This window comes from Streptomyces sp. NPDC048257, from assembly GCF_043201855.1.
Classification (GTDB): Bacteria; Actinomycetota; Actinomycetes; order Streptomycetales; family Streptomycetaceae; genus Streptomyces.
On sequence record NZ_JBICZI010000018.1, the window covers coordinates 1 to 54,170 of the forward strand.

59 protein-coding genes (1 of these 59 running past the window's edge) are annotated in these 54,170 nt (G+C 73.0%); 22 read left to right on the forward strand and 37 right to left on the reverse strand.

Features of this window, described 5'->3' with window-relative positions; genetic code table 11:
- Positions 1-223: 223 nt before the first annotated feature.
- On the reverse strand, positions 224-1,135 hold the full coding sequence (locus ACGFZK_RS27125; RefSeq protein ID WP_393851466.1) for an SDR family oxidoreductase: 912 nt from the start codon (positions 1,133-1,135) through the stop codon (positions 224-226).
- A gap of 1 nt (position 1,136) precedes the next feature.
- Positions 1,137-1,901, reverse strand: a complete 765-nt coding sequence (locus tag ACGFZK_RS27130; protein WP_393851467.1) for an SDR family oxidoreductase — start codon at positions 1,899-1,901, stop codon at positions 1,137-1,139.
- A 56-nt stretch (positions 1,902-1,957) separates the two neighbouring features.
- On the opposite strand from ACGFZK_RS27130, the gene ACGFZK_RS27135 reads away from it, so the two are divergent.
- The 5 genes from ACGFZK_RS27135 to ACGFZK_RS27155 are packed head-to-tail and all read left to right on the forward strand — an operon-like array spanning position 1,958 to position 6,374.
- On the forward strand, positions 1,958-2,707 hold the full coding sequence (locus ACGFZK_RS27135; protein WP_393851468.1) for an enoyl-CoA hydratase family protein: 750 nt from the start codon (positions 1,958-1,960) through the stop codon (positions 2,705-2,707).
- Positions 2,704-3,564: a CoA transferase subunit A gene (locus tag ACGFZK_RS27140; RefSeq protein ID WP_393851469.1), complete on the forward strand. Its 861-nt coding sequence runs from the start codon at positions 2,704-2,706 to the stop codon at positions 3,562-3,564. The genes ACGFZK_RS27135 and ACGFZK_RS27140 overlap by 4 nt, the downstream gene beginning before the upstream one ends.
- On the forward strand, positions 3,561-4,304 hold the full coding sequence (locus ACGFZK_RS27145) for a CoA-transferase subunit beta (RefSeq protein ID WP_393851470.1): 744 nt from the start codon (positions 3,561-3,563) through the stop codon (positions 4,302-4,304). Before ACGFZK_RS27140 ends, ACGFZK_RS27145 begins: the two co-directional genes overlap by 4 nt.
- 29 nt (positions 4,305-4,333) lie before the next feature.
- Positions 4,334-5,416, forward strand: a complete 1,083-nt coding sequence (locus tag ACGFZK_RS27150) for an NAD(P)H-dependent flavin oxidoreductase (protein ID WP_393851595.1) — start codon at positions 4,334-4,336, stop codon at positions 5,414-5,416.
- 28 nt (positions 5,417-5,444) lie between these two features.
- Positions 5,445-6,374 (forward strand): tyrosine-protein phosphatase, encoded by a 930-nt coding sequence (locus ACGFZK_RS27155; protein WP_393851471.1) that lies wholly within the window; start codon positions 5,445-5,447, stop codon positions 6,372-6,374.
- 75 nt (positions 6,375-6,449) lie between these two features.
- Here the strand turns inward: ACGFZK_RS27155 and ACGFZK_RS27160 are convergent, their stop codons facing one another.
- The 6 genes from ACGFZK_RS27160 to ACGFZK_RS27185 form a co-directional block, all read right to left on the reverse strand.
- Positions 6,450-8,132, reverse strand: a complete 1,683-nt coding sequence (locus tag ACGFZK_RS27160) for a DEAD/DEAH box helicase (protein ID WP_393851472.1) — start codon at positions 8,130-8,132, stop codon at positions 6,450-6,452.
- A gap of 101 nt (positions 8,133-8,233) precedes the next feature.
- Positions 8,234-8,437, reverse strand: a complete 204-nt coding sequence (locus ACGFZK_RS27165) for a cold-shock protein (RefSeq protein ID WP_052872633.1) — start codon at positions 8,435-8,437, stop codon at positions 8,234-8,236.
- 369 nt (positions 8,438-8,806) lie between these two features.
- A complete protein-coding gene (locus ACGFZK_RS27170) occupies positions 8,807-9,964 on the reverse strand; it encodes an acetyl-CoA C-acetyltransferase (RefSeq protein ID WP_393851473.1) in 1,158 nt (385 codons plus the stop codon).
- 27 nt (positions 9,965-9,991) lie between these two features.
- Positions 9,992-10,621: a TetR/AcrR family transcriptional regulator gene (locus ACGFZK_RS27175; protein WP_393851474.1), complete on the reverse strand. Its 630-nt coding sequence runs from the start codon at positions 10,619-10,621 to the stop codon at positions 9,992-9,994.
- A 26-nt stretch (positions 10,622-10,647) separates the two neighbouring features.
- Positions 10,648-11,430, reverse strand: coding sequence for an SDR family oxidoreductase (locus ACGFZK_RS27180; RefSeq protein WP_393851475.1), 783 nt, complete (start codon positions 11,428-11,430; stop codon positions 10,648-10,650).
- A complete protein-coding gene (locus ACGFZK_RS27185) occupies positions 11,427-11,714 on the reverse strand; it encodes an acyl-CoA dehydrogenase family protein (protein ID WP_393851476.1) in 288 nt (95 codons plus the stop codon). Before ACGFZK_RS27185 ends, ACGFZK_RS27180 begins: the two co-directional genes overlap by 4 nt.
- 62 nt (positions 11,715-11,776) lie before the next feature.
- Here ACGFZK_RS27185 and ACGFZK_RS27190 point away from each other — a divergent pair, with 62 nt between their 5' ends.
- The 3 genes from ACGFZK_RS27190 to ACGFZK_RS27200 are packed head-to-tail and all read left to right on the forward strand — an operon-like array spanning position 11,777 to position 14,162.
- Entirely contained in the window at positions 11,777-12,022 is a 246-nt protein-coding gene (locus ACGFZK_RS27190) for an enoyl-CoA hydratase-related protein (RefSeq protein WP_393851477.1), read from the forward strand.
- Complete coding sequence (locus tag ACGFZK_RS27195; RefSeq protein WP_393851478.1) at positions 12,022-13,167, forward strand: acyl-CoA dehydrogenase family protein; 1,146 nt, start codon at positions 12,022-12,024, stop codon at positions 13,165-13,167. The genes ACGFZK_RS27190 and ACGFZK_RS27195 overlap by 1 nt, the downstream gene beginning before the upstream one ends.
- Positions 13,167-14,162, forward strand: coding sequence for an acyl-CoA dehydrogenase family protein (locus ACGFZK_RS27200; RefSeq protein WP_393851479.1), 996 nt, complete (start codon positions 13,167-13,169; stop codon positions 14,160-14,162). The genes ACGFZK_RS27195 and ACGFZK_RS27200 overlap by 1 nt, the downstream gene beginning before the upstream one ends.
- On the opposite strand, the gene ACGFZK_RS27205 is transcribed toward ACGFZK_RS27200, so the two are convergent.
- The gene (locus ACGFZK_RS27205) at positions 14,143-14,868 is read right to left on the reverse strand and encodes a class I SAM-dependent methyltransferase (protein ID WP_393851480.1); all 726 of its coding nucleotides are present in this window, start codon (positions 14,866-14,868) and stop codon (positions 14,143-14,145) included. The two genes, ACGFZK_RS27200 and ACGFZK_RS27205, sit on opposite strands and share 20 nt — an antisense overlap.
- Before the next feature lie 65 nt (positions 14,869-14,933).
- On the opposite strand from ACGFZK_RS27205, the gene ACGFZK_RS27210 reads away from it, so the two are divergent.
- Entirely contained in the window at positions 14,934-15,365 is a 432-nt protein-coding gene (locus tag ACGFZK_RS27210) for a hypothetical protein (protein WP_393851481.1), read from the forward strand.
- Between the two features lie 16 nt (positions 15,366-15,381).
- Here the strand turns inward: ACGFZK_RS27210 and ACGFZK_RS27215 are convergent, their stop codons facing one another.
- From ACGFZK_RS27215 to ACGFZK_RS27230, 4 genes are read right to left on the reverse strand one after another with little or no spacing between them, the layout of a single operon-like run.
- The gene (locus ACGFZK_RS27215) at positions 15,382-15,933 is read right to left on the reverse strand and encodes a hypothetical protein (protein ID WP_393851482.1); all 552 of its coding nucleotides are present in this window, start codon (positions 15,931-15,933) and stop codon (positions 15,382-15,384) included.
- A 7-nt stretch (positions 15,934-15,940) separates the two neighbouring features.
- On the reverse strand, positions 15,941-16,927 hold the full coding sequence (locus ACGFZK_RS27220; RefSeq protein ID WP_393851483.1) for an alpha/beta hydrolase fold domain-containing protein: 987 nt from the start codon (positions 16,925-16,927) through the stop codon (positions 15,941-15,943).
- Complete coding sequence (locus ACGFZK_RS27225; RefSeq protein ID WP_393851484.1) at positions 16,924-17,655, reverse strand: SDR family NAD(P)-dependent oxidoreductase; 732 nt, start codon at positions 17,653-17,655, stop codon at positions 16,924-16,926. Before ACGFZK_RS27225 ends, ACGFZK_RS27220 begins: the two co-directional genes overlap by 4 nt.
- Positions 17,656-17,658: 3 nt before the next feature.
- Complete coding sequence (locus ACGFZK_RS27230; protein ID WP_393851485.1) at positions 17,659-18,789, reverse strand: LLM class flavin-dependent oxidoreductase; 1,131 nt, start codon at positions 18,787-18,789, stop codon at positions 17,659-17,661.
- 123 nt (positions 18,790-18,912) lie between these two features.
- Between ACGFZK_RS27230 and ACGFZK_RS27235 the strand changes: the two genes are divergently transcribed.
- Positions 18,913-19,518: a PadR family transcriptional regulator gene (locus ACGFZK_RS27235; protein ID WP_393851486.1), complete on the forward strand. Its 606-nt coding sequence runs from the start codon at positions 18,913-18,915 to the stop codon at positions 19,516-19,518.
- A 46-nt stretch (positions 19,519-19,564) separates the two neighbouring features.
- On the opposite strand, the gene ACGFZK_RS27240 is transcribed toward ACGFZK_RS27235, so the two are convergent.
- On the reverse strand, positions 19,565-19,741 hold the full coding sequence (locus ACGFZK_RS27240; RefSeq protein WP_393851596.1) for a flavin reductase: 177 nt from the start codon (positions 19,739-19,741) through the stop codon (positions 19,565-19,567).
- 29 nt (positions 19,742-19,770) lie between these two features.
- On the opposite strand from ACGFZK_RS27240, the gene ACGFZK_RS27245 reads away from it, so the two are divergent.
- The 3 genes from ACGFZK_RS27245 to ACGFZK_RS27255 are packed head-to-tail and all read left to right on the forward strand — an operon-like array spanning position 19,771 to position 21,278.
- Positions 19,771-19,977, forward strand: coding sequence for an acyl-CoA dehydrogenase family protein (locus ACGFZK_RS27245; protein WP_393851487.1), 207 nt, complete (start codon positions 19,771-19,773; stop codon positions 19,975-19,977).
- Positions 19,978-20,007: 30 nt separating this feature from the next.
- On the forward strand, positions 20,008-20,736 hold the full coding sequence (locus ACGFZK_RS27250) for a VWA domain-containing protein (RefSeq protein ID WP_393851488.1): 729 nt from the start codon (positions 20,008-20,010) through the stop codon (positions 20,734-20,736).
- Positions 20,737-20,771: 35 nt separating this feature from the next.
- Positions 20,772-21,278 (forward strand): pyridoxamine 5'-phosphate oxidase family protein, encoded by a 507-nt coding sequence (locus ACGFZK_RS27255; protein WP_393851489.1) that lies wholly within the window; start codon positions 20,772-20,774, stop codon positions 21,276-21,278.
- On the opposite strand, the gene ACGFZK_RS27260 is transcribed toward ACGFZK_RS27255, so the two are convergent.
- Together ACGFZK_RS27260 and ACGFZK_RS27265 are read right to left on the reverse strand one after the other, a co-directional pair.
- On the reverse strand, positions 21,275-22,555 hold the full coding sequence (locus ACGFZK_RS27260) for a DUF1906 domain-containing protein (RefSeq protein ID WP_393851490.1): 1,281 nt from the start codon (positions 22,553-22,555) through the stop codon (positions 21,275-21,277). The genes ACGFZK_RS27255 and ACGFZK_RS27260 overlap by 4 nt on opposite strands.
- A gap of 223 nt (positions 22,556-22,778) precedes the next feature.
- A complete protein-coding gene (locus ACGFZK_RS27265; RefSeq protein ID WP_393851491.1) occupies positions 22,779-23,021 on the reverse strand; it encodes a hypothetical protein in 243 nt (80 codons plus the stop codon).
- Between the two features lie 211 nt (positions 23,022-23,232).
- On the opposite strand from ACGFZK_RS27265, the gene ACGFZK_RS27270 reads away from it, so the two are divergent.
- The gene (locus ACGFZK_RS27270; RefSeq protein WP_393851492.1) at positions 23,233-23,646 is read left to right on the forward strand and encodes a hypothetical protein; all 414 of its coding nucleotides are present in this window, start codon (positions 23,233-23,235) and stop codon (positions 23,644-23,646) included.
- Between the two features lie 345 nt (positions 23,647-23,991).
- Here the strand turns inward: ACGFZK_RS27270 and ACGFZK_RS27275 are convergent, their stop codons facing one another.
- The 3 genes from ACGFZK_RS27275 to ACGFZK_RS27285 form a co-directional block, all read right to left on the reverse strand.
- Positions 23,992-25,452, reverse strand: a complete 1,461-nt coding sequence (locus tag ACGFZK_RS27275; RefSeq protein WP_393851493.1) for a glutamate synthase subunit beta — start codon at positions 25,450-25,452, stop codon at positions 23,992-23,994.
- Positions 25,445-29,983, reverse strand: coding sequence for a glutamate synthase large subunit (gltB, locus tag ACGFZK_RS27280; protein WP_393851597.1), 4,539 nt, complete (start codon positions 29,981-29,983; stop codon positions 25,445-25,447). The genes ACGFZK_RS27275 and gltB overlap by 8 nt, the downstream gene beginning before the upstream one ends.
- A 374-nt stretch (positions 29,984-30,357) precedes the next feature.
- Positions 30,358-31,089 carry a VIT1/CCC1 transporter family protein gene (locus ACGFZK_RS27285; RefSeq protein WP_393851494.1) on the reverse strand — a complete coding sequence of 244 codons (732 nt, stop codon included), beginning with the start codon at positions 31,087-31,089 and terminating at the stop codon, positions 30,358-30,360.
- Positions 31,090-31,347: 258 nt separating this feature from the next.
- Between ACGFZK_RS27285 and ACGFZK_RS27290 the strand changes: the two genes are divergently transcribed.
- The 7 genes from ACGFZK_RS27290 (at position 31,348) to ACGFZK_RS27320 (ending at position 39,554) form a co-directional block, all read left to right on the forward strand.
- Positions 31,348-32,334: an ADP-ribosylglycohydrolase family protein gene (locus tag ACGFZK_RS27290; protein WP_393851495.1), complete on the forward strand. Its 987-nt coding sequence runs from the start codon at positions 31,348-31,350 to the stop codon at positions 32,332-32,334.
- 332 nt (positions 32,335-32,666) lie between these two features.
- Positions 32,667-34,043, forward strand: a complete 1,377-nt coding sequence (locus ACGFZK_RS27295; protein WP_393851598.1) for an ADP-ribosylglycohydrolase family protein — start codon at positions 32,667-32,669, stop codon at positions 34,041-34,043.
- A 7-nt stretch (positions 34,044-34,050) separates the two neighbouring features.
- Positions 34,051-35,196 (forward strand): ADP-ribosylglycohydrolase family protein, encoded by a 1,146-nt coding sequence (locus ACGFZK_RS27300; protein WP_393851496.1) that lies wholly within the window; start codon positions 34,051-34,053, stop codon positions 35,194-35,196.
- Entirely contained in the window at positions 35,193-36,644 is a 1,452-nt protein-coding gene (locus ACGFZK_RS27305) for an ADP-ribosylglycohydrolase family protein (RefSeq protein ID WP_393851497.1), read from the forward strand. Before ACGFZK_RS27300 ends, ACGFZK_RS27305 begins: the two co-directional genes overlap by 4 nt.
- Positions 36,641-37,552 (forward strand): ribokinase, encoded by a 912-nt coding sequence (rbsK, locus tag ACGFZK_RS27310; protein ID WP_393851498.1) that lies wholly within the window; start codon positions 36,641-36,643, stop codon positions 37,550-37,552. Before ACGFZK_RS27305 ends, rbsK begins: the two co-directional genes overlap by 4 nt.
- Positions 37,549-38,742, forward strand: coding sequence for a CaiB/BaiF CoA transferase family protein (locus ACGFZK_RS27315; protein WP_393851499.1), 1,194 nt, complete (start codon positions 37,549-37,551; stop codon positions 38,740-38,742). Before rbsK ends, ACGFZK_RS27315 begins: the two co-directional genes overlap by 4 nt.
- Positions 38,739-39,554, forward strand: coding sequence for an HpcH/HpaI aldolase/citrate lyase family protein (locus ACGFZK_RS27320; RefSeq protein WP_393851500.1), 816 nt, complete (start codon positions 38,739-38,741; stop codon positions 39,552-39,554). The genes ACGFZK_RS27315 and ACGFZK_RS27320 overlap by 4 nt, the downstream gene beginning before the upstream one ends.
- Positions 39,555-39,633: 79 nt before the next feature.
- Here ACGFZK_RS27320 and lgt read toward each other — a convergent pair whose 3' ends face one another.
- From lgt to hisI, 11 genes are all read right to left on the reverse strand, one after another.
- A complete protein-coding gene (lgt, locus tag ACGFZK_RS27325) occupies positions 39,634-40,617 on the reverse strand; it encodes a prolipoprotein diacylglyceryl transferase (protein ID WP_393851501.1) in 984 nt (327 codons plus the stop codon).
- Between the two features lie 88 nt (positions 40,618-40,705).
- Complete coding sequence (locus ACGFZK_RS27330; protein WP_393851502.1) at positions 40,706-41,656, reverse strand: DsbA family protein; 951 nt, start codon at positions 41,654-41,656, stop codon at positions 40,706-40,708.
- 108 nt (positions 41,657-41,764) lie between these two features.
- Positions 41,765-42,592 (reverse strand): tryptophan synthase subunit alpha, encoded by an 828-nt coding sequence (trpA, locus tag ACGFZK_RS27335; protein WP_393851503.1) that lies wholly within the window; start codon positions 42,590-42,592, stop codon positions 41,765-41,767.
- Complete coding sequence (gene trpB / locus ACGFZK_RS27340; RefSeq protein WP_393851504.1) at positions 42,589-43,860, reverse strand: tryptophan synthase subunit beta; 1,272 nt, start codon at positions 43,858-43,860, stop codon at positions 42,589-42,591. Before trpB ends, trpA begins: the two co-directional genes overlap by 4 nt.
- Positions 43,861-44,065: 205 nt before the next feature.
- Positions 44,066-44,275, reverse strand: a complete 210-nt coding sequence (trpM, locus tag ACGFZK_RS27345; protein WP_393851505.1) for a tryptophan biosynthesis modulator TrpM — start codon at positions 44,273-44,275, stop codon at positions 44,066-44,068.
- 9 nt (positions 44,276-44,284) lie between these two features.
- Positions 44,285-45,094 carry an indole-3-glycerol phosphate synthase TrpC gene (trpC, locus tag ACGFZK_RS27350; protein ID WP_030012837.1) on the reverse strand — a complete coding sequence of 270 codons (810 nt, stop codon included), beginning with the start codon at positions 45,092-45,094 and terminating at the stop codon, positions 44,285-44,287.
- A gap of 171 nt (positions 45,095-45,265) precedes the next feature.
- Entirely contained in the window at positions 45,266-45,772 is a 507-nt protein-coding gene (locus ACGFZK_RS27355) for a DUF2752 domain-containing protein (protein WP_393851506.1), read from the reverse strand.
- A gap of 84 nt (positions 45,773-45,856) precedes the next feature.
- A complete protein-coding gene (locus ACGFZK_RS27360; protein ID WP_393851507.1) occupies positions 45,857-46,108 on the reverse strand; it encodes an HGxxPAAW family protein in 252 nt (83 codons plus the stop codon).
- 111 nt (positions 46,109-46,219) lie between these two features.
- Complete coding sequence (locus tag ACGFZK_RS27365; RefSeq protein WP_393851508.1) at positions 46,220-46,900, reverse strand: TIGR02234 family membrane protein; 681 nt, start codon at positions 46,898-46,900, stop codon at positions 46,220-46,222.
- Between the two features lie 14 nt (positions 46,901-46,914).
- Positions 46,915-48,405, reverse strand: a complete 1,491-nt coding sequence (locus ACGFZK_RS27370; RefSeq protein WP_393851509.1) for an anthranilate synthase component I — start codon at positions 48,403-48,405, stop codon at positions 46,915-46,917.
- A gap of 15 nt (positions 48,406-48,420) precedes the next feature.
- Positions 48,421-48,789 (reverse strand): phosphoribosyl-AMP cyclohydrolase, encoded by a 369-nt coding sequence (gene hisI, locus ACGFZK_RS27375; protein WP_393851510.1) that lies wholly within the window; start codon positions 48,787-48,789, stop codon positions 48,421-48,423.
- A gap of 92 nt (positions 48,790-48,881) precedes the next feature.
- Between hisI and ACGFZK_RS27380 the strand changes: the two genes are divergently transcribed.
- On the forward strand, positions 48,882-49,514 hold the full coding sequence (locus ACGFZK_RS27380) for a TIGR03085 family metal-binding protein (protein ID WP_393851511.1): 633 nt from the start codon (positions 48,882-48,884) through the stop codon (positions 49,512-49,514).
- 298 nt (positions 49,515-49,812) lie between these two features.
- Here the strand turns inward: ACGFZK_RS27380 and hisF are convergent, their stop codons facing one another.
- The 7 genes in view from hisF to ACGFZK_RS27415 are tightly spaced (at most 2 nt apart) and all read right to left on the reverse strand, a layout consistent with a single transcriptional unit that may run on beyond the window.
- The gene (gene hisF / locus ACGFZK_RS27385; protein ID WP_393851512.1) at positions 49,813-50,568 is read right to left on the reverse strand and encodes an imidazole glycerol phosphate synthase subunit HisF; all 756 of its coding nucleotides are present in this window, start codon (positions 50,566-50,568) and stop codon (positions 49,813-49,815) included.
- Positions 50,565-50,954 carry a RidA family protein gene (locus tag ACGFZK_RS27390; protein WP_393851513.1) on the reverse strand — a complete coding sequence of 130 codons (390 nt, stop codon included), beginning with the start codon at positions 50,952-50,954 and terminating at the stop codon, positions 50,565-50,567. Before ACGFZK_RS27390 ends, hisF begins: the two co-directional genes overlap by 4 nt.
- Positions 50,951-51,679, reverse strand: a complete 729-nt coding sequence (gene priA / locus ACGFZK_RS27395; protein WP_393851514.1) for a bifunctional 1-(5-phosphoribosyl)-5-((5-phosphoribosylamino)methylideneamino)imidazole-4-carboxamide isomerase/phosphoribosylanthranilate isomerase PriA — start codon at positions 51,677-51,679, stop codon at positions 50,951-50,953. The genes ACGFZK_RS27390 and priA overlap by 4 nt, the downstream gene beginning before the upstream one ends.
- Entirely contained in the window at positions 51,679-52,329 is a 651-nt protein-coding gene (hisH, locus tag ACGFZK_RS27400; protein WP_393851515.1) for an imidazole glycerol phosphate synthase subunit HisH, read from the reverse strand. The genes priA and hisH overlap by 1 nt, the downstream gene beginning before the upstream one ends.
- Positions 52,326-52,493, reverse strand: a complete 168-nt coding sequence (locus ACGFZK_RS27405; protein WP_393851516.1) for a hypothetical protein — start codon at positions 52,491-52,493, stop codon at positions 52,326-52,328. Before ACGFZK_RS27405 ends, hisH begins: the two co-directional genes overlap by 4 nt.
- A gap of 2 nt (positions 52,494-52,495) precedes the next feature.
- On the reverse strand, positions 52,496-53,089 hold the full coding sequence (gene hisB, locus ACGFZK_RS27410) for an imidazoleglycerol-phosphate dehydratase HisB (RefSeq protein ID WP_030385546.1): 594 nt from the start codon (positions 53,087-53,089) through the stop codon (positions 52,496-52,498).
- Positions 53,086-54,170, reverse strand: the 3' portion of a protein-coding gene (locus ACGFZK_RS27415; protein ID WP_393851517.1) for a histidinol-phosphate transaminase. The gene runs 25 nt beyond the window's last position; only the last 1,085 of its 1,110 coding nucleotides appear in the window; its start codon lies beyond the right edge, outside the window — the gene reads right to left on this strand; it ends in the stop codon at positions 53,086-53,088. Before ACGFZK_RS27415 ends, hisB begins: the two co-directional genes overlap by 4 nt.

Genomic DNA, 54,170 nt, shown 5'->3' on the forward strand with positions numbered 1-54,170 from the left:
TCAAACGCCGGCGGGGCTGAGAGAGGGGGGCCGGGGCCGGGGGGGGGGGGGGGGGGGGGGGGGGGGCCCGCCGGGGGGGGGGGGGGGGGGGGGGGGGGGGGGGGGGGGGGGGTGGGGGGGGGGGTGGGGGGGGGGGGGGGGGGGGGGGGGGGGGGGGGGGGGGCGGCGGCGCCCCCCCCCCCCCCCCCCCCCCGGCAGGATCCGGAAGGGACGGGCCCGGGCCCTACCGAGCGCCGTACACCGGCAGCGGAGCCTGCGCCGTCGCGAGGAGTTTCAGGGTGGCCTCCCCCGCCTCCGCCGGGGTCCACCGAGCGCCCCGGTCCGCCGTGGGGCCCGGGCGCCAGCCCTCCATCACCGTGATCCGGCCGCCCTCCGCCTCGAAGACCCGGCCGGTGACCCCCGCCGACGCGTCCGAGCCCAGCCACACCACCAGCGGGGAGACGTTCTCCGGGGCCATCGCGTCGAAGCCGCCCGCCTCCGGCGCGGCCATGGTCTCGGCGAAGGTCCGCTCCGTCATCCGGGTCCGGGCCGCCGGGGCGATCGCGTTGACCTGGACGCCGTAGCGGCCCATCTCCTCCGCGGCGACCATCGTCAGGCCGAGGATCCCGGCCTTTGCCGCGCTGTAGTTGCCCTGCCCGACCGAGCCCAGCAGCCCGGCCCCGGAGGAGGTGTTGACCACCCGGGCCGCCACCGGCCGGCCCGCCTTCGCCTCCGCCCGCCACCACGCGGCCGCCGACCGCAGCGGCAGGAAGTGCCCCTTCAGGTGCACCCGCATGACCGCGTCCCAGTCGTCCTCGTCCAGGTTCACCAGCATCCGGTCCCGCAGGAATCCCGCGTTGTTGACCAGGGTGTCCAGCCGCCCGAAGGTGTCCACGGCCGCCCCCACCAGCGAGGCCGCGCCCCGCGAGGTGGCGATGTCCCCGCCGTGCGCCAGCGCCCGACCGCCCCGTGCCTCGATCTCCGAGACGACCTGAGCCGCCGGGCTGTCCGGCCCCGGAAGTCCGTCCAGCCCGACCCCGAGGTCGTTGACGACGACCTGCGCCCCCTCCGCCGCGAAGGCCAGCGCATGGGCACGCCCCAGCCCCCGCCCCGCGCCCGTCACGATCACGACCCGGCCTTCACACAGTCCCGTCATCTCAGTCCTCCTTGTTGACAGTTGCCGCATCCAAGAACGCCGGGCGCTCCCCGCCGCCGTGCACGAGCAGGCTCGCCCCGCTCACGTACGCCGCCCGGTCCGAGGCCAGGAACACCGCGGCCGCCCCCACGTCCGAGGGTTCCGCGAGCCGCCCCAGCGGGACGGTGGCGCCGACCGAGGCGATGCCGGCCTCGTCCCCGTAGTGCAGGTGCGCCAGTTCGGTCCGCACCATGCCCAGGACCAGCGAGTTGACCCGTACGTCGGGCGCCCACTCGACGGCCATGGACCGGGCCAGGCTCTCCAGCCCCGCCTTGGCCGCCCCGTACGCCGCCGTACCCGGCGAGGGCCGGGTCCCGCTGACGCTGCCGATCATCACCACCGAGCCGCTCGCCTCCCGCAGCCACGGGTACGCCGCGAGCGAGGCGGTCATCGGCGCGAGCAGGTTGAGCTCGACGACCCGCGCGTGGCGCTGCGCCTCGCCCTCCCCCAGCAGCCGGTACGGGGTTCCGCCCGCGTTGTTGACCAGGCAGTCGAGCCGCCCGTACCGGCCCGCGACCGCGCCGAAGAAGTCGTTCACGGCGGCGGGGTCGCGCAGGTCCACCGGTGTGAACGAGGCCTTCCGGCCGTCCGCCGACACCGGTTCCTCCGGGGGCCGCCGGGCGCAGACGGCCACGTCCGCGCCGGCCGCGAGGAACGACCGGGCGATCCCGGCACCGACGCCCCGGGTTCCCCCGGTGACGACGACAACCCTCCCGTGGAGCTCCATGGGCTGCTACCTTCCTCACCTAACAAATGTTTGGTGGAAAGGTAGCTGATCCGCTCATGGGTGTCTCCACCTCAAGCCCGGACAAGGGCATCGCACTCGTCACAGTCGACTTCCCGCCCGTCAACGCGCTCCCGGTACAGGGCTGGTACGACCTCGCCGACGCCCTGCGCGCCGCCGGCCGCGACTCCGGGAACCGGTGCGTCGTGCTCGCCGCCGAGGGCCGCGGCTTCAACGCCGGCGTCGACATCAAGGAGATGCAGCGCGACACCGGACACGCCGCCCTCGTCGGTGCCAACCGGGGCTGCTACGAGGCCTTCGCCGCCGTGTACGAGTGCGAGGTGCCGGTCGTCGCGGCCGTGAACGGCTTCTGCCTGGGCGGCGGCATCGGACTGGTCGGCAACGCCGACGCGATCGTCGCCTCCGACGACGCCACCTTCGGGCTGCCCGAGTTGGACCGGGGCGCGCTCGGCGCCGCCACCCACCTGGCCCGGCTGGTCCCGCAGCACCTGATGCGCGCGCTGTACTACACCTCGCGCACGGCGACCGCGGCCGAACTGCACGCGCACGGCTCGGTGTGGAGGGTGGTGCCGCGTGCGGAACTGCGCGCCGCCGCCCTGGAGCTGGCCGCCGAGATCGCGAAGAAGGACGGCTGTCTGATCCGGCTCGCCAAAGCGGCCATCAACGGGATCGACCCGGTGGACGTGCGCCGCAGCTACCGCTTCGAGCAGGGCTTCACCTTCGAGGCCAACCTCAGCGGGGTGGCCGACCGGGTCCGCGACACCTTCGGGAAGGGAGAGCAGGCATGACCGGCAGGACGGACAAGGTACTGACCCCCGAAGAGGTGGTCGGGCAGCTGCACAGCGGGATGACCATCGGCATCGGCGGCTGGGGATCCCGGCGCAAGCCCATGGCCCTGGTGCGAGCGCTGCTCCGCTCCGAGATCACCGATCTCACCGTGATCTCCTACGGCGGCCCCGACGTCGGCCTGCTGGCCGCCGCCGGCCGGATCCGCAGACTCGTCGCCCCCTTCGCCACCCTCGACTCCATCCCGCTGGAGCCCCACTTCCGCGCCGCCCGCGAGCGCGCCGCCTTCACCCTCACCGAGCTCGACGAGGCCATGTTCATGTGGGGCCTGCACGCCGCCGCCAACCGGCTCCCCTTCCTCCCCGTCCGCGCCGGCCTCGGCTCCGACGTGATGCGGGTCAACCCCGAGCTGCGTACGGTCACCTCCCCCTACGACGACGGCGAGGAGCTCGTCGCCGTCCCGGCGCTGCGCATGGACGCCGCCCTGGTCCACCTCAACCGCGCCGACCGGCTCGGCAACGCCCAGTACCTGGGCCCGGACCCGTACTTCGACGACCTCTTCTGCGAGGCCGCCGACGCCGCCTACGTCTCCTGCGAGCAGCTCGTCGAGACCGCCGAGCTCTCCAAGTCCGGCCCCCCGCAGTCCCTCCTCGTCAGCCGTCACTCCGTGACCGGCGTCGTGGAGACCCCGAACGGCGCGCACTTCACCTCCTGCGTCCCCGACTACGACCGCGACGAGGCCTTCCAGAAGCTGTACGCGGCCGCCCCCTGGACCGAGTTCTCGACACGTTTCCTGTCCGGAACGAGCGAGCACGACTACCAGTCCGCCGTCCGGACCTGGCACGAGGAGCAGCAGTGACGACCTCCGCCCCCCGCACCGTCTCGCGCGCCGAGTACTGCGTGATCGCCTGCGCCGAGGCCTGGCGCGACAACGGCGAGGTGCTCGCCAGCCCGATGGGCCTCATCCCCTCCTTCGGGGCCCGGCTCGCCAAGCGGACCTTCTCCCCCGATCTGCTGCTGACCGACGGCGAGGCCATGCTCGTCGGGCTCGACGGCACGGCCGAGGGCTGGCTCCCGTACCGGCGCCACCTGACGATGGTCACCGGCGGCCGGCGGCACGTGATGATGGGCGCCAGCCAGATCGACCGGTTCGGCAACCAGAACATCTCCTGCATCGGCGACTGGGAGCGGCCGGCCCGCCAGCTCCTCGGGGTGCGCGGCGCTCCCGTCAACACCCTGAACAACCCGGTGAGTTACTGGGTGCCCAAGCACTCCCGGCGGGTCTTCGTCGAGCGCGTCGACATGGTCAGCGGTGTCGGCTACGACCGCGCCGAGGCGGCCGGGGTGACCCGCTTCCACCGCCTGCCCCGGGTGGTCAGCGATCTCGGCGTCTTCGACTTCGCCGGGCCCGGTCACTCGATGCGCCTGGCCTCCCTCCACCCGGGGGTCACCGTCGAGGAGGTGCTGGCGGCGACCGCCTTCGAGCCGGCGATCACCGGCGAGGTCCCGTACACCCGGGAGCCGACCGCCGAGGAGCTGCGGCTGATCCGCGAGGTGATCGACCCCAGGGGTCTGCGCGACCGGGAAGTGCGGGTCTGAGGCCGATGGCGAGGGAGACGGCGATGGCGATGGAGACGGCGTTCACCAAGCTGGTCGGGGTCGAGCACCCCCTCGTGCAGACGGGCATGGGCTGGGTCGCCGGCCCCCGCCTGGTGTCCGGCGCGGCCAACGCGGGGGCGCTGGGCATCCTGGCCTCGGCCACGATGACCCTGGACCAGCTGCGTTCGGCGGTCCGCGAGGTCAAGTCCCGTACGCCGGACGGGACCCCCTTCGGCGTCAATCTGCGGGCGGACGCCGGGGACGCCGCCGAGCGCGCCCAGCTGATCATCGACGAGGGGGTGCGGGTCGCCTCGTTCGCGCTCGCGCCCTCCAAGGAGCTGATCGGGCGGCTGAAGGACGCGGGCGTGGTCGTCATCCCGTCGATCGGGGCGCGACGGCACGCCGAGAAGGTGGCCGCGTGGGGCGCCGACGCGGTGATCGTGCAGGGCGGCGAGGGCGGCGGTCACACGGGGGACGTGGCCACGACGGTGCTGCTGCCGCAGGTCGTGGACGCCGTGGACATCCCGGTGATCGCGGCGGGCGGATTCAGCGACGGGCGCGGCCTGGTCGCCGCCCTGGCGTACGGGGCCGCGGGCATCGCCATGGGGACCCGTTTCCTGCTGACCTCGGACTCGACCGTCCCGGACGCCGTGAAGGCCGAGTACCTGCGGGCCACCGTCAAGGACGTCACCGTCACCACGGCCGTCGACGGGCTGCCGCACCGCATGCTCCGTACGGAGCTGGTCGACTCCCTGGAGCGGGCGGGCCGCGGCCGGGCGCTGGTCCGGGCGGTGCGGCACGCGGCCGGCTTCCGGAAGCTGTCCGGCCTGAGCTGGCCGCAGATGGTCCGCGACGGCCTCGCGATGAAACACGGCAAGGACCTGTCCTGGAGCCAGGTCCTGCTCGCCGCGAATACCCCGATGCTCCTCAAGGCATCCATGGTCGAGGGCCGTACGGACCTCGGCGTCATGGCATCGGGCCAGGTCGCGGGGGTGATCGACGATCTCCCGTCCTGTGCGGAGCTCGTCTCCCGCGTCATGGCCGAGGCACAACAGGCACTCGAAGCACTCGAAGCACTGCACTCGCTCCGCACCCTGCCACCACCAGGGTGATCCCCCTTCTCCGTCACAGGAGTTGCCCATGAGCCGTGCCCGAATCCGCCTGGCGACCGCGGCGGCCGCCGCCGCCCTCGTCGTCGCAACCCTGCCCGCCACCGCGTACGCGGCGACGGCGCCCGGAGCCGGGGTCAGCGCCCGGCACCACCAGCAACAAGCCGGAACGATTCGCCAGATCCCCCTCCAGGGCGCCGTCAACCTCAGGGACCTCGGCGGCTACCGCACCTGGACCGGCGGGCAGGTCCGCCAGGGGCTCGTCTACCGCTCCGACGCACTGAGCAAGCTGACCGACGCGGACGTCACCACCGTCTCCGGTCTCGGCCTCACGAAGGTCATCGATTTCCGCATTCCGATGGAGCTCCAGTACGACGGCGCCGACCGGCTGCCCGCCGGGCTCTCCCCCACGTCACGCGCGGTCAGTGACCTCGGCCTCTACGGAACCCTCGTCGGCGCGATCGGCAGCGGCGATCCCGTCACCCAGGAGCAGATGCTCGGCGGCGGCCGCGCCGAGGCCTACATGCGCGACATCTACCGCACCTTCGTGAGCAGCCCCGCGAACCGGGCGCAGTTCGCGGCGACCCTGCGGGAGATCGCCGACGGCCGGCAGGGACCGATCCTGTACCACTGCACGTCCGGCAAGGACCGGACCGGCTGGATGAGCTACGTCCTGCTGCGCGCCCTGGCCGTCCCCGAGGACGCCGCGGAGCGCGACTACCTGGCGTCGAACACCTTCCGCGCCGCCTACGACGCCCAGGTGCGGGCGGGCCTCAAGCAGTCGGGCCGGATGCAGAACCCGGACCTGCTGATCCCGCTCCAGGAGGTCCGCCAGGACTACCTGGACTCGGCGACCGCGCAGATGGAGGCCGACTACGGCAGCTTCTACGGCTACCTGACGCAGGGCCTCGGCCTGGACCTGCGGACGCTGGCGAAGCTGCAGACCAAGCTGGTCCGGTAGCGGACGGCCGACAGCACGACGCCGGGCAGCGCGTCCTGCGCTGCCCGGCGTCGTGTTGCCCGTGTACGGGGTGGGTCAGACCGCCCGGCGACGGCCCTGGCCGGCCGAGCCGACCCGGCTGCGCGCGGAGGCCGCAGCGGCGCCACCACCGGCGCCGCCCGTCCCGCGCCGGCCGCGCTCGCCGGAGGCGGTGGCTGCAGCGCCGCCGCCCTGGCCGCCGCGACGGGGCTGGCCCGAGCCGGAGGCCGCCGGGGCCTGCCCGGAGGCACCCCCGCCGGAACGACGGCCGCGGCCGCCGGCCGCCGGGGCGCCGCCCGTGGCGGCACCGGTGCGCGGGGCGCCGCCCGAGCGGCGGCGCGAGCCGGAGCCCGCACCGGAGCCGGAGCGCTGCTTGGGCGCGGCCGGCTGCGGAACCTCCATCACCACCGGGATGCCGGAGGGCTCCTTGGCGCCGGTCAGGCGGGCCAGCTCCTCGTCGGAGGACTTGATCTGCGCGGTGCGCGGGGAGATCCCGGCGTCCGACATCAGACGGGTCATGTCCCGCTTCTGGTCGGGGAGGACCAGGGTGACCACGCTGCCGGACTCACCGGCACGGGCGGTACGGCCGCCGCGGTGCAGGTAGTCCTTGTGGTCGGTCGGCGGGTCCACGTTGACGACCAGGTCGAGGTCGTCGATGTGGATGCCGCGCGCCGCGACGTTGGTGGCGACCAGCGCGGTGACCTCGCCCGTCTTGAACCAGTCGAGGGTGCGGTTGCGCTGCGGCTGGGAGCGGCCGCCGTGCAGGCCGGAGGCGCGTACGCCGTCGGCGAGGAGCTTCTTGACCATGCGGTCGACCCCGCGCTTGGTGTCGACGAACATGATCACCCGGCCGTCGCGAGCGGCTATACGCGTCGCCACGGCCTTCTTGTCGGTCTCGTCCATGACGTACAGGACGTGGTGCTCCATGGTGGTGACCGCACCGGCCGACGGGTCGACGGAGTGGCCGACCGGGTCGGTCAGGAACATCTTGACGAGCTTGTCGATGTTCTTGTCCAGCGTCGCCGAGAACAGCATCCGCTGACCGCCGGCCTCGACCTGCTTGAGCAGCGCCGTGACCTGCGGCATGAAGCCCATGTCGGTCATCTGGTCGGCCTCGTCGAGGACGGTGATCGAGACCTGCGAGAGGTCGGCGTCACCACGGTCGATGAGGTCCTTCAGACGGCCGGGAGTGGCGACGAGCACCTCGGCGCCACGGCGCAGGGCGCCCGACTGCCGGTTGATCGACATGCCGCCGACGACGGTCGCGATACGCAGGTTGACGGACGTGGCGTACGGGGCCAGGGCGTCGGTGACCTGCTGCGCGAGCTCACGGGTCGGTACGAGGACCAGCGCCAGCGGCGCCTTCGGCTGCGCGCGGCGGCCGGCGGTACGGGCCAGCAGCGCCAGGCCGAAGGCCAGCGTCTTGCCGGAGCCGGTACGGCCGCGGCCGAGCAGGTCACGGCCGGCGAGGGAGTTCGGCAGCGTCGCGGCCTGGATCGGGAACGGCTCGGTGACGCCCTGGGCGGCGAGGGTCTTCAGCAGCGCCTCGGGCATGTCCATGGCCCCGAACGACTCGACCGGCGGCAGCGCCGGGGCGATCGGCTCGGGCATGGTGAATTCCTGGGGCCGGGCAACGGGCGCGGACTTCTGCCGTCCCGCGCCAGACTTCGGACGCCCCTGGGCCGCACCTCGACCCCGGGTGGGGCGGCGGCTGGGTCGTGCGGAGCTGGAGCTGGTCATGCGAGAAAGCCCTCCTGAAACCGGCAGGTAAAACAAAGGTCGAAACAGCAGACAAGCCGGGGCCCGCACCTCGCGGTGCGGACCCCGGCATGCTGAAGTATTTAGGCGGGAACGATGTTCTCCGCCTGGGGGCCCTTCTGGCCCTGGGTGACGTCGAAGGACACGCGCTGGCCCTCCTGGAGCTCACGGAAGCCCTGGGTGGCGATGTTCGAGTAGTGGGCGAAGACGTCCGGGCCGCCACCGTCCTGCTCGATGAAGCCGAAGCCCTTTTCCGAGTTGAACCACTTCACGGTGCCAAGTGCCATTTTAAATCTCCTGAATAGGCGGCAAAGGGCCCCATCCGGAGATTCCGGCAAAACAATAAAAGCGCCTGCGGAGCATTCCCGTCAGGCGCACATAAAGTTCATGGGTACCACAACTGCAACGAGCTCTAAGCTAGCACACCTCGCCGCGGGGGTGCCGGGACGAGGGTGTGACCTGCGCCCTCCGGGCGGCGGCCGGCAGTGTGCCGCCGGGCCCTGCGGGGGCGGCCCGTAGGGCCGGAACCCCCGTCCCCCTTGGGTCGAGGGCGCTCTGGCCCCTCCCGGACGGCGGCCCCGCCCGGGCGGCCCGCTCCGCTCTCGGCGAAAGAATTCATCCGTACGAGGAGCCCGGGCGGGTCGGGACAGGGCGGCCTAGAGCCGCTCGATGATCGTCACGTTGGCCTGGCCGCCGCCCTCGCACATGGTCTGGAGGCCGAAGCGGCCGCCCGTGCGCTCCAGCTCGTGGAGGAGGGTGGTCATCAGCTTCACCCCGGTCGCGCCCAGTGGATGACCGAGGGCGATCGCGCCGCCGTTGACGTTGACCCGCTCCGGGTCGGCCCCGGTCTCCTTCAGCCAGGCCAGCACCACCGGGGCGAACGCCTCGTTGATCTCCACCAGGTCGATGTCGGCCAGCGACATGCCGGTCTTCTTCAGCGCGTACGCCGTGGCCGGGATCGGCGCGGACAGCATCCGGATCGGGTCCTCGCCCCGGACCGAGAGGTGGTGGATGCGGGCCCGCGGCCGCAGGCCGTGTTCCCGTACCGCCCGTTCGGAGGCGATCAGCAGCGCCGCGGCGCCGTCCGAGACCTGGGAGGAGACCGCCGCCGTGAGGGTGCCGCCCTCGACCACCGGCTTGAGGGCGGCCATCTTCTCCAGGGTCGTGTCCCGGCGCGGGCCCTCGTCCACGCTCACGTCCCCGTACGCCACCGTCTCGCGCGCGAAGCGGCCCTCGTCGATGGCCCGGATCGCCCGCCGGTGGGAGCGGAGCGCGAACTCCTCCATGTCCCGGCGGGTGATCCCCCACTTCTGCGCGATCAGCTGGGCGCCGTGGAACTGGTTCACCGGGGCGTCGCCGTACCGGGCCCGCCAGCCCTCCGAGCCCGCGTACGGTCCCTCGTCGAAGCCCAGCGGCTCGGCCGCCTGCCGCGAGGCGAAGGCGATCGGGATCATCGACATGTTCTGGGTGCCGCCCGCGACCACCAGGTCCTGGGTGCCGGACAGGACCCCCTGCGCCGCGAAGTGCACCGCCTGCTGCGAGGACCCGCACTGGCGGTCGACGGTGACCCCGGGCACCTCCTCGGGCAGGCCGGCCGCCAGCCAGGCCGTCCGGGCGATGTCGCCCGCCTGCGGCCCCACCGTGTCGAGGCAGCCGAACACCACGTCCTCCACGGCGGCCGGGTCCACCCCGGACCGCTCGATCAGTGCCTTCAGGACGTGCGCGCCCAGGTCGGCCGGGTGGACGGCGGACAGGCCGCCCTTCCGCCGCCCCACGGGGGTGCGTACCGCATCGACTATGTAGGCCTCGGGCATCGGGGACTCCTCAGACGGTCGGGTCTGTCACGTGGGGCGCAGGGCGATCCCGTCCAGCACCATCGACAGGTACTGGCGGGCGATCTCCTCGGGGCTGTGCTGTCCGCCCGGCCGGTACCAGGACGCCGCCACCCACACCGTGTCGCGCACGAAGCGGTAGGTGAGGCGGATGTCGAGGTCGGCGCGGAAGACCTGGGCGGCGACCCCCCGCTCCAGCGTCCCCAGCCAGGCCTTCTCGAACTTCTGCTGCGAGTCGGACAGGTAGTGGAAGCGGGGCTGGGCGGAGAGGGTGCGGGACTCCTTCTGGTAGATGGCGACGGCGGCGCGGTGCCGGTCGATCTCGCGGAAGGACTCGGTGACGAGCGCCTCGATGGTCTCCCTGGGGCCGAGACCGGCGGCGAGGACGGTGTCGTACCCCTCCCACAGTTCGGTGAGGAAGGCCGAGAGGATCTCGTCGAGCATCGATTCCTTGGAATCGAAGTGGTAGTAGAGGCTGCCGGCGAGCATGCCGGCGGCGTCGGCGATCTTGCGGACGGTGGTGGCGTTGTAGCCCTGCGCGGCGAAGACCTCGGCGGCGGTGTCGAGGAGTTCACGACGCCGTTCGGGGGAGGCCGTCACCTGCGGCTTCTTCTTGGCTGTCGGCTTGTTCGTTGGCACGCGTCCATTCTCGGCCAAGGCGTCCCCTAGGGGTGCTGGCTGCTGACCGAGACCGTCTCGCCGGTCATGTACGACGAGTAGTCGCTGGCCAGGAAGACGATGACGTTGGCGACCTCCCAGGGTTCGGCGTAGCGGCCGAAGGCCTCGCGGGCGGTGAGTTCGGCCAGGAGCTCCTCGCTGGTGACCTTCACCAGGTGCGGGTGCATGGCCAGGCTGGGGGCGACCGCGTTGACGCGGACGCCGAACTCCGCGGCCTCCAGGGCCGCGCAGCGGGTCAGGGCCATCACCCCGGCCTTGGCGGCGGCGTAGTGGGCCTGGCCTGTCTGGGCGCGCCAGCCGATGACGGAGGCGTTGTTGACGACGATCCCGCCCCCGCCGGACGCCTTGAACGCGCGCAGGGCGGCGCGGGTGCAGCGGAAGGTGCCGTTCAGGGTGACGTCGAGGACGCGGGACCACTGGGCGTCGGTCATGTCGACGAGGGCCGCGGTGCCGCCGAGGCCGGCGTTGTTGACGACGATGTCGAGGCGGCCGTGGGTGCGCTCGGCGAGCGCGAAGAGGGCCTGGACCTGGTCCTCGTCGGTGACGTCGCAGGGCAGTGAGGTGACGCGGTCGGCCCCGAACTCGGCGGCGAGGGCCTCCTCGGTCTCCTTCAGGCGGCGGGCGTGGGCGTCGCCGATGACGACGCGGGCGCCCTCCTCCAGGAGGCGGCGGGCGGTGGCTCCGCCGATCCCGGCCCCGGCGGCGGCGGTGACGACGGCGGTGCGGTCCTTCAGCAGTCCGTGCCCGGGGACATAGTCGGGGGTGCTCACGCCCGTACCTCCTTGTGACCGACGAGGGCGGGGGCGCCGGCGAGCGCGTGCTCCTCGCGGAAGGCGATCTGCTTGGTGCTCGCGCCGCGGCCGCCGTACTCGACGGGCCAGCCGAGGCAGGTCCAGCCGTGGGCCGCCATGTGGCGCTCCCAGGCGGGGCGTTCGGCGAAGGCCTCGTGCTCGCGGCCGGGTCCGCCGCGGCCCTTGAGGGCGGCGGACCCGCCGGTGAGGTGGGCCCGTAGCCACCCCCGGACCTCGGTGCGGAACGCCTCGACGCTGCTCATGGCCGTACGTTAACCTACCAAACACTTGTTAGGGAAGCTTCGCTCTGAAGGATGGCCGCCGCATGCCCGACGACCGCACGCCCGACGACACCCCCGTGCTCTACGAGCGCCGCGGCCCGGTCGCGTACGTGACCAAGAACCGCCCCCGCTACCGCAACGCGCAGAACAGCGCGATGACCTACACCCTGGACGACGCCTTCTACCGGGCCGCCGAGGACCCCGGGGTGAAGGTGGTCGTCCTGGCCGGGGCCGGCGGGCACTTCTCCGCCGGCCACGACATCGCCGCCCTGAAGGAGGCGAACACCTGATGGATCTCACGCAGACGGCCGACGTGGAGGCCTTCCGGGCCGAGGCCCGGGACTGGCTCCGCGCACACGTCCCGGCCCGGCCACTGCCCTCCCTGGAGACCGCGGAGGGCTTCGCGGCGCACCGGGCATGGGAGGCGCTGCTGCACGCGGACCGCTGGTCGGTGGTCTCGTGGCCCGAGGAGTACGGCGGCCGGGGCGTAAACATCGTGAAGTGGCTGGTCTTCGAGGAGGAGTACTGGGCGGCGGGCGCGCCCGGCCGCGTCTCGCAGAACGGCATCAACCTCCTCGCGCCGACCCTCTTCGACCACGCGAGCGCCGAGCAGCGCGCCCGGGTTCTGCCGTCGATGGCCAGCGGCGAGGTGATCTGGGCGCAGGCCTGGTCGGAGCCCGAGTCCGGGTCCGACCTGGCCTCGCTGAAGTCCCGGGCGGTCCGGACGGAGGGCGGCTGGCTGCTGACCGGGCAGAAGACCTGGTCCTCGCGGGCGGCCTTCGCGGACCGCGCCTTCGGGATCTTCCGCACCGACCCGGACACCCCGAATCCACACCAGGGGCTGACCTACCTGATGTTCGGACTGCGGGCGCCGGGGGTGACGGTGCGGCCCATCGGCCGCCTGGACGGCAAGCCGGCCTTCGCGGAGCTCTTCCTGGACCAGGTCTTCGTACCGGACGAGGACGTGATCGGGGAGCCGGGGCAGGGCTGGCGGATCGCGATGTCGACGACCGGCAACGAGCGCGGGCTGACCCTGCGCTCCCCCGGCCGCTTCCTGGCCGCGGCGGACCGGCTCGCCGGGCTGTGGCACGCGCACGGGGACCCGGCCGACACCGCGCTGCGGGACCGGGTCGCGGACGCGGTGGTCGGGGCACGCGCGTACGAGCTGTTCACCTGGGCGAACGCCTCCCGCTTCGCGGCGGGCGAGACGATCGGCGCCGAGTCCAGCCTGAACAAGGTGTTCTGGTCGGAGTACGACATCGCCCTGCACGAGACGGCGCTGGACCTGCTGGGTGCGGACGCGGAGCTCGCGGAGGGCGAGTGGGCCGAGCCGTGGGTGTTCTCCCTGGCCGGGCCGATCTACGCGGGGACGAACGAGATCCAGCGCGACATCATCGCCGAGCGGCTGCTCGGCCTCCCGAAGGGCCGCCGCTGATGCGCTTCCTGCCGACGGACGAGCAGTCGGACTTCGCCCGTACGCTGCGCTCCCTGCTGGGAGCGGCGGAGGTCCCGGCGACGGTACGGGCCTGGGCGGACGGCGATACCGGGCCCGGGCGGGCGCTGTGGGCCCGCCTCGCACGGACGGGCCTGTTCGCACTGGCCGCACCGGAGGCCCACGAGGGAGCGGGCCTGCTCCCGCTGGAGATGTGCCTCGGTTTCGTGGAGCTGGGCCGGGCCGGGGTGCCGGGGCCGGTGGTGGAGAGCGCCGCCGTATCGGTGCTGCTGTCGGAGCTGGCGGACGACTCGCTCGCCAAGCGGTTCCTGCCGGGGCTGGCCGGCGGCGAGACCCCGGCCACGCTGACCCTGGCGGGCGGGAGCCCGTACGCCCTGGACGCGGACGCGGCGACGTACTGCTTCGCGGTGTCGCAGGCGGGCGAGCTGCGCCTGGCGGCCGCCCCGGGTGAACCGCTGCGCTCGACGGACCCCGCCCGCCGGCTGTCCCGGCCGCCGGCCGACGGGGGTGAACTGCTCGCGGCGGGCCCGGGGGTGACGCGGGCGGCCGCCGTGGCCGGGCGCTGGGCCCGGCTGCTGGTGGCCGCCCAGTGCCTGGGCGTCGGCGAGGCGCTGCTGGCCAGCACGGTGGAGTACGCGAAGCAGCGCACGCAGTTCGGGACGCCGATCGGGTCCTTCCAGGCGGTCAAGCACCGGCTGGCGGACACCCTGCTCGGCCTGGAGTTCGCCCGCCCGCTGGTGTGGGCGGCGGCGCTGTCCCTGGCCCCGGGCGAGGTGGCGGCGGCGAAACTGGCGGCCGGCGAGGCGTCCTACCGGGCGGCGATGACGGCGCTCCAGCTCCACGGCGCGGTGGGCTACACCGAGGAGCTGGACCTGTCCCTGTGGCTGCGCAAGGCCCGCCCGCTGCGGGACGCCTGGGGAACGCCGTCGGCCTGCCGGGCCGAGGTCCTGCGGTCCCTCACACCACCGCGACGCTGAGGTTCACGACGTACTGCTCCTCGACGATGCCGTCCGGGAAGAGCGGGTTCAGCAGCTCCCGCTCCCCCGCGAAGTACTCGCGGGTGCGGGCCTCGCCCAGGACCAGGAAGGCGGAGTGGCTGGCGAGGTTGGCGAGGTGGTCGTCCAGCGTGATGCGCCGGGACCACGTCACCGACCGGGTGGCGAACTCGCCGAGCCCCTGGGGCAGGGTGCGGTAGGTCTCCCCCTTGACCTCGAAGAAGTCCCGCAGCCGCGCGTCCTGTTCGGCGATCCACGGGATGGTGGCGTCCGAGTCGTTCCACCAGATCGCGAGCGCACCGCCGGCGCGCAGCACCCGGCGGGCCTCGGGAACGGAGCGGGCCGGGTCGGTCCAGTGCCAGGCCTGGGCGTAGGTGAGCAGGTCGAACGCGCCGGTGGCCAGCGGCAGCCGGTCCCCGTCGCCGCGCACGATCGGGATCCCGGGGTGCGTCCGGCGGAACTCGGCGGCCATCCCGTCCCCGGGCTCCACGGCGACGACCTCGGCCCCGCGCTCGTGCAGGAGCGCGGTGGCGATCCCGGTCCCGGCTCCTACGTCGGCCACGCGCGCCCCGGCGAGCGGCCGTCCGGTGAGGGCCTCGACGGCGTCGAAGAGGGCCGGGGGGTAGCTGGGGCGGTGGGCGCCGTACAGAGCGGCTGCCGTGTCGAAGGAACGGGCGCGTGTTGTCATGCGTCCATTGTTTTCGATCACACAATCGGCAACAAGATCGGGGTACTTGCACCATGCGAAGGACGATGACCGGGATCACGGTGTGCGCCGCGGCGGCGGTACTGCTGACCGGCTGCGGGAGCGCGAAGCCGCAGCCGGCCGGTGACGGCGGCGGGCCCGTGCCCTCCCCGAGCGCCTCGTCCGCCCCCGCCAAGGCCGGTGGCGCGACCCACGAGGTGACCCTCGAGGTCGGCGGCACCGGAAAGACGGCGGTCATGTACAGCGGCATCGGCAGCGGGTTCGAGCAGCAGACCCTGCCGTGGTCGAAGTCGGGCACCGCCGAACTCACCGCCGCGGAGCAGAAGGTGGGCTACCTGGTGAATGTCGTCCCGGGCACGATCACGGGCGCCGACGGCAAGCTGCAGCAGGCCCCGTGCGTCATCAAGGTCGACGGGAAGAAGGTCGCCGAGAGCGACGGCGTCTCGACCGTGAAGGGCTGCTCCTACACGATCAAGTAGGCGCGGGCGGGCGCCCTCACCTCTCGGTGCGACGCAGGGAGATCCGTCCGACGAGGGCGCTCTGGAGCAGGATCAGGGCCCCGGTACCGGCCACCGGCCACAGCGGCCGGTCCGGGCGCCCGCCCACCGCCCAGGCCGGTCCGTCGGGGTCCACGGTGACCGTCAGCCGGGCGCCGACCGGGAGGTCCGTGGCCACCGGGCCGGGCAGGTCCCGGCCGGCGGCCGTGCGCAGCCGCAGCGACGGGGAGGAGGCCGAGCCGTCCTCCACCATGGTCCGTTCGGCGACGACCGCCTGCTCCTCCCGGCCGCGGTCGTGGAGGGTGTGCCGGTCCCGGGCGATCCCGCCGGTCACCGCGATCCCGACCGCGAGGAGCGCGACGCAGGTGCGGGCGACGAACTCCGCGTCGGTGCCGTGCGGGACGGCCGCGCCGAGGACGAAGACGGCCAGCAGGACCGGGACCCAGGCTCCCTCGGGCCCCTGCAGCAGCCAGATCGCACCGAACTGCCCCGCCAGGAGAAGGCAGTTGCGCAGGACCGCGCCCGGCAGCCTCCGTATCAGTTCAGCCATGGACACATCATGCCCGGGAGGCCGGCGGGTGCTGCCGCCCCTGCACCCCCGCCACCCAGGCCCCCGCCGCCCGCAGCGCGGCGGCGCCCGCCGGTAGCGGCAGGCCCAGGAAGCCGTGGAAGACCCCCGGGTGGAGCTGGACCGTGCAGTCGACGCCGGCGGCGGCCAGGCGGCGGGCGTACGCCAGCCCCTCGTCGCGCAGCACGTCGCAGTCCGCGAGGACGATCAGGGCGGGCGGCAGGCCCGTCAGGTCGGGGGCGTGCAGCGGCGAGACGTGCGGGTGCTTCGGATCGCCGCCGTACTGGTCCCAGTACCAGGCCATGTGGGCGGCGGTGTGGAAGTAGCCCTCCGCGTAGGTCTCCACGGACGCGGAGTCCATCGAGGCGTCCAGCGGCGGATAGAACAGCAGCTGTCCCGCGACGGGTCCGGGCGCGCGCAGGGCGGTCACGGCCGCGAGGTTGCCGCCGCTGGAGTCCCCGGCCAGCACCACCCGCCCGGGGTCGCAGCCCAGCTCGCGGGCCTGGGCCCGGGCCCAGAGCAGGACCGTCAGCGCGTCGTCCGGCGCCGCCGGCCAGGGGTGTTCCGGGGCGAGCCGGTAGTCCACGGCGACGACCACCGCGCCCGCGGCCACCGCCAGGGAGCGGCAGGTCGCGTCGTGGGTGTCCAGGCCGCACATCACCCAGCCGCCGCCGTGCAGGTGGACGACCAGGGGGCGGTCCTCCGGGCCGGGCGCGGGATCGTAGATCCGGACCGGGACCCCGCCCGCGAAGGTGTCGGTCACCGAGGCCATGGCCGGGCCGTCGCGGCCGGACCCGGAGGCCGCCGCCGCCCGCAGGGCGCGGGTGTCGCCCGGGCCGGGGAAGGCCGCCGCCATCGCGTCGCACAGCCGCCTGGCGTCCGGCGTCAGGGGGTCCGGTATCAGGGGGTCCGGTATCAGAGGGTCCGGTATCAGAGGGTCCGGTATCAGGGGGTTCGGTATCGGGTGATCGCTCATGCCGTCGTCATCCCCCCGTCCACGGTCAGCTCGGTGCCCGTCACGTACGAGGACGCGTCCGAGCAGAGGAAGAGGACGAGCTCCGCGACCTCCTCCGGGCGGCCCATCCGCCCCAGCGGTACGTGCGACCAGTCCCGGCCCGCGACCGCCTCGGCCACCATCGGGGTGTCGATGGCCCCCGGGTGCACCGAGTTGACCCGGATCCGGTCCCGGGCGAGGTCCAGCGCCGCCGACCGGGTCAGTCCGCGCAGCCCGAACTTGGTGGATCCGTAGGCCGCGTGCCCCGGGATCCCGACCAGGCCGGCGGTGGAGGAGATGTTGACGATCGAGCCGCCCCCGCCCGCCCGCAGCACCGGTGCCACCGCCTGGATGCCGAGGAACGGCCCGAGCAGGTTGACCCGCAGCAGCGCCTCGAACTCGTCGAGCCGCTGCTGTTCCACGTGGGCCGTGCGCCACAGGGCCGCGTTGTTGACCAGGGCCGAGACCGTCCCGAAGGCGCGGACGGTCTGCCTCACCACCGCCGCCCAGCTCGCCGGGTCGGCCACGTCGTGGCGTACGTACAGCCCCTGGTCGCCGAGTGCGGCGGCCACCGCCCGGCCCTCCTCCTCCCTTACGTCGGTGACGACGACCCGGGCCCCGGCCTCCGCGCACAGCCGGGCCTCGGCGGCGCCCTGGCCGCGCCCGGCGCCGGTGATCACGACGACCTTTCCGTCGAGGCGCTCCGCCACGGTTCAGCCCTCCAGCGCGCGGAAGTGCGGGATGACCTTCTCGCCCCATTGCCGGATGGTCTCCATGCAGGCCTCCTGGGGGACGGTGCCCATCTGGATCAGGCACATCACCTCGTCGACGCCGATCTCGCGCAGCTGCTCGACGTAGGCGATCGCGGTACCGGCGCTGCCGTACGCGTGCTCCGCGTTGTAGGTGCCGGTGTCGACGGGGCGGGCGGGGATGTTCGCCTCGTGGAGCTTGGCGACGAGCTCCTCCCGGCCCCGGGCCAGGGCCGCCACGTGTGCGTCTGCGCTCTCCTCCTCGGCGTATCCGGTCGGCTCGGGGCCGTTCCCGTACCAGTGGGCGATGGACTCGGCGAAGAAGCGCTGGCCGCGGGTCCCCAGTCGCAGGGCCCGCTCGGCGTCGTCGAGGACGATGGTCGGGCAGAGGGCGGACAGGTGGTCGTTGACCTCGGTGGAGACCAGGCGCTCACCGCTGCGCGTCGCGATGGCCTCGTCGTAGACCTTGCGCATGGCGCGTACGTCGTCGGCGCCCGCGAAGCCCATCACCAGGGCCCCGATGCCGAGTTCGGCGGCCAGCTTGAGGGTGTCGTGCTTGGAGCAGGCCATGAAGAGCGGCGGGTGCGGGTCCTGGACCGGGCGGGGCAGGATCGCGCCGGGGCCTATGTCGATGGAGCCGTGCCATTCGAACGTCTCCTCCTTCCAGGCCGAGGAGAGGATCCGCAGCGCCTCCTCCATCTGCGGGTGGGTGTCCTCGGGCCGGACCCCGTACATGGACATCTCCTGGCGGGTGGCTCCGCGGCCGGCTCCGATGTCGACGCGGCCGCCGGAGAGCACGTCGAGCATGGCCGCGCGTTCGGCGACGCGCACCGGGTGCTGGTAGCCGAAGGGCATGGTGACGACGCCGTGGCCGATCCGGATCCGTCGGGTGCGGGCGGCCACCCAGGTCAGGAAGATCTCGGAGGCGCTCATGTGCGCGTACTGCGTCAGGGAGTGGTGCTCGACGGCCCAGATCCGGTCGAAGCCCATCTCCTCGGCGTGGACGGCCTGTTCGACGCAGTCGTGGATGACCTGGCGTTCGCGTTCGGGGGTGGGGTCGACGAGCTGCGCCTCGAAGATCATCGAGAACTTCACGGTGAGGTCCCTCCATCCGGTCTTTCGAACCAGGATCTCGCAGTATTTCGAATAGGAATACTTCTAGCAGGCATATTCCGCAGGGGGAAGGGTGCCGCGAGGACCGGTCGTAGACTGCGCTGCGTGGCAGACGAGACGAACAAGCGCCCGCTCCCCGCGACCAGCTGGGCGGTGCTCGGGCTGCTCTCCTTCGGAGAAGAGCTCTCCGGTTACGACCTGAAGAAGTGGTCGGACTGGTCGCTGCGGTTCTTCTACTGGAGCCCGTCGTTCAGTCAGATCTACAGCGAGCTCAAGCGCCTGGAGAAGGCGGGCTACGCCACGTCGCGGATGGTCGCCCAGGACACCGGAACGCGCGACAAGCGGGTGTACCGCATCACGGACGAAGGCATGACGGCCGTCCGCGACTGGGCCCGCGAGGCCCCCGTCGACCCGCCGGTCCTCAAGCACGGGCCGATGCTGCGGCTGTGGCTGGGCCACCTGCTGGAGCCGGAGCAGATGCGCGAAGTCCTCGTCCAGCACCAGGAGTTCGCGGAGAAGATGCGCCGGCTCGCGGTGGCCGACGTGGAGGGCGCGAAGGACGAGAGCGCCTGGGCGTACCCGACGCTCACCCTCAAGTGGGCCGAGCGGTACTACGCCTCCGAGCGGGACCTCGCCGCCGCCATGCTCGACGACGTCGACGCACTGGCCGCCGAGCGGGACGGGCGCGAGCCGCGCGGCAAGCGCCCGTAGGACCGCCGGAAGGAGAGCAGCGGCGACGCTCCCTCACGGTGCACTTTCAGGCCCGCCCCTGCTCGATGGCGTGGTCGCCGCCGCCGCCCAGTACGTCCGCCGACTCGCACTCGACGCTCGCGAGCACACCGCCGAGCAGGGGCGTGCCGTTGCTGGCGGGGCGCCAGGGGATCCCGGCGAACCTGTCGCCGCCGGTGACGGCGAAGCCGCCCGCGGCCCGGATCCGCGGCCTGGGCCCCGCTGACGGCGCAGGTGGGCGCGGCCGCGTCGGCCTGCTCGCAGGCGTTCTCGTACGTCGCCGGGGAGATGATCCAGCTGCACGGCGGCATCGGGATCACCTGGGAGCACCCGGCGCACGCGTTCTTCACGCGCGCCCACGGCTGTGCCCTCCTGCTCGGCCCGGCCGCCACGCACCGTGCCCGGCCGGCCGCCGAACTGGGTTTCACCGAGACGGGCTGAGGGGCCGGCGCGCTGCCGTACGCTCGCCCCATGACGGGCAGTGCGATCAACCTCCGCAAGGTGGAGGAGACGGCTCCGGCGCTCGTGAGCCTCTACAAGAGTGCCGGAATCTCCCTGCGCAAGTACGGCCTGGAGGGCGGGCGGGCCGCGGTCTACCTGGTGCTGGACTACTCCGGGTCGATGCGCCCGTACTACGCCGACGGCAGCATGCAGGCCCTCGCCGACCGGGTGCTGGGGCTGTCCGCGCACCTGGACGACGACGGTCGCGTGCCGGTGGTGTTCTTCTCCACCGAGGTCGACGCGGTGGAGGAGATCTCCCTGGCCGGGCACGAGGGCCGGGTCACCGAGATCGCCTCCCGGCTGGGCCACATGGGCAAGACGGCCTACCATGCGGCGATGGACGCGGTCATCGACCACTACCTGGACTCGGGGTCGACGGCCCCCGCCCTGGTCGTCTTCCAGACCGACGGCGGGCCGATCAACAAGCTCGCGGCGGAGCGGTACCTGTGCAAGGCGGCCCGGCTGCCGCTCTTCTGGCAGTTCATCGGTTTCGGCAACACGCGCAGCACGCAGTTCGACTTCCTGCGCCGGCTGGACGAGCTGCCGGTGCCGGCGATGCGGGCCGTGGACAACGCGGGCTACTTCCACGCGGGACAGAACCCCCGCAGGGTGCCGGACGGCGAACTCTACGACCGCCTGCTCGGTGAGTTCCCGGCCTGGCTGGCGGCGGCGCGCGGCGCGGGCATCGTGCGCGCCTGACCTGCGCCCGCCGGTGCCCGCGCTTTGATGGACGTATGACGCATACCAGCTGGGCAGTCTTCGAGAAGGCGGAACCGGAGTTCGCTGCGGCCGTCCAGGCTCGTTTCGCGCAGTATCCGCACCATGTCCTGGCCACCCTCCGCAAGGACGGCTCACCCCGGGCGACAGGGCTGAACGTCGACATCCGGGGCGGGGAGCTGTGGCTCGGCATGATGTTCGGCTCGATGAAGGCCCGGGACCTCCAGCACGACCCGCGCTTCGCCCTGCACACCAATCCGGGCGCGGGCGAGGACATGCCGGACGGAGACGTACGGATCTCCGGGCGCGCGGTGGAGCTCGTGGACCCGCCCGAACTCCACCGGTACGCGGAGGAGACGGAGACCCCGCACCCCTTCCACCTCTTCTACGCCGACCTGACGGAGGTCGTCCGCGTCGGCGTGCAGGGCGACGACCTGGTGGTGCGGTCGTGGACCCCGGAACACGGCCTGCGCACCCTGCGCCGCGGCGACGACGACGAACCGCCGCGCGAGGACACCCCCTAGGCCAGGCCGCCGATCGGGCCGAGGGCGGCGGGATTCACCTCCACCCGGCTGCGGTCGATGGTGAGGGTGACCCCGCCGTAGGTGGCGTCGTGGTCACCGCGGAACTGGTGGGCCCGGCGCGGGCCGGCCCACTGGGCCGTGCCCTTCGGCAGGCCCATGTCGGCGTCGGCGACGGTGGCGGAAAGGTTCCAGCGGGCGGCCCAGAGCACGTCCGGCATGGCCTGCGGGGCCTGGTGGTAGTGGGCGCTCAGCGCCTTGACGCCCGAGCTCACCGAGACGTAGGCGGCGGAGCGGAAGCCCAGCTCGTGCAGCCGCTCCGTCCAGGCGGTCAGGTAGGCGACGACCGGGGCGTCCCAGGTGGCGCGGTCCGTGTAGTTCTCCAGGTCGTTGTAGAGCACCGCGCCCTCGGCCAGTCCCAGCGACCGGGCCGCGTCCACCGCGCCCTCGGCGGCCTCCCTGCCCTGTCCGTTGGCCTCGGAGGGATCGGTGGACAGGCCGGTGCCGGCGTTGTGCCAGGGCTGCGGACCCACCCAGATCGGCATCAGGTGCCAGCCCGCGGCGGCCTGCCGCCGGACCCAGCGGGCCGTGAGCCGGGGCTGGGCACAGGCCCGGGCCCGGCCGCCGATGTAGACGCCGATCGCGCCGAAGGGGGAACCGGCCCGCCAGGCGTCCATGGCCTTCTGGGTGGGTGCGGTGCACACGTCGAAGCCCTCGCCCTTGAAGGGTTTCTGGGCGCTGCGGGGCTCCGCGCCGTCGGCGGCCGGCACGGCCACGACGGGGGGCGCGGCGGGCGGGGGCGCCACGGCGCGGGCCTGCGCCAGGACCGTGCGCACGGCGTCGGGCGTGGTCCCGTAGGAGACGGTGGCCATGACCCCGGAGCGGCGCAGGGCGTACCGCAGCTCGTTGCTGCCGGAGCGGGGCGGGACCTCGCGCAGCACGTACCGGGAGTCGACGGCGACGGTCGGGATGTCGGCGCGCTCCGGGGCCCCGTCGAGGGGTTCGAGGTGCAGGGTGTCGGCGCGGCTGACGACGGCCCGGCCGGTGCACTCGGACTGGGTGCCGGCGGGGCCGAGGTACAGGGTGGGCCGGTCGAGGCGCAGGCACGCGTCGGGGTTCCGGTCGAGATCGACGACCCGCCAACCGTCGGGGAGGGTGACGCGCAGACCGCGGTAGTCGACGCGTGCCGGGGGCGGCTGATCGGCGGCGGCGGAGAGCTGGACGGGAATCAGCAGCGCGGCGCCGAGCAGGCCGCTCAGCAGGGTTCGGATGCGGGCCATGATCCAGATGGTTACCAGTCTCCGGCCCCGTGAACTGTGCACGGATCGATCGAAGTTGGCCCGGCCGGCCCAGCCGGCCCCAGCCCGGTCCGCCGGCCTGCGTCACCGGTACGAGTGAAGCGTCCTCGGGCCCGTCACCACGGCCGAGTAAGGTCGAGGGGGCGGCCGAAGCCAGTTGCGTTGGCTTCGGCCGCCCCTTGTCTCCCCGGTCTACCCGTCCCGGTCAGGCCGTCCGACGGCGCAGCCGCCAGGAGCAGAACCCGGCCGGCGGTCCGGAGAGCGCGAGGAAGATCCCGGTCTCGATCCACTGGAAGGTCCAGTAGCGGTCGGCGGGCTGGTAGTCGACCTCTATGTGGAGGTCCGACGTGGCGAAGCACTCGAAGGGCTCCGTCGTGCGTTCCGCGCAGCCGCGGGCACCGCGGACCTCCTGGCCGGACGGGTCGAGCACCGCAGCCGGATCGGACACGACCCAGACCTCGGCACTGCAGGACTACGCGTCCGCGATCACTGTCAAGCAGGTGGGCGCCAACATGACCACGAGCAACATGAATTGGACCCGCAGACGTGAAAACGTCAGAGACCGTACGGGTGAGTACGCGTACTCAGGCAGATGTCAGTAGCGCTGGATAGCGTCACGGTGTCCGACGTACGGACGACACGACAACCTGGGGGACGACATGAAGAAGCGCACGACCGCCCTGGCGGCCCTGGCCCCGGTACTCGCCCTGACCCTGGCGGCGACCCCGGCCCAGGCCGCGCCGACGAACGAGATCATCGGATACCCGGGGCCCGACGGGCTGATCTGGATCGCCGACCAGGCCGGCTCCAGCGGCTTCGTCTCGGGTGGCCTCTCCCCCCGGCTGGACACGTTCATCACCTTCGGCTGCGCCGGCGGGAGCATCGAGGTGGCGTTCCGGCTCCAGGAGCACCCGGACCGCGACCCGGCCCCCTTCACCGTCGACTGCCCCGGCACGGACCCGACGGTCGTCACGCTCCCCCTCGGCACCGACCTCCACGGCGGATTCACCGCGTGGGTGACCGCCTCGACCCCGACCACCCACTGGGGCGCCACGGTCACCCAGCCCGAGTAGCCCGAGAACCGCGGCGCCCGCCATGGCCGGCGGGCGCCGTGGCGGAGCGGTCGACCGGCGCGGTGTGCGATCAGGGGCGGTGCTGCACTGCCTGAATGAACGACGCCCAGGCTCCGCCTCCTGGGTCAGCCCGGCCGCTTCCCCGGGGGCGCCGCAGCTCCTCGCGGGCGCATGAGCCGACTCCCCGCTTCCGCAGTGCCCTTGCTTCGCGAAAAGCAACGCCACAGCGCCCGCCACCCCTGGTCGGGGACGTGGCGGGCGCTGTGTCGGGAGTTCCGTACGCCGTTGTACGGACCGTATGAGGGGTCCCGCCCCTTCGCGGGGGCGGGGGCGCTGCCGGTGCGGCTACACCGTCAGCGAGCGGTCCGTCGGCTTGACCGGGTACGGGAGGGCGCTGCTGCCGGTCAGGAAGCGGTCGACGCCGCGGGCGGCCGAGCGGCCCTCCGCGATGGCCCAGACGATGAGCGACTGGCCGCGGCCCGCGTCGCCGGCGACGAAGACGCCGTCCACGTTGGTCGCGTAGGAGGCGTCGCGGTCGATGTTGCCGCGGGCGTCCAGCTCCAGGCCGAACTGCTGGACCAGGCCGTTCTCCTGGTCCGTGCCCGTGAAGCCCATCGCCAGGGTGACCAGCTGCGCGGGGAGGACGCGCTCGGTGCCGGGCTTCTGGACGAGCTTGCCGTCCTCGAAGGCGACCTCGACCAGGTGGAGGGCCTGGACGTTGCCGTCCTCGTCGCCCTCGAAGTGGGTGGTGGAGACGGAGTAGACCCGCTCGCCGCCCTCCTCGTGGGCCGAGGTGACCTTGTAGAGCATCGGGAAGGTCGGCCAGGGCTGGTTGGCGTTGCGGTCCTCGCCCGGCTTGGGCATGATCTCCAGCTGCGTGACGGAGGCCGCGCCCTGGCGGTGGGCGGTGCCCACGCAGTCCGCGCCCGTGTCGCCGCCACCGATGACGATCACGTGCTTGCCCTCGGCCGTGATGGGGGGCGCCATGAAGTCGCCCTCCTGGACCTTGTTGGCGAGCGGCAGGTACTCCATCGCGAAGTGGATGCCGTTCAGCTCGCGGCCCGGGACCGGCAGGTCGCGGGAGACGGTCGCGCCCGCCGCGATGACCACCGCGTCGAACCGCTTGCGCAGGTCGGTCGCGGTGATGTCGCGGCCGACCTCGATGCCGGTGCGGAACTTGGTGCCCTCCGCGCGCATCTGCTCGATGCGGCGGTTGATGTGCACCTTCTCCATCTTGAACTCGGGGATGCCGTAGCGCAGCAGGCCGCCGATGCGGTCCGCGCGCTCGTACACGACCACGGTGTGGCCGGCCCGGGTCAGCTGCTGGGCGGCGGCCAGACCGGCCGGGCCGGAGCCGATGACGGCGGCCGTCTTGCCGGACAGGCGCTCGGGCGCCTGCGGGGTGACGTCGCCGTTGTCCCACGCCTTGTCGATGATCGAGACTTCGACGTTCTTGATGGTGACGGCGGGCTGGTTGATGCCGAGCACGCACGCCGACTCACAGGGGGCCGGGCACAGCCGCCCGGTGAACTCCGGGAAGTTGTTCGTCGCGTGCAGGCGCTCCGACGCGGCCGTCCAGTCCTCGCGGTACGAGAAGTCGTTCCACTCCGGGATCAGGTTCCCGAGCGGGCACCCGTTGTGGCAGAACGGGATGCCGCAGTCCATGCAGCGCCCGGCCTGCTTGCTGATGATCGGGAGCAGCGAGCCCGGGACGTAGACCTCGTTCCAGTCCTTCAGCCGGTCGGCGACGGGACGGGTGCAGGCGGTCTCGCGCGGGGTGGTGAGGAAGCCCTTCGGGTCAGCCATGGGTCGCCGCCTCCATCATCTTCTCCGTGGTCTCGGATTCCGAGAGTCCGGCGAGCTCAGCGGCGTCCTTGGCGGCGAGCACTGCCTTGTACGTGGTGGGGATGATCTTGCTGAAGCGGTCCACCGCGACGGACCAGTCAGCCAGGAGCTTCGCGGCCACGGTCGAGCCGGTCTCCTCCTCGTGGCGGCGCACCACATCGTGCAGCCACTGCTTGTCGGTGTCGGACAGGGCCTCGACGGCGCCCGCGTTGCCGACGTTGACGTTGTCCGGGTCGAGGTCGATGACGTACGCGACGCCGCCCGACATACCGGCCGCGAAGTTGCGGCCCGTCTCGCCCAGGACGACCGCCTGGCCACCGGTCATGTACTCGCAGCCGTGGTCGCCCACGCCCTCCGAGACGACCAGCGCGCCCGAGTTGCGGACGCAGAAGCGCTCGCCGGTGCGGCCGCGCAGGAACATCTCGCCGCCGGTGGCTCCGTAGCCGATGGTGTTGCCGGCGATGGTGGAGTACTCGGCGAGGTGGTCGGCGCCGCGGTCCGGGCGGACCACGATGCGGCCGCCGGAGAGGCCCTTGCCGACGTAGTCGTTGGCGTCGCCCTCCAGGCGGAGGGTGATGCCCTTGGGCACGAAGGCGCCGAAGGACTGGCCGGCGCTGCCGGTGAAGGTCAGGTCGATGGTGTTGTCGGCCAGGCCGGCGCCACCGAACTTCTTGGTGACCTGGTGGCCGAGCATGGTGCCGACGGTCCGGTTGATGTTGCGGATCGCGATCTGGGCGCGGACCGGCCGGGCCGCGTCGGCGGTCTCGGCGTTCAGCGCGTCGGCGGCGAGCTCGATCAGCTCGTTGTCGAGGGCCTTTTCCAGACCGTGGTCCTGCTCGATCAGGGCGTGGCGGACCGCGCCCTCGGGCAGCTCCGGCACGTAGAAGAGCGGCTCGAGGTCGAGACCCTGCGCCTTCCAGTGCGTGACGGCCTTGGTGGTGTCGAGGAGCTCGGCGTGGCCGACGGCCTCCTCGATCGTGCGGAAGCCCAGCTCGGCGAGGATCTCGCGCACCTCCTCCGCGATGTACTCGAAGAAGTTGACGACGAACTCGGGCTTGCCGGAGAAGCGGTCGCGCAGGACCGGGTTCTGGGTGGCGATGCCGACCGGGCAGGTGTCCAGGTGGCAGACGCGCATCATGACGCAGCCGGAGACGACGAGCGGCGCGGTCGCGAAACCGAACTCCTCGGCGCCGAGCAGCGCGGCGATGACCACGTCGCGGCCGGTCTTGAGCTGTCCGTCCGTCTGGACGACGATCCGGTCGCGCAGCCCGTTGAGCAGCAGGGTCTGCTGGGTCTCGGCGAGGCCGAGCTCCCAGGGACCGCCCGCGTGCTTGAGCGAGGTGAGCGGTGAGGCGCCCGTTCCGCCGTCGTGGCCGGAGATGAGGACGACGTCCGCGTGGGCCTTGGAGACACCCGCGGCGACCGTGCCCACGCCGACCTCGGAGACCAGCTTCACGTGGATGCGGGCGACCGGGTTGGCGTTCTTGAGGTCGTGGATCAGCTGAGCCAGGTCCTCGATGGAGTAGATGTCGTGGTGCGGCGGCGGGGAGATGAGGCCGACGCCCGGGGTGGAGTGCCGGGTCTTGGCGACCCACGGGTAGACCTTGTGGCCGGGCAGCTGGCCGCCCTCGCCGGGCTTGGCACCCTGCGCCATCTTGATCTGGATGTCGTCCGCGTTGACCAGGTACTCCGAGGTCACGCCGAAGCGGCCGGAGGCGACCTGCTTGATGGACGAGCGCCGCGCCGGGTCGTACAGGCGGTCCGGGTCCTCGCCGCCCTCACCGGTGTTGGACTTGGCGCCCAGCTGGTTCATGGCGATGGCGAGGGTCTCGTGCGCCTCCTTGGAGATGGAGCCGTACGACATGGCGCCGGTGGAGAAGCGCTTGACGATGTCGGCGACCGACTCGACCTCGTCGATGGAGATGGCTTCCCGCTCCGACTTGAAGCCGAACAGGCCGCGGAGCGTCATCAGGCGCTCGGACTGCTCGTTCACCCGGGCCGTGTACTGCTTGAAGACGTCGTACCGGCGGTTGCGGGTGGCGTGCTGCAGGCGGAAGACCGTCTCCGGGTCGAACAGGTGCGGCTCGCCCTCGCGGCGCCACTGGTACTCGCCGCCGATCTCCAGCGCGCGGTGCGTGGCCGCGATGCCGGAGACGGGGTACGCCTTGGCGTGGCGCGCGGCCACCTCCTTGGCGATGACGTCCAGGCCGGCGCCGCCGATCTTGGTGGCGGTGCCGTTGAAGTAGGTCTCGACGAACTCGTCGTTGAGGCCGACGGCCTCGAAGACCTGGGCGCCGCGGTAGGAGGCGACGGTGGAGATGCCCATCTTGGACATGACCTTCAGGACGCCCTTGCCGAGCGCGTAGATCAGGTTCTTGATGGCCTGCTCCGGCTCCAGGCCGGACAGGAAGGTACCGGCGCGCAGCAGGTCCTCGACGGACTCCATGGCGAGGTACGGGTTGACCGCGGCCGCGCCGTAGCCGATGAGCAGGGCGACGTGGTGGACCTCGCGGACGTCACCGGCCTCGACCAGCAGACCCACCTGGGTGCGCTGCTTGGTGGCGATGAGGTGGTGGTGCACGGCGGAGGTGAGCAGCAGCGACGGGATCGGCGCGTGCTCGGCGTCCGAGTGGCGGTCCGAGAGGACGATCAGGCGGGCGCCGTTGGCGATGGCCGCGTCGGCCTCGGCGCGGATCTCCTCGATCCGGGCGGCCAGGGCCTCGCCGCCGCCGGAGACCCGGTAGAGGCCGGAGAGCGTGGCGGCCTTCATGCCGGGCATGTCGCCGTCGGCGTTGATGTGGATGAGCTTGGCCAGCTCGTCGTTGTCGATCACCGGGAAGGGCAGGGTGACGCTGCGGCAGGACGCGGCGGTCGACTCCAGCAGGTTGCCCTGCGGGCCGAGCGAGGACAGCAGCGAGGTGACGAGCTCCTCGCGGATGGCGTCCAGCGGCGGGTTGGTGACCTGCGCGAAGAGCTGGGTGAAGTAGTCGAAGAGCAGCCGGGGGCGCTCGGACAGGGCCGCGATCGGGGAGTCCGTACCCATGGAGCCGAGCGGCTCGCCGGCGGTACGGGCCATCGGCGCGAGGATGACGCGCAGCTCTTCCTCGGTGTAGCCGAAGGTCTGCTGGCGGCGGGTGACCGAGGCGTGGGTGTGCACGATGTGCTCACGCTCGGGCAGGTCCTCCAGCTCGATCTCGCCGGTCTCCAGCCATTCGGCGTACGGAGCGGCGCCGGCCAGCTCGGCCTTGATCTCGTCGTCCTCGATGATCCGCTTCTGGGCGGTGTCGACGAGGAACATCTTGCCGGGCTGCAGGCGGCCCTTGCGGACGACCTTGGCCGGGTCGATGTCGAGCACGCCGACCTCGGAGCCGAGGACGACGAGGCCGTCGTCGGTGACCCAGTAGCGGCCGGGGCGCAGGCCGTTGCGGTCGAGGACCGCGCCGACCTGGACGCCGTCGGTGAAGGTGACGCAGGCCGGGCCGTCCCAGGGCTCCATCTGGGTGGAGTGGTACTTGTAGAACGCGCGGCGGGCCGGGTCCATGGAGGTGTGGTTCTCCCACGCCTCCGGGATCATCATCAGCACGCTGTGCGGGAGCGACCGGCCGCCGAGGTGGAGCAGCTCCAGGACCTCGTCGAAGGAGGCCGAGTCGGAGGCGTCCGGGGTGCAGATCGGGAAGATCCGGTCCAGCACGCCGTCGCCGAAGGCCTCGGAGGCCAGCTGGGACTCGCGGGCCTTCATCCAGTTGCGGTTGCCCTTGACCGTGTTGATCTCGCCGTTGTGCGCGACGAAGCGGTACGGGTGGGCGAGCGGCCACGACGGGAAGGTGTTCGTGGAGAAGCGCGAGTGGACCAGGGCGACGGCCGAGGCGAAGCGGCGGTCGGAGAGGTCGGGGAAGAAGGGCTCCAGCTGGCCGGTGGTCAGCATGCCCTTGTAGACGATGGTGCGGGCGGAGAGCGACGGGAAGTACACGCCGGCCTCGCGCTCGGCGCGCTTGCGCAGCACGAACGCCTTGCGGTCCAGCTCGATGCCCGTGCTGCCGTTGCTGACGAACAGCTGCGAGAAGGCCGGCATGGTGGCGCGGGCGCCGTTGCCGAGCAGGTCCGGGGTGACCGGGACCTCGCGCCAGCCGAGGACCGTGAGGTTCTCCTCGGCGGCGATGGCCTCGATCTGCTCCACGGCGACGGCCCGTGCGGTGCCGTCGGCGGGGAGGAAGGCGATGCCGACGGCGTAGCCGCCGGCCTCGGGGAGCTCGAAGCCGGCCACGTCGCGCAGGAACGCGTCCGGGACCTGGCTGAGGATTCCGGCGCCGTCGCCCGAGTCCGGCTCGGAGCCGGTCGCGCCGCGGTGCTCGAGGTTCCGCAATACGGTCAGGGCCTGCTCAACGAGTGTGTGGGTGGCCTCGCCGGTGAGGTTCGCCACGAAGCCGACGCCACAGGCGTCCTTCTCGTTGCGCGGGTCGTACATGCCCTGCTGGGCGGGGCGACCGTCCATGGGCGACCAGGCGGTGGTGCTGGAGCCGGTCGCGGAGTGCGTGGATGCGGAACGCATCGGCTCTCCCGTCGTCGTCGTGGCATATGTGCATAGCCGAGGGACGACGTTGGCCCTCTGCGAAATTTCGTGCAGATTACATGATGACGACAATCCCGAGAAGCGGATACGTCATTCCAGCATGCGGACTGCACGAGGCAGAAAGAGGGGACTTTCGCGGCGCTCTACGGAGGTATCGCGCGAGGCGGAGGTCCCGGGTGCAGGGCGGGCATCGTTGCCCGGAGCCCTGGTCTGATTCCCGGTGGACACGGATTCGAAACCGCCGGGTAACGGACTACTTATGTTGCGTACTGCATAGTGTCTCACTCCAGCCGCGGTCAGCCTATGGCTCCACCGATCCAGGTTCCCAGGATGTACGTCACACCGGCGGCCGCGCCACCCAGCACCAGCTGGCGGGCACCGCTGTACCACCAGGACCTGGCGGTGACCCGGGAGACGACCGCCCCGCAGCCGAAGAGGCCGACCAGCGCGACCAGCACCGCGGGCCACAGGGACGTGGCCCCGAGCAGGTACGGCAGTACGGGGAGCAGCGCGCCCAGCGCGAACGAACCGAAGGACGAGACCGCGGCGACCATCGGCGAGGGCAGATCGTCGGGGTCGATGCCGAGCTCCTCGCGGGCGTGGATCTCCAGCGCCTGCTCGGGATCGCGCGACAGCTGCATGGCGACCTCGCGGGCGAGCGGGGGCTCGACGCCGCGGGAGACGTAGAGCTCGGCGAGCTCCTCCATCTCGTCGACCGGGTGCTTGCGCAACTGCTGGCGCTCGATGTCGAGTTCGGCGAGGACCAGTTCGCGCTGCGAGGCGACGGAGGTGTACTCGCCGGCCGCCATCGAGAAGGCGCCGGCCGCGAGACCCGCCAGACCGGTGATGACGACGACCTGCGGGGCGACGGCGCCGCCGGCGACACCGGTCATCAGGGCGAGGTTGGAGACGAGCCCGTCCATCGCACCGAACACGGCCGGCCGCAGCCATCCACCGTTGACGTCGCGGTGGGTGTGGTTGTCACGGTGGGCGGTGTGCAGCGATGCTTCGATATCGATGATGGACATGCGGTTTATCTCCCCATTTGTGCGAACGGGCGGCGTGAGGCGCCCCGCTCCCCCTGAACACCTCGAAACTACGCACGATTTCTGCTGCCCGCCAGCAAGGAAGGCCGTACTTACCTGGGCTTTTGTGGGTCGGCGACCGGGTGACGGGGGTGTTCGCGGGGTGTTTCGCGACGAGCGACAAACCACATGCCATGGCACAAATCCCCCAAGGGCTCATGATGAGCCCCATCCAAGTGGGAGAGGCGCGCCATGGAGCCGATGAAGCTGATTGCATGCAATCCGCAGGTCCTCCTCGAACGGGCCAGGGGCGCTCTTCTCGGACTCGCGGTGGGCGATGCGCTGGGCGCCCCCGCGGAGAACATGAAGCCGTCGGAGATCCGGGCCAAGTGGGGCCGCATCGAGGGATTCGTGTCGGAGGACCCGGCGGGCACGGACGACACCGAGTACGCGATCTTCTCGGGGCTGCTGCTGGCCCGCCACGGCTCGGCGCTCACCGTCTCCCACGTGGAACGGGCCTGGCACCACTGGATCGCCGACCTCGACGAAGGGCCGTTCCGCGGCGCCGGGTTCTCCGAGCGCGGCACCCTGGAGAACCTCCGCCGGGGCCTGGCCGCACCCATCTCGGCCCAGCACCGGCACGCGTGGTCGGACGGGCTGGCGATGCGGGCGGCGCCGTTCGGCGTCTTCGCCGCGGGCCGGCCGGCGGAGGCGGCCCGGCTGGTCGCCATCGACGGCTCGGTCAGCCACGACGGCGAGGGCATCTACGGCGGCCAGGCGGTCGCGGCGGGCGTGGCGGCGGCCATGGCCGGCGGCTCCCCCGCCTCGGTGGTCTCGGCCGCCCTGTCCGTCATCCCGTCCGACTCCTGGACGGCCCGCTCCCTGCGCCGGGCGGTCACCGCGGCCCCGCGGGGTGAACGGGCCGTCCGCTCGGCGGTGGTCATCGGCGGCTACCCGTGGACGGACCTGGCCCCGGAGGCGGTGGGCCTGGCCTTCGGGGCCTTCGCCGCGTGCCAGGGGGACTTCCCGTCCTCCGTCCTCACCGCCGTGAACATGGGCCGCGACGCCGACACCACGGCGGCGGTGGCGGGCGCACTGGCCGGCGCACTGTCGGGAGCCGCCGCGATCCCCGCCGCCTGGTCCTCGGCCATCGGCCCGGTCCGCGGCAGCTGCCTCCCCTCGATGCGGGGCTACCACGTCCTGGACATCGCGGACCTCCTCACCCCCGAATGCGAGGCCCCCCGATGACCCCCTCCCCGGACAGCCTCCCCCCGGCCACCCCCGCCCTGCCGGGCCCGACGGCCCCGGCCCCGGTCGCCCAGCCCCAGCCCGACCCACCGCCACGCCCGCCACTGCCCCTCCCCCCGGCCACCCCCGCCCTGCCGGGCCCGACGGCCCCGACTCCGGTCGCCCAGCCCCAGCCCGACCCACCGCCACGCCCGCCACTGCCCCTCCCCCCGGCCACCCCCGCCCCCGCCACCCGGGCCCCGGCCTCCTTCACGCCGGCCCCCGCCGCCCGGGCGCCGGCACAGCCCCCGGCGAACCCGGCCTCGGCCACTCCGCCCCCGGGGCCGACGGCCCTGGCCCCGCCGCCCGTCGGCCGGGCCCCGGCCGACGCGCCGGCCGAGGCACCGTCGCGCCGGGCGCCCGCAGGGGCCTCGGCGGAGCCCGAGGGTGGGGGTCAGGCCCTCGCTGCGGAGGGCGTCCCCGCACCCGCACCCGCGGCGGGATCCCGGATCGTGGTCCGGTCCGGACAGCGGCACGGGACCGGGGCCGGGGCCGTGGCCCTGCTCCGGGCCCCGGAACCCCCCGCCGAGCTCGCCGCAGGCGCCCCGGCGGAGAAGCGCCGCATCGAGGGCCTCCTCCTCGGGCTCGCCGCAGGCGACGCGGCCGGGTGGCCCGCCGCCCGCCACCGCGCCAGCCGGATGCCCGAGTGGACCCGCCGCCTCACCCGCGAGCTCGACACCTTCGCCGAGCAGAACGCCACCACCACCCTCCCCGTCCCCATCGCCCTCAACCAGCCCCCCGAACCGCTCCGCCTCGGCCCTTCCGACGACGCCGAATGGGCCGCCTTCGTCGCCGAGTCCGTCCTCACCGCCGCCGGCGTGCTGCTCAGCGACCTCTCCCGCTCCCGCCGCATGCGCGCCGCCATCGACCTCGCGTGGAACGCCCTGGCCTCCGAAGTCGCCGCAGCGGCGGAACGCGCGCCCGAGGTCGAATCCGCCGTCCTCCCCCTCCGTGCCCGGATCTCCGTCCGCGCCGGCCTCGGCAATCTCGCCACCGGCCTGCGCCCGCCCGCCACCGGCCACGACAACCCGCACTACTTCGACGACGCCGCCTGCGTCCGCGCCTGCGTCCTCGCCGTCGTACACCCCGGCGACGCCCACGCCGCGGCCGACCTCGCCGAGTTCGACGCCCGCTACACCCAGGACGGCGACGGGGTCCACGGCGCCCGCGCCATGGCCGCCGCCATCGCCACCGCCCTCACCACCGCGGACGTCGACGCCGCCGTCGACGCCGCCCTCGCCCAGCTCCCCGAGACCACCGAGATCGGCCGCAACGCCCGGCACGCCGTCCGGCTCGCCCGCACCCACAAGGACGGCGGCGCCTTCGCCATCGTCCCCACCCTCGAACACGAGATCGTGGACCACGTCTACAGCTACGGGATCGCCGCCGCCGAGACCGTCCCCGTGGCCCTCGCCCTCGCGACCGCCGCCCGCGGCAGGATGGCCGAGGCCGTCCCGGCCGCCGCCTGCCTGTCCCGCGTCGCGGACTCCGCCCCCGCCCTGGCCGGCGCGCTGACCGGCGTGCTCGGCGGCGGCGACTCGATCCCCGCCGCCTGGCGCGAGGCCTGCCGCACCCTCTCCGGCTGCGCCCTCCCCCGCCTCGCCGGCACCGACCTCGTGGAACTCGCCGCGCTCCTCGCGGCCACGGAACTCACCTCACCCAAGGGATGATTCGGACATGACGCTCACGTTGGAGGACCGGGCCCTCGGCGCTCTCGTCGGAGCCGCCGTCGGCGACGCGCTCGGCGGCCCGGTGGAGGGCTGGACCCCGGACCAGATCGTGGAACGGCACGGCGGCCGCGTGCACGGCATCGTCGGCCCCTGGCACGAGGACTGGCGCACGGCCCGCCCCATCGCCCCGTACCACAAGGGCGACGGGCACGTCACGGACGACACCCTGATGACGCACGCGCTGGTCCGCGTCTACGAGGCCGTACGGGACCACCTCGACGCCTACGCGATCGCCGAGCACCTGGTCCCCGACCTCATGTCCACCCCCCGCTGGATCCCGGAACTGGAGGCCGAGGCACTGCCGTTGCAGCGGATCTTCCTGGCCGAGAAGTGGATCGTGACCCGGCTGCACTACGCGCACGCCGACCCCCGCGAGGCCGGCAGCGGCAACATCGTCAACTGCGGCGCGGCGATGTACATGGCGCCGGTGGGCATCGCCAACGCCGGCCATCCGGCGGGCGCCTACGCGGAGGCGCTGGACATCGCCGGGGCGCACCAGTCCTCGTACGGGCGGGAGGCGGCGGGCGTGTTCGCGGCGGCGGTGGCGGCCGCGTGCGTGCCGGGGGCGACGGCCGCCTCGGTGGTGGACACGGCCCTGTCCCTGGCCAAGGACGGCACGCGCGCCGCGATCGCGGCCGTGCGCGAAGTGGCCGCCGCCCACCGGGACTTCGAGTCGGCGCTGGCGCCGCTGCGGGCGGCGGTGGCCCCGTACGACTCGGTCGGGCCGGACTACCGGAACCCGTCGCTCGACGCCCGCCGTCCCTCCCGGCTCCACGCCATCGAGGAACTCCCGATCGCGCTGGGGATGCTGCTCGTCGCGGACGGACGGTACGAGACCGCGGTCCTCGGCGCCGTCAACTACGGCCGGGACTGCGACTCCATCGCCACGATGGCGGGGGCGATCGCCGGGGCCCTGGGCGGCGAGGCGGTGGTCCCGGCCGCGTGGGCCAAGCAGGTGGCCGAGGCCAGCCGCCTCGACCTGCACGCCCCGGCGGTGGCGCTGGCCGCGGTGGCCCGGGAGATCTTCGCCCTCGACCGCTCCCGCCGCCGCTCCCACGAATCGGCCTTCACCGCGATCGCGGACCCCCGGTGACGGGCACCGCCGGGCCTGCCTCCGCCGCTCCGTGCGCACCCCTGCGGCTCACGTGGGCGCAGCCCGAGGACCTGGTCGGGCACGAGCTGCGCCAGGCGGCCGAGGACGGCCGGGACCCGGCCCCCGCCCTGCGCGCCTGGCTCGCGGCGGGCGGCCACCCCGCCCCGGACCGCGCCGGCGCCTCCCCCGCCCCGGCCCCACCGGAACTCCGCGCGCTGGCCACCCGCCTCCTGGACGCCCTGGCGCAACTCCCACCCCCCTCCCGAACCGACGAACCCCAGTCCTGGCCCGCCATCCAGGCCACCTGGCCCCCGGCCGCGGCGGCCACGGCCGACCCGGACCACGTCCCACCCGCCACGCCGGAACAGGTGCCCGCCGCGGGGCCGGACGTCCTCCTGCGGGGCCGGCTGGAAGCCGCGTGGTGGGGGCGGGCCGTCGGGTGTCTGCTCGGCAAGCCCGTCGAGAAGCTGCCGCTGGCCGGCATCCGCGCCCTCGCCCGCGCCGCGGGCAACTGGCCGCTGGACGACTGGTTCACCGCCCGCGGCGTCCCTTCGGAGGTCCTGGCCGCGTACCCCTGGAACCGCCGCTCCGCCGCCACCTCCCTCGCCGAGAACATCGACGGCATGCCCGAGGACGACGACCTCAACTACCCCCTCCTCGGCCTGCTGCTCCTCCAACGGCACGGCAAGGCCTTCACCACCGCCGACGTGGCCCGCCTCTGGCTCGACGAGCTCCCCGCCGGGCGGACCTTCACGGCCGAGCGGATCGCCTACCGCAACCTCCTGCTCGGGCTGGAGCCGCCCGCCACCGCCACCCACCACAACCCCTTCCGCGAGTGGATCGGCGCCCTCATCCGCGCCGACGTCCACGGCTGGACCAACCCCGGCGACCCGGCCGCCGCCGCGGCCCAGGCCTACCGGGACGCCGCCCTGACCCACACCGGCAACGGCGTCTACGCGGCTCTCTTCGTCGCCGCCGCCACCGCCGAGGCCGCCACCGGCCGGGCCGACGTCCACACCGCGCTCCGGGCCGGCCTGGCCGTCGTACCGCCCCGCTCCCGCCTCGCCGGGGCCGTCCGCTCGGGGATCCGGTGGGCCGGGCAGGAAGCGGACTTCGACCTCGTCGTCGACCGGCTGCACGCCCGCTACGGGCACTACCACTGGGTCCACGCCGTCCCCAACACGGCCCTGATCGCCGCCGCCCTCACCCACGCCGACGGGGACTTCACCCGCTCCGTCTGCCGCGCGGTGTCCGGCGGCTGGGACACCGATTCCAACGGGGCCACCGCCGGCGCCCTCGCCGGACTGCTCGCCGGCTACCCGGACGGCATCCCGCACCGCTGGACCGCACCGCTCAAGAACCGCCTCGCCACCACCGTCCCCGGCTTCGACGGCATCGGCTTCGACACCCTCGCCCACCTCACCGCACAGGAGGCAGCACGCTCATGACGGCCATCGCCGTGCTCGGCAGTACGAACATGGACCTCGTCGCCTACGTCCCCAAGGCCCCCCGCCTCGGGGAGACCGTCACCGGCCGCGCCTTCCGCACGGTCCCCGGCGGCAAGGGCGCCAACCAGGCCGTCGCCGCCGCCCGCTGCGGCGGGAGGGTGGTGATGATCGGCGCGGTCGGGGCGGACGAGTTCGGCGTACGACTGCGCTCCGCGCTCACCGCCGCCGGGGTCGAGACGGCGCCCCTGCGCACCGTCGAGGGCGCCAGCGGCACCGCGCACATCACCGTGGACGACGAGGGCGGCAACAGCATCATCGTCATCCCCGGCGCGAACGCGGCCGTCACCGGCCTCGAGCCGGGCGACGAGGCCCGGATCGCCGCCGCCCGGTCCCTGCTCCTCCAGCTCGAACTCCCCCTCCCGGCCGTCCTCGCCGGGGCCCGCGCCGCCCGCGCGCACGGCGTCCGTACCGTGCTCACCCCGGCGCCCGCCCAGCCGCTGCCCGCCGAGCTGCTCGCCGCCACCGACCTCCTCGTCCCGAACGAGCACGAGGCCGCCACCCTCACCGGCCTCACCGACCCCCTCCAGGCCGCCACGGCCCTGCTCGCCGACGTGCCCGAGGTGGTGATCACCCTCGGCTCGGCCGGGGTCCTGTACGCCGCCCGCGGCCGGCAGCCGCTGACCGTGCCCGCGCCCCGGGTCCGGGCCGTGGACACCACCGCCGCCGGGGACACCTTCGTCGGCGCCCTCGCCGTGGCCCTGGGAGAGGGCCGTCCGATGCCCGCGGCCCTGCGCTGGGCCTCGGCGGCGGCCGCGCTCTCCGTGCAGCGCCCGGGCGCCCAGGACTCGATGCCGACCCGCGCCGAGACCGACGCCTTCGCCGCGGCGCAGCCCGGGGCCGCCTCGTGAGGACCACCGGGCCGCTGGAAGGGCTCCGCGTGCTCGACCTCGCCACGCTCTTCGCCGGACCGCTGGCCGCCACCCTGCTCGGCGACTTCGGCGCCGAGGTGGTGAAGGTCGAGCACCCCGGCCGCCCCGACCCCTCCCGCGGCCACGGCCCCGCCAAGGACGGCATCGGCCTGTGGTGGAAGCTGCTCGGCCGGAACAAGCGGACCATGACCCTCGACCTTTCCACCCCGGGCGGCCGGGACACCCTGCTGCGGCTGGCCGCCACCGCCGACGTGGTCATCGAGAACTTCCGCCCCGGCACCCTGGAGAAGTGGGGGCTGGGCTGGCCCGAGCTGTCCGCCGCCAACCCGCGCCTGGTCCTGGCCCGCGTCACGGCCTTCGGCCAGCACGGCCCGTACGCGCACCGCCCCGGCTTCGGCACCCTCGCCGAGGCGATGAGCGGTTTCGCCGCGATCACCGGGGAGCCGGACGGGCCGCCGACCCTGCCGCCCTTCGGGCTCGCCGACTCGATCGCCGCGCTGACCTGTGCGTACGCCGTGATGACCGCCCTCGCCGGGCGGGACCGCACCGGGCACGGGCAGGTGGTGGACCTGGCGATCGTCGAGCCGATCCTCACCGTGCTCGGCCCGCACCCGCTCTGGTACGACCAGCTCGGCTACGTCCAGCCCCGCACCGGCAACCGCTCCACCAACAACGCCCCCCGCAACACCTACCGCAGTGCCGACGGGCGCTGGCTGGCGGTCTCCGCCTCCGCGCAGTCCATCGCCGAGAGGGTGGTGCGGCTGGTGGGGCGGCCCGAGCTGATCGCCGAGCCCTGGTTCGCGACCGGCGCCGGGCGGGCCCGGCACGCGGAGGTACTGGACGAGGCCGTCGGCGGCTGGATCGCCCGGCACAAGGCGGAGGAGGTGGTCGCCGCGTTCGAGGAGGCCGAGGCGGCCGTCGCCCCGGTCTACGACGTCCGGGACGTGATGGCCGACCCGCAGTTCGCCGCCCTCGACACGGTCACCGAGGTCAAGGACCCGGAACTGGGCCCGCTCCGCATGCAGAACATCCTCTTCCGGCTCTCCGAGACCCCCGGCGGGATCCGCTGGGCGGGCCGCCCGCACGGCGCGGACACCGAGGAGGTCCTGACCGAGCTCGGGCTGACCGAGGCCGAGATCACCGCGTTGCGGACCGAAGGAGCCCTGTGATCCTGACCTGGCTGTACGCGCCCGGCGACCGCCCGGAGGTCGTCGCCAAGGCCCTGGGCTGCGGGGCGGACGCCGTCATCGTCGACCTGGAGGACGCGGTCCCCGCCTCGCGCAAGGAGTACGCCCGCGCCGCGACCGCCGAGCTGCTCGCGGAGCGGCCCCCGCTCCCCGTGCACGTCCGCGTCAACGCCCTCGAATCCCCCTGGGGCGGCGCCGACCTCAACGCGCTCGGCGGGCTGCGCGGCCTCGCGGGACTGCGGCTGCCCAAGATCAGCGCACCGGGGCAGATCGCCGCCGTCGCCGACCGCACCGGCGGGGTGAGCCTGCACGCCCTGCTCGAATCGGCCGTGGGCGTGGAGCGCGCCTACGAGATCGCCCGCGCGCACCCCGCCCTGCGCGGGCTCTCCCTCGGCGAGGCGGATCTGCGGGCCGACCTGGCCGTGAGCGCGGAGGCGGGCCTGGACTGGTGCCGCTCCCGGGTGGTGGTCGCGGCCCGGGCGGCGGGGCTGACGCCCCCGGCGCAGTCGGTGTTCCCCGACATCCGGGATCTGGAGGCGCTGGCGGTCTCCTGCGTCCGCGGCCGCGCCCTGGGCTTCCTCGGCCGGGCGGCGATCCACCCCCGCCAGCTCCCGGTGATCGAGCGGGCCTACCTCCCGGCGCCCGAGGAGGTCAGCGCCGCCGTGGAGGTGCTGAGCGCGGCCCGGGCCACCCCGGGGGCGCTGGCCCTGCCCGACGGCCGGTTCGTGGACCCGGCGGTCGTCGCGGCGGCGCACCGCACCCTCGCTCTGGCCGCACGCACGGCCGCCCGGTGAGGCTGAGTGGTACCGGGCTCGGGGAACGCCGAAGGGGGTACCGCGGTGTACGCGGTACCCCCCTTGTCGGGTCTTGCGGTCAGCGCTTGCCGGCCTCCGGGGCATCGGCCTCGGCGGGGGCGTCCTTCGTCAGGACGGGCGCCTTGGCCTTGGCTTCGGCCGTCTCCGGCTTCGTCGCGTCAGCGGCTTCGGCGGTGGCGTCCGCCTCGGCCGGAACCGTCTCGTGGCCGTCCTTGCCGCCGGAGGCAACCGCGTCCGGCTCTACGACTTCCTCGCGGCCCGGCCGCAGCTTCGCCGACAGCACCAGGTAGACCACGGCCAGGATGAAGCTCACGATCGCGGTCCACACGTTCAGCCGCATGCCGAGGATGTGGTGCGCCTCGTCGACGCGCAGGTACTCGGTCCAGACGCGGCCGAGGCAGTACGCGGCGACGTAGAGGGCGAAGGCCCGCCCGTGGCCGAGCTTGAAGCGGCGGTCGGCCCAGATCACCAGGAAGGCGACGCCGACGCACCACAGCGACTCGTAGAGGAAGGTCGGGTGGTAGGTGCCGGCGTCCCGGTTCGGGCCCGCGGTGATCTCCACCGCCCACGGCAGGTCGGTGGCCCGGCCGTACAGCTCCTGGTTGAACCAGTTGCCCCAGCGTCCGCAGGCCTGGGCCAGCGCGATGCCGGGGGCCAGGGCGTCCGCCCAGGCCGGCAGCGGGATCCCGCGCAGGCGGCAGCCGATCCAGGCGCCCACCGCGCCGAGCGCGATGGCACCCCAGATGCCGAGTCCGCCTTCCCAGATCTTGAAGGCGTCGACCCAGTTGCGGCCCTCGCCGAAATAGAGCTGGTAGTCGGTGATCACGTGGTAGAGGCGACCACCGACCAGGCCGAAGGGCACGGCCCACACGGCGATGTCCGCGACCGTGCCCGGCTTTCCACCGCGCGCGATCCACCGCCTGTTGCCGAGCCATACGGCGACGAAGACGCCGATGATGATGCAGAACGCGTAGCCGCGAAGCGGGATCGGTCCGAGATGGATCACGCCGGTCGACGGGCTGGGGATGTAAGCAATGTCCATGGCAGACATGACGCTACCTTGCCGGGCGGTACGCACCGCAACCCGCCCGGCAAGACGAAACCAAATCCAGACATGGAACAGGCGTCGGTCAGTCCCCCGAGGACCCGTTCGAAGAGCTGCCGGTGGACCGGTGCGAGGCCGTGCCGGACGATCCGCCGGAGCCCGTCCGCGAGGCGGACGGCGAGGCCTTGGCCCCGTTCTTCCCTCCGGATCCTGGCGTCGCGCTGCTCGACGGTGACGGTTTCACGACCCCGGCGGCGGCTTCCACCTGCTCCTTCAGCTTCTGCGGGGTCACCTGGTTGGCCTGGTCGGAGAAGATGTCCTTGCCGTTCAGCAGGACGGTGGGCGTGCCCCGGAACTTTCCGGCCCTGAAGGCCTCCTGCGACTTGCCCACCCAGCTGTTGTGGGTGCCGTCCTCGACACAGGCGCGGAACGCGGGAGTGTCCAGCCCCTCGACCTTGCCGGCGAGCTCCAGCAGCTTGGCGTTCTTGCCGTAGGCGTCGTCGGTTTCCTGCGGCTGGTTCTGGAAGAGGACGTCGTGGTACTCGGTGAACTTGCCGGCGTCCTGCGCGCAGGCCGCTGCGTTCGCCCCCTTCAGGGAGCCGCTGCCGCCCATGTTGCCGTCGATGAGGGTGACCAGGTGGTAGTCCACCTTGAGCAGGCCCTTGGACTCCAGCTCGTGGACGGTGTCCCGGTAGTTGTCCTCGAACGCCTTGCAGGCCGGGCAGCGGAAGTCCTCCCAGACGGTGAGGGTGGACTTGGCCTCCGGCTTGCCCGTCTGGATGGCGAGCGCGTCCTTGCCGGTGGCCCCGGAGGGGGCGACGACCGGGCCGCCCTTGGCGCCGCTGTCCTTGCCGGTGTTGGCCGCGATCACGCCGACGACGGTCGCCAGGCAGAGGACGCCGACCACCGCCGACGCCACGATCAGGGTCCGCCGGCGCTTGTCCCGGGTCTTCTGCCGCTCGCGCTCCGCTTGGAGTCGCTCCCGGGCCGATCGTTTCGTCGCATCGCGGTTCGCACCGTCGTTCTTCTCGCTCACGTTCCGCCAAACGAAGCAGGGAGGCACTCGCGTGCCTCCCTGCCCGTACTTCCACCCGATCGGACTACAGAACCCGATCAGAGGTTCGCACCCGCGATCGAACGCGCGTCAGCTCCGGCGCACGCCCTCCGCGAGCTCGCCCGCGAGCGCCCGTACGGCGTCCAGCCCGCTCGGCAGGTCCGGCGCGTCCAGCAGGAGCTTCACGAAGGCCGAGCCGACGATCACGCCGTCGGCGAAGCCCGCGACCTCCTTGGCCTGGACGGCGTTGGAGACGCCGAGCCCGACGCAGACGGGCAGGTCGCTGGTGGCGCGGGTCCGGCGCACCAGGTCCGCCGCCTGGTTGCCGACGGACTCGCGGGTGCCGGTGACCCCCATGAGGGAGGCGGCGTAGACGAAGCCGGAGCCGGCCGCCGTGATCGTGGCCAGGCGGGCGTCCTTGCTGCTGGGAGCCACGACGAAGACGGTCGCCAGACCGTGCTTCTGCGCGTGCTCGCGCCACAGGGCGGACTCCTGCACCGGCAGGTCGGGCAGGATGCAGCCGGCGCCGCCCGCCGCCGCCAGCTCGGAGGTGAACCGCTCGACGCCGTAGCGGTCGATGGGGTTCCAGTAGGTCATCACCAGGACCGGGGCCCCGGTGGCCTCGTGTGCCTCGCGGACCGTGCGGATGACATCGGCGATCTTGACTCCGCCGCGCAGGGCGATGTCGTCGGCGGTCTGGATGACCGGCCCGTCGAGGACCGGGTCGCTGTGGGGCAGGCCGATCTCGACGATGTCCGCGCCACCGGCGATGACGGCCTTGACCGCCTCGATGCCGCCGTCGACGGTCGGGAAGCCGGCGGGGAGGTAGGCGACGAGGGCGGCACGGTCCTCGGACTTCGCCTTGGCGAGGGTGGCGCTCAACAGCTCGATGTTGCCGTGGCCGTGCGTGGCGCTCACTTGTCGTCCCCCTCGGAGAACTCGTTGTCGGCGACTTCACCGTCGGTGTCGTACAGGCCGAAGTAGCGGGCGGCGGTGTCCATGTCCTTGTCACCGCGACCGGACAGGTTGACGACCAGCAGGCCGTCCTTGCCCAGCTCCTTGCCGAGGTCCAGCGCGCCCGCGAGGGCGTGCGCCGACTCGATCGCCGGGATGATCCCCTCGGTACGGGAGAGCAGGCGCAGGGCCTGCATCGCCGCGTCGTCGGTGACCGCGCGGTACTCGCCGCGGCCGGAGTCCTTGAGGTAGGAGTGCTCCGGGCCGATGCCCGGGTAGTCCAGACCGGCCGAGATGGAGTACGGCTCGGTGATCTGGCCCTCCTCGTCCTGGAGGACGTACGAGCGGGAGCCGTGCAGGATCCCGGGCTCACCGGCGGTCAGGGTGGCCGCGTGCTCGCCGGTCTCGACGCCGTGCCCGGCGGGCTCGAAGCCGACCAGGCGGACGTCGGCGTCCGGGATGAAGGCGTGGAACAGGCCGATGGCGTTGGAGCCGCCGCCGACGCAGGCGGCGACGGCGTCCGGCAGCCGTCCGGCGCGCTCCAGGATCTGGCGGCGGGCCTCGACGCCGATGACCCGGTGGAAGTCGCGGACCATGGCCGGGAAGGGGTGCGGGCCGGCGACCGTACCGAAGAGGTAGTGGGTCCGGTCCACGTTGGCGACCCAGTCGCGGAACGCCTCGTTGATCGCGTCCTTCAGCGTCCGGGAGCCGGACTTCACGGCGATGACCTCGGCGCCCAGCATGCGCATGCGGGCCACGTTCAGGGCCTGGCGCTGGGTGTCGATCTCGCCCATGTAGATGGTGCAGTCGAGGCCGAAGAGGGCGCAGGCGGTGGCGGTGGCCACGCCGTGCTGCCCGGCGCCTGTCTCGGCGATGACGCGGGTCTTGCCCATGCGCTTGGTGAGCAGCGCCTGGCCCAGCACGTTGTTGATCTTGTGCGAGCCGGTGTGGTTCAGGTCCTCGCGCTTGAGGAAGATCCGGGCGCCGCCGGCGTGCTCGGCGAAGCGGGGCACCTCGGTGAGGGCGCTCGGGCGGCCGGTGTAGTTGACCATGAGGTCGTTCAGCTCGGCCGCGAAGGCCGGGTCGCCCTTGGCCTTGTCGTACTCGACGGCGACCTCGTCCACGGCGGCGACGAGCGCCTCCGGGATGAACTTGCCGCCGAAGTCACCGAAGTAACCCTCGGCGTTGGGAACGTGACCCTCCGGGTCCGGAATGAAGAACTCGCTGGACATGTGCCAGTGCTCCTACGGGTGCGAGATGCGGCGGGTGGATTCACCGTATGGCGCCGCCCGCAAGTACCGCGCACCCCGCTGGGGGATGTGCCCGCGTACGGTGCGGGGCGGCCCGCGTCCGGAAGCCGGCGGCTCGGACGTCGGGCCGTACGGGGACTGCTCGCGGCGCGGTACGTCTGGGGTACCGGACCGCGGCGGGCCCTCGTTACAGCGCGCCTCCGCGGCGCCATCGCATGCCGTTGACCTGGCCGGGCTCGGAGCCGATCACGTACCGGACCCGCCGCCCGTGCACGCGCCGGGCCGGGGCACGGCAGCCGCGGGGGCGGCAGCCGCGCGCCAGGGGCGCGTGCGCCGTCGGCACGCCGGCCGGGCGGGAGCCCGGCCGGGTGCGGACGGAGGAGCGGTCGTAGGCCATGGTTTCGGGTCAGCTCCGCCCGTGGCGCAGGGCGGGGTGGGCGCCGGCGGCGACGAGGTCGGCCACGGCCGCCTTCGGGTCGCGGCCGGTCACCAGGGACTCCCCGACGAGGACGGCGTCGGCGCCCTCGTTGGCGTAGGCGATCAGGTCGTGCGGGCCACGGATGCCGGACTCGGCGATCTTGACGATGTGGTCCGGGATCTCGCCGACGACGCGCTCGAAGGTGGAGCGGTCGACCTTGAGGTCCTTGAGGTTGCGGGCGTTGACGCCGATGATCTTGGCGCCGGCGGCGACCGCGCGCTCCACTTCCTCCTCGTCGTGGACCTCGACGAGCGGGGTGAGACCGATGGACTCGGCCCGCTCGATGAGGGAGACGAGGGCCTCCTGCTCCAGGGCCGCGACGATCAGCAGGACGAGGTCGGCGCCGTAGGCGCGGGCCTCCCAGAGCTGGTACGCCGTGACGATGAAGTCCTTGCGCAGGATCGGGATGTCCACGCGGGCGCGGACGGCCTCCAGGTCGGCCAGCGAGCCGCCGAATCGGCGCTGCTCGGTGAGGACGGAGATGACCGCCGCACCGCCAGCCTCGTAGTCGGCGGCGAGCCCGGCCGGATCGGCGATGGCGGCCAGCGCGCCCTTGGAGGGGCTGGAGCGCTTGACCTCGCAGATCACCTTGACGCTGTCGCCGCGCAGGGCAGCGACGCCGTCCTTGGCCTGGGGCGCCTTGGCGGCACGCTCCTTGAGCTCGTCGAGGCTCACGCGGGCCTGCCGTTCGGCAAGGTCTTCGCGGACCCCTTCGATGATCTCGTCGAGCACACTCACGCGAGCGGCCCCCTTCCGGGTCGATGACGGTCGGCCGCCTTGCAGACACGTACAACCGCAAGGTCGGCACTCAAATGGTATCCGCAGGAGGCGTTGCCCTCCGCACGCGGTTGACGACGTCCCAGTTACTGGACATTCGGAATCCGTGCTTCATAGGGCCTGTCCAAGGGGCTAGGGCGCCAGTGCGGAGCCGAAAGAGAGATTTCGGACAAGGGAGAAAACCAGGGCCAGCGCCCCGAGCGCCCACCAGTACCTCGGACGCAGCACGATCCTCGGAGTGGGACCGCCGCGCCACGCGCGAACCAGCCACAGGGCCATGAACCCCGCGAAGACGAAATAGCCCACGACCGCGAGGGCATTCGCCCCGAAGGCGACGGCCAGGTCGCCATTGGCGAACGCATGCGCACTGCGCAGACCGCCGCAGCCCGGGCACAGGATCCCCGTGAGCCGGAACAGCGGGCACACCGGGTAGTGGCCGGGCTCGTTCGGGTCCACGGCGCCCACGTACCCGAAGGCGGCCACGGCCCCGGCCAGGTAGAGCGCCGGGACGGCGAGCCGCCGGACCCGGGACGGCCGCACGGCGGGCGGCGCGGGCTCCGCGGGCACGGGCGCCGGCAACGGTGACAGCGGGGCATCGGGGGTGCGAAAGGCGTCCACCTGCTGATTCTCTCCGCTCATGACAAAAGGCGCAGCCCGGCGGGGCCGCGCCTTTCGGCTGCGTTGCTGCGGACCGCGGCGCAGCGGACCGCGCCGTTCGCGCGCTCAGACCTTGGCGGGAACCTTGGAGGCGGCGATGACCTCGGCGAGGTCCTTGTGGGCGGCCTTCGGCGCGCCCATGCCCGCGGCCCGCATCGCCAGACCGACGACACCGCCGAGCGCGACGACGACGAGTCCGGCCCAGAAACCGAGCGGGTTCGCGATCACCATGAAGGCGCCGGAGATGCAGAAACCGATGAAGGCGATGATGACACCGGTCCAGGCGGCCGGGGTGTGTCCGTGGCTAGTGCCCGCCATGAGTTGCTCCTCGTTGCTCTGTCGCGCTGCTGTGTCGAACGTGCGGTCTGTGTCGAACGCTCGGCGACCATTGTCCCGTACCGGGCGGCTTCGCCGTCCAGGGGGGTCGGGTCAGTGGGCCCGGTCGGCGCCCGGGTCGGTCGTCGGGTCCTCGCCGCGGTCCAGAGCCTTCCACAGATCTTCCGGCCGGTCCGGATCCACCGCCGCGACAGTCCGCGGCCGCGGGCTGCCGTCACGCTCGTAGCGGCCTCCCATCGCGGGCCAGCTCCGGCCGAAGCGCAGTGCCAGCAGCCCGGCGGCCAGGATCAGGACCGCCCCGGCGGCCGTGACGTAGGGCCAGGTCGTCTGGGTCAGCCCGGCCACGTGCGCCGCGCTGTCGGCGGTCGTACGGGCGGCCTGCGCGTCCAGGGCCCGGCGGCCGTCGGCGCCGAGGACGGCCGACAGGGCCGCTCCCAGGCCGCTCAGCGCCAGCAGCCCCGACACGAGCAGCCGGCCCTTGCCGCGTACGGCGAAGACGGCGACCAGCGCGGCGAGCCCCACGATGGCCAGCGCGGCGGGCAGGCCGGTGACGGCCCGCCCGTCGGCGGTCAGCTGGAGCGAGTCGCTGCCGATGGCGGCGGTGCCCCGGGCCCAGGTCCGGCCGGAGGCGAGCAGGACGACGGTGGCGCCGAGCGCGCCGAGCAGCAGGGCGACGGCCACACTGCGGCGGCCGCCGCGGCTGTCGGGGCCCTCGGGCTCGGCGTCGGCATCGGCATCGGTTCGGGGCGGGGGTACGGCACTCACGTACCCCACTATCCCCTACGCCCTCAGGCGCCGTGGAGGCGGTTCGCCGCTCCCACCGCGCGCAGCACGGCGGCCGCCTTGTTGCGGCACTCCTGGTCCTCCAGCTCGGGCACCGAGTCGGCGACGACACCCGCGCCCGCCTGCACGTACGCCGTCCCGTCGCGCAGCAGCGCCGTGCGGATGGCGATGGCGGTGTCGGAGTCCCCGGCGAAGTCCAGGTAGCCGACGCAGCCGCCGTACAGGCCGCGGCGCGTGGGCTCCAGCTCCTCGATGATCTGCATGGCCCGGGGCTTGGGCGCGCCCGAGAGGGTGCCGGCGGGGAAGCACGCGGTGAGCACGTCGAAGGCGGTCCTGCCCTCGGCGACCCGGCCGGTGACCGTGGACACGATGTGCATGACGTGCGAGTACCGCTCGACGGACATGAAGTCGACGACCTCGACGGAGCCCGGCTCGCAGACCCGGCCCAGGTCGTTGCGGCCCAGGTCGACGAGCATCAGGTGCTCGGCGCGCTCCTTCGGGTCGGCCATCAGCTCCTCGGCGAGCTCGTGGTCCTCCTGCGGGGTCGCGCCGCGGTGGCGGGTACCGGCGATGGGGTGGACCATGGCCCGCCCGTCCTCGACCTTGACCAGCGCCTCGGGGCTGGAGCCGACCACGTCGAAGCCGTTCTCGAAGCGGAAGAGGTACATGTACGGCGACGGGTTGGTGGCCCGCAGCACCCGGTAGACGTCCAGCGCGGAGGCCTGGCAGGGGGTCTCGAACCGCTGCGAGGGCACCACCTGGAAGGCCTCGCCGGCCCGGATGCGCTCCTTGATGTCCTCGACGGCCGCCTGGTACTTCTCTCCGCCCCACAGGGCGGAGAACTCGGGCAGCTCGGAGGCGGGCAGCGCGGCCGGCACGTAGGGGGCGGGGCGCGCCAGGTCGGCCTCCATCGCGTCGAGGCGGGCCACCGCGTCCGCGTACGCCTCGTCGACCCCGGATTCGAGGTCGTTGTGGTTGATGGCGTTGGCGATGAGCTGGACGGTGCCGTCCCAGTGGTCCAGGACGGCCAGGTCGGAGGTGAGCAGCATGGTCAGCTCGGGCAGCTCCAGGTCGTCGCTGGTGTGCTCGCCGATGCGCTCCAGGCGGCGCACGATGTCGTAGCCGAGGTAGCCGACCATGCCGCCCGTGAAGGGGGGCATGGCGCCCGCCAGGTCGCGGGGGGTGTGCAGGGCCTCGACGGTGGCGCGCAGGGCGTCGAGCGGGTCCCCGTCGGTGGGTACGCCGACGGGCGGGGTGCCGATCCAGTGCGCCCGGCCGTCCCGGGCGGTCAGGGTGGCGTCGCTGCGGACCCCGATGAAGGAGTACCGGGACCAGGAGCGGCCGTTCTCGGCGGACTCCAGGAGGAAGGTGCCGGGGCGTTCGGCGGCCAGCTTGCGGTAGAGCCCGACGGGGGTGTCCCCGTCGGCCAGCAGCTTGCGGCTCACGGGGATCACGCGGCGGTCGGCCGCGAGCTTGCGGAACGTCTCAAGATCCATTGCGTGGGACCCTACCTAGTCGGCTGCGCGGAGGAGGACATCGTCGTCGAAGCAGGTGCGTGCCCCGGTGTGGCAGGCCGCTCCGACCTGGTCGACGCGGACGAGCACAGTGTCGGCATCGCAGTCGAGCGCGACGGACTTCACGTGCTGGAAGTGGCCGGAAGTATCCCCCTTCACCCAGTACTCCTGACGGCTGCGGGACCAGTAGGTGCAGCGGCCCGTGGTCAGGGTGCGGTGCAGGGCCTCGTCGTCCATCCAGCCGAGCATGAGCACCTCACCGGTGTCGTACTGCTGGGCGATGGCCGGGACCAGGCCGTCCGCGGAGCGCTTGAGGCGCGCGGCGATGGCGGGATCGAGGGTGCCGGGGCGGGGGGACGTACTCATGGGGACATTGTGCCGGGCCGGGGAGGGGGGTAACGGTCCCTGTCCGCCTGATGAGCGGGCGCTCGGCGTGTTCCGACCGTAGGGTGGCCCGTATGTCTACCCATGCGAAGCGTGAACGCCTGCTGCTGGCGGACCTGTTGGAGGCGGCCGGTCCGGAGGCCCCCACGCTGTGCGCCGGCTGGACCTGCCGTGAGCTGGCCGCGCACGTGGTGGTGCGCGAGCGGCGGCCCGACGCGGCGGGCGGTCTGCTGCTGAACGTGCTGAAGGCCCGCCTGGACAAGGCGATGGAGGAGTACACGGCCAAGCCGTACGAGGAACTCATCCAGTTGATCAGGACCGGCCCGCCGAGGCTGTCGGTGTACGCGCTGAAGCAGATCGACGAGGCGGCGAACGCGGTCGAGTTCTACGTGCACGCGGAGGACGTCCGGCGGGCGCAGCCGGACTGGACCCCGCGCGAACTGGATCCGGTCTTCTCGGACGCGCTCTGGTCCCGGCTGGAGAAGCTGGCCCGGCTGACGGGCCGCCGCTCGCCGGTGGGCCTGGTGCTACGGCGCCCGGACGGGCGGACCGTGGTGGCGCGCAAGGGTGCGCCGGTGGTGACGGTGACCGGCGAGCCGGGTGAACTGACCTTGTTCTGTTTCGGCCGGCAGGACGCCGCCGCGGTGACCCTGGACGGCGAGAAGGAGGCCGTGGCCAAGCTGATGGTGGCGGCCCTGGGCATCTGACCCGGCGGGCCGTCCTCCTGGGGCTCCGCCCCGGCCCCCGCGGCACGCGGGGCCGTGGGGCGGTGACACTCCGGGGGCTCCCCGCAGGCGGGCGAACCACCACCGAGTCCGGTTCCGGCGCGGCTCGGGTTCGCAAGCCGAGGAGAGCTCCCGGAGGGGCACCGCCCCCCCCCGAAGCCAAACCCAGCCCCACCGGCGATTGAGGCGCGGCCACCGGGCCGCACCCGACAGGGAAACCCGCACCGCCGGGCCAGGGCAAGGGCCGCACCCGGAGGACGATCGGCCCCCGGGGACGGGATCAGCGGACCGGGTGGCCCGCTGCGCGGAGGGTGGACTTGACCTCGGAGATCCGCAGATCGCCGAAGTGGAACACCGACGCCGCGAGCACCGCGTCCGCGCCCGCCTCGATCGCCGGGGCGAAGTGCGCCAGCTCCCCCGCACCGCCCGACGCGATCACCGGGACCGTGACGTGCTTGCGCACCGCCGCGATCATCTCGGTGTCGTAGCCGTCCTTGGTGCCGTCCGCGTCCATCGAGTTGAGGAGGATCTCCCCCGCCCCCAGCTCGGCCGCCCGGTGGGCCCATTCCACGGCGTCGATGCCGGTGCCCCGGCGGCCGCCGTGCGTGGTCACCTCGAAGGTCCCGGCCTCGGTGCGCCGCGCGTCCACGGACAGGACGAGGACCTGCCGGCCGAAGCGCTCCGCGATCTCCTGGATGAGCTCGGGGCGGGCGATGGCGGCGGTGTTCACGCCGACCTTGTCCGCACCGGCCCGCAGCAGCTTGTCCACGTCGTCCGCGGTGCGGACGCCGCCGCCCACGGTCAGCGGGATGAAGACCTGCTCCGCGGTCCTGCGCACGACGTCGTACGTGGTCTCGCGGTTGCCGGAGGACGCGGTGATGTCGAGGAAGGTCAGCTCGTCGGCGCCCTCGGCGTCGTACAGCTTGGCCATCTCCACCGGGTCACCGGCGTCGCGCAGGTTCTGGAAGTTGACGCCCTTGACGACCCGGCCGTTGTCCACGTCCAGGCAGGGGATCACCCGTACGGCGAGGGTCATTCGGCCACCGCCCTGAACGCCTCGACCTCCACCTCGACGACCATGCCGGGGTCGACGAAGCCGGAGACGATGAGCATGGTCGCGGCGGGCCGGACCGCGTCGAAGAGCTGCTTGTGGGCGCGGCCCACCTCGTCCACGTCCCGGGCGTGCGTGAGGTACATCCGGGTGCGGACCACGTCCTCGGGGCCCAGGCCGGCCTCGGCGAGCGCCTTGAAGGCGACCTCGAAGGCCTTGACCGCCTGGTCGTACGGGCCGCCCGCGTCGGGGGCGGTGCAGCCGGAGACCAGGACCAGCCCGTTGGAGAGGGCCACGGCTCGCGAGTAGCCGATCACGTCCTCGTAGGCACCGCCGGAGGAGATGCGGCGTACGTCGGGGGAGGAACTCATGCGGAGACCACCTTCAGGGCTTCTTCCAGGGTGAAGGCCTTGGCGTACAGGGCCTTGCCGACGATCGCGCCCTCGACGCCCTGCGGGACGAGTTCGGACAGCGCCCGCAGGTCGTCGAGCGAGGAGATGCCGCCGGAGGCGACGACGGGCCGGTCGGTGGCGGCGCAGACGTTCTTCAGCAGCTCCAGGTTGGGGCCGGTGAGCGTGCCGTCCTTGCCGATGTCGGTGACGACGTACCGCGCGCAGCCCTCGGAGTCCAGGCGGGCGAGGGTCTCGTAGAGGTCGCCGCCCTCGCTGGTCCAGCCGCGGCCCTTGAGGGTGGTGCCGCGGACGTCGAGGCCGACCGCGATCCTGTCGCCGTGCTGGGCGATGGCCTTGGCGGCCCACTCGGGGGTCTCCAGGGCGGCGGTGCCCAGGTTGACGCGGGTGCAGCCGGTGGCGAGCGCCGCGGCGAGCGAGGCGTCGTCGCGGATGCCGCCGGACAGTTCGACCTTGATGTCCATGGCGCCGGTGATCTCGGCGACGAGGGCGCGGTTGTCCCCGGTGCCGAAGGCGGCGTCGAGGTCGACCAGGTGCAGCCATTCGGCGCCGGCGGACTGCCAGGCGAGGGCGGCCTCCAGCGGGGAGCCGTAGGAGGTCTCGCTGCCGGACACGCCGTGCACGAGGCGGACGGCCTGTCCGTCGCGGACGTCGACCGCGGGGAGGAGCTCAAGCGTCTTGCGCATCAGAGGGTCTCGATCCAGTTGGTGAGGAGCTGGGCGCCGGCGTCGCCGGACTTCTCGGGGTGGAACTGCGTGGCCCACAGGGCCCGGTTCTCCACCGCCGCCACGAAACGCTCGCCGTGGGTGGCCCAGGTGACCTTGGGGGCGCGGATCAGCGGGTTGGTGACTTCCAGGCTCCAGTCGTGCGCCGCGTAGGAGTGCACGAAGTAGAAGCGGGCGTCGTCGTCCAGGCCCTTGAAGGCCTGGCTGTCGGCCGGGGCGTCGACGGTGTTCCAGCCCATGTGCGGGACGATCGGGGCCTTGAGCGGGCCGACCGTGCCGGGCCACTCGTCCAGGCCTTCGGTCTCGACTCCGTGCTCGATGCCTCGCTCGAAGAGGATCTGCATGCCGACGCAGATGCCCATGACGGGGCGGCCGCCGGAGAGCCGGCGGCCGATGATCCAGTCGCCGCGGGCGTCCTTGAGGCCCTGCATGCAGGCGGAGAAGGCGCCGACGCCGGGGACGAGGAGCCCGTCGGCGTCCATGGCCTTGTCGTAGTCGCGGGTGATCTCCACGTCCGCGCCGACGCGGGCGAGGGCGCGCTCGGCGGAGCGGACGTTGCCGAAGCCGTAGTCGAAGACGACGACCTTCTTGGTGGGGCGGGCTGCGCTCATTCCCAGATTCCTTGGATCCGCAGGACTCCGGCGGCGAGACACATCGCGGAGCCGATGGCGAGCAGGATGATGACCGACAGGGGCATCTTCTGCTTCTGGAAGGAGTAGACGCCGCCGGCCAGGAAGAGGCCGACGACGATCAGGATGGTGTTCAGGCCGTTCACGGCTAGAGGGCGCCCTTCGTGGAGGGCAGGATGCCGGCCGCGCGCGGGTCGAACTCCGCGGCGTAGCGCAGGGCGCGGGCGAGGGCCTTGAACTGGCACTCCACGATGTGGTGGGCGTTGCGGCCGTACGGGACGTGGATGTGCAGGGCGATCTGGGCCTGCGCGACGAAGGACTCGAAGATGTGCCGGGTCATCGTCGTGTCGTACGTGCCGATCATCGGCGCCATGTTCTCGGGCTCGGTGTGCACGAGGTAGGGGCGGCCGGACAGGTCGACGGTCACCTGGGCGAGGGACTCGTCGAGCGGCACGGTGCAGTTGCCGAAGCGGTAGATGCCGACCTTGTCGCCGAGGGCCTGCCTGAAGGCGGCGCCGAGCGCGAGCGCGCTGTCCTCGATGGTGTGGTGGCTGTCGATGTGCAGGTCGCCCTCGGTCTTGACGGTGAGGTCGAAGAGGCCGTGGCGGCCGAGCTGGTCGAGCATGTGGTCGTAGAAGCCCACGCCCGTCGAGACGTCGACCTTGCCGGTGCCGTCGAGGTTTATCTCGACGACGACGGAGGTCTCCTTGGTGGTCCGTTCGACCCGTCCGATGCGGCTCATGCGTGCTGCTCCTTCTTCAGTGCGCGAACCGCTTCCAGGAACGCGTCGTTCTCTGCCGGGGTGCCGGCGGTGACCCGCAGCCATCCCGGTACGCCGTTGTCCCGGACCAGGACGCCCTGGTCGAGGATCTTCTGCCAGGCGGTGTGCGAGTCCTCGAACTTCCCGAACTGGATGAAGTTCGCGTCGGATTCGGTGACCTCGAAGCCGATGGCCCGCAGTTCGGCGACCAGGCGGTCGCGCTCGGCCTTGAGCTGCTCGACGTAGCCGAGCAGGGTGTCGGTGTGCTCCAGGGCGGCCAGTGCGGTGGCCTGGGTGACGGCCGACAGGTGGTACGGCAGGCGCACCAGCTGGACGGCGTCGACGACGGCGGGGTGCGCGGCCAGGTAGCCCAGGCGCAGACCGGCCGCGCCGAAGGCCTTGGACATGGTCCGGGAGACCACCATGTTCGGGCGGCCCTCGATGAGGGGCAGCAGCGAGTCGCGGTGGCTGAACTCCACGTACGCCTCGTCCACGATCACCAGGGAGGGCTTGGCGGCCTGGGCGGCCTCGTAGAGGGCGAGGACCGTCTCCGCCTCGACCGCGGTGCCCGTGGGGTTGTTGGGGGAGGTGATGAAGACGACGTCGGGGGCGTGCTCGGCGATCGCCCGCTCCGCCGCCTCCACGTCGATCGTGAAATCCTCGCGGCGCGGGCCGGAGATCCACCCGGTGCCGGTGCCGCGCGAGATCAGCGCGTGCATCGAGTAGGAGGGCTCGAATCCGAGTGCGGTGCGGCCCGGGCCGCCGAAGGTCTGCAGCAGCTGCTGGATGACCTCGTTGGAGCCGTTGGCGGCCCATACGTTCTCCCGCGCGACCGGGTGCTTGCCCGTACGGGTGAGGTAGGCGGCCAGCTCGGTGCGCAGCTCGACCGCGTCCCGGTCGGGGTAGCGGTTGAGGGTGCGGGCCGCCTCGGCGACGCGCTCGGCGATGCGCCGTACGAGCTCCTCGGGCAGCTCGTACGGGTTCTCGTTGGTGTTCAGCTGGACGGGCACGTCGAGCTGCGGGGCGCCGTACGGGCTCTTGCCGCGCAGCTCGTCCCGGATGG

Excerpts from the sequence above, each read along its gene's own strand:
- ACGFZK_RS27125 (WP_393851466.1), bottom strand. The coding sequence starts at position 1,135 with ATGACGGGACTGTGTGAAGGCCGGGTCGTGATCGTGACGGGCGCGGGG.
- ACGFZK_RS27130 (WP_393851467.1), bottom strand. The coding sequence starts at position 1,901 with ATGGAGCTCCACGGGAGGGTTGTCGTCGTCACCGGGGGAACCCGGGGC.
- ACGFZK_RS27135 (WP_393851468.1), top strand. The coding sequence starts at position 1,958 with ATGGGTGTCTCCACCTCAAGCCCGGACAAGGGCATCGCACTCGTCACA.
- ACGFZK_RS27140 (WP_393851469.1), top strand. The coding sequence starts at position 2,704 with ATGACCGGCAGGACGGACAAGGTACTGACCCCCGAAGAGGTGGTCGGG.
- ACGFZK_RS27150 (WP_393851595.1), top strand. The coding sequence starts at position 4,334 with ATGGAGACGGCGTTCACCAAGCTGGTCGGGGTCGAGCACCCCCTCGTG.
- ACGFZK_RS27155 (WP_393851471.1), top strand. The coding sequence starts at position 5,445 with ATGAGCCGTGCCCGAATCCGCCTGGCGACCGCGGCGGCCGCCGCCGCC.
- ACGFZK_RS27160 (WP_393851472.1), bottom strand. The coding sequence starts at position 8,132 with ATGACCAGCTCCAGCTCCGCACGACCCAGCCGCCGCCCCACCCGGGGT.
- ACGFZK_RS27165 (WP_052872633.1), bottom strand. The coding sequence starts at position 8,437 with ATGGCACTTGGCACCGTGAAGTGGTTCAACTCGGAAAAGGGCTTCGGC.
- ACGFZK_RS27170 (WP_393851473.1), bottom strand. The coding sequence starts at position 9,964 with ATGCCCGAGGCCTACATAGTCGATGCGGTACGCACCCCCGTGGGGCGG.
- ACGFZK_RS27185 (WP_393851476.1), bottom strand. The coding sequence starts at position 11,714 with ATGAGCAGCGTCGAGGCGTTCCGCACCGAGGTCCGGGGGTGGCTACGG.
- ACGFZK_RS27190 (WP_393851477.1), top strand. The coding sequence starts at position 11,777 with ATGCCCGACGACCGCACGCCCGACGACACCCCCGTGCTCTACGAGCGC.
- ACGFZK_RS27195 (WP_393851478.1), top strand. The coding sequence starts at position 12,022 with ATGGATCTCACGCAGACGGCCGACGTGGAGGCCTTCCGGGCCGAGGCC.
- ACGFZK_RS27200 (WP_393851479.1), top strand. The coding sequence starts at position 13,167 with ATGCGCTTCCTGCCGACGGACGAGCAGTCGGACTTCGCCCGTACGCTG.
- ACGFZK_RS27205 (WP_393851480.1), bottom strand. The coding sequence starts at position 14,868 with ATGACAACACGCGCCCGTTCCTTCGACACGGCAGCCGCTCTGTACGGC.
- ACGFZK_RS27210 (WP_393851481.1), top strand. The coding sequence starts at position 14,934 with ATGACCGGGATCACGGTGTGCGCCGCGGCGGCGGTACTGCTGACCGGC.
- ACGFZK_RS27215 (WP_393851482.1), bottom strand. The coding sequence starts at position 15,933 with ATGGCTGAACTGATACGGAGGCTGCCGGGCGCGGTCCTGCGCAACTGC.
- ACGFZK_RS27220 (WP_393851483.1), bottom strand. The coding sequence starts at position 16,927 with ATGAGCGATCACCCGATACCGAACCCCCTGATACCGGACCCTCTGATA.
- ACGFZK_RS27250 (WP_393851488.1), top strand. The coding sequence starts at position 20,008 with ATGACGGGCAGTGCGATCAACCTCCGCAAGGTGGAGGAGACGGCTCCG.
- ACGFZK_RS27255 (WP_393851489.1), top strand. The coding sequence starts at position 20,772 with ATGACGCATACCAGCTGGGCAGTCTTCGAGAAGGCGGAACCGGAGTTC.
- ACGFZK_RS27260 (WP_393851490.1), bottom strand. The coding sequence starts at position 22,555 with ATGGCCCGCATCCGAACCCTGCTGAGCGGCCTGCTCGGCGCCGCGCTG.
- ACGFZK_RS27270 (WP_393851492.1), top strand. The coding sequence starts at position 23,233 with ATGAAGAAGCGCACGACCGCCCTGGCGGCCCTGGCCCCGGTACTCGCC.
- ACGFZK_RS27275 (WP_393851493.1), bottom strand. The coding sequence starts at position 25,452 with ATGGCTGACCCGAAGGGCTTCCTCACCACCCCGCGCGAGACCGCCTGC.
- gltB (WP_393851597.1), bottom strand. The coding sequence starts at position 29,983 with ATGGACGGTCGCCCCGCCCAGCAGGGCATGTACGACCCGCGCAACGAG.
- ACGFZK_RS27285 (WP_393851494.1), bottom strand. The coding sequence starts at position 31,089 with ATGTCCATCATCGATATCGAAGCATCGCTGCACACCGCCCACCGTGAC.
- ACGFZK_RS27290 (WP_393851495.1), top strand. The coding sequence starts at position 31,348 with ATGAAGCTGATTGCATGCAATCCGCAGGTCCTCCTCGAACGGGCCAGG.
- ACGFZK_RS27300 (WP_393851496.1), top strand. The coding sequence starts at position 34,051 with ATGACGCTCACGTTGGAGGACCGGGCCCTCGGCGCTCTCGTCGGAGCC.
- rbsK (WP_393851498.1), top strand. The coding sequence starts at position 36,641 with ATGACGGCCATCGCCGTGCTCGGCAGTACGAACATGGACCTCGTCGCC.
- lgt (WP_393851501.1), bottom strand. The coding sequence starts at position 40,617 with ATGGACATTGCTTACATCCCCAGCCCGTCGACCGGCGTGATCCATCTC.
- trpB (WP_393851504.1), bottom strand. The coding sequence starts at position 43,860 with ATGTCCAGCGAGTTCTTCATTCCGGACCCGGAGGGTCACGTTCCCAAC.
- trpM (WP_393851505.1), bottom strand. The coding sequence starts at position 44,275 with ATGGCCTACGACCGCTCCTCCGTCCGCACCCGGCCGGGCTCCCGCCCG.
- ACGFZK_RS27355 (WP_393851506.1), bottom strand. The coding sequence starts at position 45,772 with ATGAGCGGAGAGAATCAGCAGGTGGACGCCTTTCGCACCCCCGATGCC.
- ACGFZK_RS27360 (WP_393851507.1), bottom strand. The coding sequence starts at position 46,108 with ATGGCGGGCACTAGCCACGGACACACCCCGGCCGCCTGGACCGGTGTC.
- ACGFZK_RS27370 (WP_393851509.1), bottom strand. The coding sequence starts at position 48,405 with ATGGATCTTGAGACGTTCCGCAAGCTCGCGGCCGACCGCCGCGTGATC.
- hisI (WP_393851510.1), bottom strand. The coding sequence starts at position 48,789 with ATGAGTACGTCCCCCCGCCCCGGCACCCTCGATCCCGCCATCGCCGCG.
- ACGFZK_RS27380 (WP_393851511.1), top strand. The coding sequence starts at position 48,882 with ATGTCTACCCATGCGAAGCGTGAACGCCTGCTGCTGGCGGACCTGTTG.
- hisF (WP_393851512.1), bottom strand. The coding sequence starts at position 50,568 with ATGACCCTCGCCGTACGGGTGATCCCCTGCCTGGACGTGGACAACGGC.
- ACGFZK_RS27390 (WP_393851513.1), bottom strand. The coding sequence starts at position 50,954 with ATGAGTTCCTCCCCCGACGTACGCCGCATCTCCTCCGGCGGTGCCTAC.
- priA (WP_393851514.1), bottom strand. The coding sequence starts at position 51,679 with ATGCGCAAGACGCTTGAGCTCCTCCCCGCGGTCGACGTCCGCGACGGA.
- hisH (WP_393851515.1), bottom strand. The coding sequence starts at position 52,329 with ATGAGCGCAGCCCGCCCCACCAAGAAGGTCGTCGTCTTCGACTACGGC.
- hisB (WP_030385546.1), bottom strand. The coding sequence starts at position 53,089 with ATGAGCCGCATCGGACGGGTCGAACGGACCACCAAGGAGACCTCCGTC.